Raw genomic sequence first — 57,671 nt, forward strand, 5'->3', positions numbered from 1 at the left:
AGCACGCCGCCAGCGTTCATCCTGAGCCAGGATCAAACTCTCGTTAAAAGTGTTTGTTCTAGTCAAGATTAACTCTAGCTAATCTATCCTTTTACTGTTGTTTTGGTTTGTTATAAACCATTCTTAAAAATGTTTCTCTTAAAGAAATTTTCAAGGATCTGTTGTCTATTGTTTAGTTATCAATGTTCTTTGTTTTGTTGTCGTTTGCGACAGCTTATTTAGATTATCACATCTTTCGCTGTTTGTCAACAACTTTTTTAATTTTTTTACTTTATCGCTTCAAGTTCATTCTCTCGATATCTTGTTTGCGACAGCTCATTTATATTAGCATGTACTCTTTATTCTGTCAACACTTTTTTCAACTTTTTTTCATCTTATCTCAAAAAATGTTTTATCAGTTTTCATGCCTTCTTGTATCACATATTTCAAGTCGAGCTGTTACTCACCACCTGAAAGAGGTGGGAGTCTTCTCGACTGAGATAATCATGTAACACAAACGGAGAAGGAGGGATTTGAACCCTCGCGCCGCTACTAACGACCTACTCCCTTTCCAGGGGAGCCCCTTCGGCCAGCTTGGGTACTTCTCCAAAAAAAATGACCGAAGACTAATATACATGATTTGTTCTGATTTGTCCAGTCCTTTTTTCAAGTTTATAAAATGCATCCTCGCGCAGCCTTTTTGTATATTAGGAAAGAACACTTTCCTAATATACAAAAAATCGTATCGGCATTTGCCGATACGATTCAAGCGGAGAGGGTGGGATTCGAACCCACGCGCCCTTGCGGACAAACGGTTTTCAAGACCGCCTCGTTATGACCACTTCGATACCTCTCCATATTCTGTTTTGTCGCTTTTTGTTTATGTCGTTCGCGACAAGTAGTATATTATCACATGGTTTATATTATGTCAACACTTTTTCAAAACTTTTTTAAACTTTTTTTAAGTTATTTATTTCCCATATTTTCCAGCAAAAACCTCGCCTATTTCCAAGTCTTCCGGCGTTGTGATTTTAATATTTTCATAGCTTCCTTGCACTAATCTTACAGAATGCCCCGTAAATGTTTCTACTACCATTGCATCATCCGTTACATTCGTCTCTTCTTGTTCCATTAAACATCTATATGCTTCTTTCACCAGCCCAACATGAAAAACCTGTGGTGTCTGCACCATCCATACTTTACTTCTGTCCGGAGTTTCAGCAACATTTGCATGATCATCCGCAATCTTTATTGTATCCTTTACCGGCATTCCAACAACACATGCATTACAACTCTGAACAGATTCATATGCACGTTCTATTATCTCTTCACTTATAAACGGGCGTGCGCCATCATGAATAAATACATATCCATCCTCTACGTACTTTAATGCATTCCATACGGAATTGTAACGTTCTGCTCCGCCTTCCACAATATGTGTCACTTTCGTAAAACCGTATGGTCTTACAATCTGTTCCTCACAATAGGATTCCTCTCCTTGTCCGGTAACAAGATAAATCTCATCTATAAGAGCTGAATCTTGAAATGTCTGTAATGAATAATACAGCACCGGTTTATCCTGTAACAACAGATATTGTTTATGCACTTTTGTTCCCATTCGCTTTCCCTGTCCTGCTGCCAATACGATTGCTGTACAATGTTTCTTTACCATTTCAAGATTCTCCTCTTTATAAACCTTATAATCATCGTTCTCCAAGCTTCAGATTTGGCACGGCATTCAAATCCCATCCATGTCTTGTTCCTGCAAGATATTCATAATATGCCGCTGCACCGATCATCGCTGCATTATCTGTACAGAAAATCGGAGACGGATAATAAAATTTCATATCACGTTTTGCACATGCCTCTTCCATTGCCTGACGCAGTGCACCATTCGATGCCACTCCGCCTGCTATCGCAAACTTATACATGTCAAATTCATCTACTGCTTTCATAGATTTCTCTACCAATGCATCAATTGCTGCCTTCTGAAATGATGCCGCAATATCTGCCGGATTATATTCCTGTCCTTTCATTTGACATCCATTGATATAGTTTAAGACAGCTGATTTCAATCCGCTAAAGCTAAAATCATATGGTGATCCTTCAATTCGTGCTTTTGGAAATACAATCGCATTTGGATTTCCTTCACGTGCAATTCTTTCAATCTTCGGTCCACCCGGATATCCCAAACCAATTGTACGTGCCACTTTATCATAGGCTTCTCCAACGGCATCATCGCGTGTTCCGCCTAAGATTTCATACTTTCCATATTCCTTTACACATACAAGATGTGTATGTCCGCCAGATACTACCAGGCACAAAAATGGCGGCTCTAAATCTGGATGTTCAATATAATTTGCAGAAATATGACCTTCTATATGATGCACTCCAATCAATGGTTTATTCTTTGCAAATGCGATTGCCTTTGCTTCTGCAACGCCAACTAACAGGGCTCCCACAAGCCCTGGTCCGTAAGTCACTCCGATCGCATCGATTTCGTCCAATGTTGTATCCGCTTCTTTCAATGCCTCTTCAATTACCTGGTTAATTTTTTCAATATGCTTTCTGGAGGCGATTTCCGGTACGACTCCACCATACAATTTGTGCAGGTCAATCTGAGAAGAAATAATATTAGATCGTACTTCTCTTCCATTATGCACTACTGCTGCTGCAGTTTCATCGCAGGAGCTTTCTATTGCCAAAATATTAATATCCTGTATTTCCCTCATAATTTTCTCCTAGTCAAATTTCATTTCTACAGACATCCTGTCTTTTCCCGCCTTAGACGCTGGAAAAATCTTACGCACCTCATCCATATACATCTCCGGATGCGTAAGCGACGGACTATAATGTGTCAACCACATTTCTCTTACATTTGCTTCTTTTGCAAGCTCTGCTGCCTCATAAAATGTCATATGCTTATATTCAACAGCTTTTGTTGCCTTTTCTTTCTCTCCATACATTCCTTCACAAATAAACAAATCCGAATCCACCGCATTTTCACGAATTGATTTTGTCGGTCTTGTATCCGTTGTATAAGTCAGTTTAATTCCTTTTCTAGCTGGTCCAAGCACCATGTCCGGAGTCAGCACACGGCCTTCCGTCTCTATCGTTTCACCCTTCTGCAACAAACTCCAGTATTTCTGTTCAATATTCTGTTCTTTTGCACGTGCAGGATCAAATTTTCCGGCACGATCGATTTCCAATGTATATCCGTAACAGAGTACATTATGATTTACACGAAACGCCTTAAGCCTGTATCCATTCATCTCAAAAGTCTGTTCTGCACCTTCAATTTCTTTGTAATAAATCGGAAATGGTAATTCCGGTGCAATTACCCTGAGGGCATTTACAACTCTCTCCAAGCCTTTTGGTCCGATTAAAGTCAGCGGTTCTGTTCGGTCCGCATTTCCCATTGTCAGCAACAATCCCGGTAAACCACTAATATGGTCACCGTGATAATGAGTAAAACAAATCACATCAATCGGTTTAAAACTCCAGCCTTTTTCTTTTATTGCGATCTGTGTTCCCTCTCCACAATCGATCAGCAAACTGCTCCCATTAAATCTGGTCATCAGGGAAGTCAGCCAACGATATGGCAGTGGCATCATCCCGCCACAGCCAAGTAAACATACATCTAACATATTATTCCTCTATTTCTACGCTCTATTTTTTCGTTGGTATCACCGCACGACTCATTAAAATCGCATCTTCAATTGGATTTTTATAATAATTTTCACGGATTCCGTCTTGTGTAAAGCCATGCTTTTCGTAAAATGCTCTTGCACCATCATTGCTGACACGAACATCCAACATAATAATCTGTATCTGGTTTTCCCAGCAGATCACGTCTAATGCATGTATCAATTCTGATGCGATACCAAATCTTCTTGATTCTTTTAAGACTGCGATTCGGGCAATATCAGCCTCATCATCTGCTGTATAGACAATACAATATCCTACAATCTTCCCTATCTTTTCTGCTACAAGACAAATTGTTTTTGGATTACGAAGTGTATCAAGAATCGCCTTCTCGCTCCAAGCATCTGAAAATGTCTGATGTTCCATCTCTGCGATTGCTGCCGCATCTTCTACTTTCATCTGACGAATTGATACAACAGCCTTACGTTCTTTTTCCGCACGCTCTCTTTCCGCCTGTGATACACGCAGATAGTCCGGCTGATGTTCCATTGCCGTCTCAAATTTTCCCTCTTTACAATACTGAATTCCAAGAGCTCCGACTACTGCTGCTCTCTGACGGTTCGCACTCGCAGGTGCAAAAGAAAATGGTACACGCATCTTTTCTCTGATTACATCCTGATATACCGGCACGCCATCTCCGAGAAATACAACCGGTCTTCCATGTATATTCAGACGTTCTATCAATTCTTCTATTGGAGATGCATTCTGTGCTTCTAATACATCCAGTACCAGTTCTGTCTCCTTACTGCCTTCCAGTTCTCTTCTTGCAAATGTGTACATTCCTGTATAAACTTGCTTTCTTCTGGCATCCATAATAGGACAAATAATATCCTGGCACCCATAAAGATTATACGCAAGTCCATCTACTGTCGGCACGTGTATCAATGGTTTCTCCAATGCCAGTCCCAATCCTTTTGCCGTAGCTGACCCAATTCGAAGACCTGTAAATGAACCTGGTCCTCCTGCTACAGCAATCGCATCGATTGATTTCAGATCAAGCTCTATCATCTTCCCCATTGTATCGATCATCGGCAACAATGTCTGTGAATGTGTCTTTTTAAAATTTACTGTATATTCCGCAATTGTTTGCGTATCTTCTACAACTGCCACTGTTGCAGTCATTCCTGAGCTGTCAATTGCCAGTACTCTCATATGCTCCTCCTGTCACCTCGTTAAGTGTTTATTGCTAACCAAGAAAGGTCAGACAATGCTGACCTTTTTCCAAATGTGTTTTTATCGTTCTTCTATCGTAATTCTCCGATACTCAAATCCTTCCTGAAGATCTTTTTCAATAATGATCTCTGTACGTCTTTCAGGAAGTATCTCTTCAATCAAATTCGCCCATTCTATCAGCGATACGCCTTCCCCCATCACATATTCATCAAAACCGACTTCATCCATCTCTTCTACATCACCAATACGATATACATCAAAATGATAAAATGGAAGTCGTCCACCCTCATACACCTGAACGATTGTGAATGTCGGACTGTTCACAGGCTCTGTGATTCCTAATCCATGTGCAAATCCCTGTGTAAATACAGTTTTGCCAACGCCTAGATCTCCTGTCAAAGTAAATACTTGTCCCGGTACGGCTTTCTTTGCCAGATCAACACCAATCTGAAATGTTTGTTCAGGACTTCTCGTCTCTAATACCATAGTGTTTCCTCCATATAGTAGTGACTATACCACATTACCCTCGTTTTTTCCAGTCCCACGGCACAAAAAAAGAATGTACCGAAGCACATTCTTTTTCATTCTCAGTATATTTTAGTGGTGGAATAAACGAATTCCTGTAAATGCCATTGCCATGCCATATTTATTACATACAGAAATTACGTTGTCATCTCTCACTGAGCCGCCCGGCTGTGCAATATATTTTACACCACTTTTATGAGCTCGTTCGATATTATCTCCAAATGGGAAGAATGCATCCGAACCAAGTGAAACATCTGTCATCTTATCCAGCCATGCACGCTTTTCTTCTCTTGTAAATACTGCTGGTTTTTCTTTAAATGTATTCTCCCAAACACCATCTGCAAGAACATCCATATATTCTTCTCCAATATAGAGATCAATTGCATTATCACGATCCGCACGTCCGATTCCATCTTTAAACTGAAGTCCCAGAACCTGTGGAGACTGACGAAGCCACCAGTTGTCTGCTTTCTGTCCTGCCAGACGTGTGCAATGAATACGAGACTGCTGTCCTGCTCCGATACCGATTGCCTGTCCGCCCTTTACATAACATACAGAGTTTGACTGTGTATATTTTAATGTGATCATAGAAATGGCAAGGTCCATCTTAGCTGAATCAGGAATTTCCTTATTATCTGTTACAACATTTGAGAAAAACTCATCATCAATCTTCAACTCATTTCTTCCCTGTTCAAATGTAATCCCAAATACTTCTTTATGTTCCAATGGAGCCGGCACGTAATTTGGATCGATCTGAATAACATTGTAATTTCCTTTTTTCTTCTGTTTCAACAATTCCAATGCTTCCGGCTCAAATCCAGGTGCGATTACACCATCTGAGACCTCTCTCTTGATCAATCTTGCTGTATCTACATCACACACATCAGAAAGTGCAATAAAATCACCGAATGAAGACATTCTATCTGCTCCTCTTGCTCTTGCATATGCTGATGCCAGCGGAGAAAGTTCTCCAAGGTCATCTACCCAGTAAATTTTTGCAAGTGTCTCATCTAATGGAAGTCCCACTGCTGCTCCTGCCGGTGAAACATGTTTAAATGATGTTGCTGCAGGAAGACCTGTTGCCTTTTTCAATTCTGATACAAGCAGCCAGCCATTAAATGCATCCAGGAAGTTAATATATCCCGGACGTCCGCATAATACCTGGATTGGAAGTTCACTTCCGTCAGCCATATAAATTCTTGAAGGTTTCTGATTTGGATTACAACCATATTTTAATTCTAATTCTTTCATCTTATCTGCTCCTCTTACTAATTGTATTTCACAGTTCTGATATTATTTAGTTATTTTTATTTACAATCTTTGTCTCGTATTTTCCTGTCTCAATATCGATGTAGCGGACAAATAATGAAACTTTATTTTCTTCATTCAGGCTGTTCCATAACAACTCTGTAAAACTCTCCATATCATTTGGAATTCCAATTAACTTTGGCTCTCCTTCAAAGCTTGGAAGCGGATTACCGTCATGCATATATGTATGAATAAAATGTCCCTTACCTGCTGCCGGATTCTCGTATGCAAATGTATAACGATTACAGCTTTCCGGATTACCATTATTACTTTTCAAAATAGACATTGCATAGTTATACTTTCCGTCTTCCAAATGCATCACACCTGAAATACGTGGTGTATAATTCGGTCCGTCCGGCTCAAACTCACGTGAACGAAGAGACTGTTCGAATGTAAGCTGTTTATCCATTCCCTCGTAAATTGTATCTGTCTGATCTCCGTTTGTAACAATTGTTTTGTTTCCAAGCACACGTACCGGTGCATAAATAATCAGACTTGGATCTGTCAATTTGGATGGATCAAACGCCTGTGTGCGGATACCTTCCCCATCTTCCACAAACACACGATTACGACTGTTCTCACTTCTCCCCATAATAAAATAAGCTGCTACAGCTTTTGTACCATCTTCACTTTTTCCAAGGATGATTCCTCTTCCCGGATAAGTGTTATTCTTCAGTTCCTGTTCAATGGATAACATTTTCATTGATGATTCTCCTTTGTTTTCAAACTTAATTTTCATTTTTTCGCATATTCTTATTATAACTATGAAATTTTTTAAGTTCAATATGCTCACCATCAATACATTCTAATAAGTACTTATTAGTTACCCGGCACAGACACTTCGAAAAATCACTCTTATCCCCGCAAATCTATCAGAAAACTTTTGTTGTCCAGCGGCTCATATCCCAGACATCATTTACTACATCTTTGTAAAATTCCGGTTCATGACAAATTAGCAAAATGCTTCCCCTATATTCCTGTAATGCTTTCTTTAATGAATCCTTTGCATCCACATCCAAATGATTCGTCGGCTCATCTAAAAGCAAAATATTCGTATCTCTGTTCATCAGCTTACAAAGACGCACCTTTGCCTGCTCTCCTCCGCTAAGTACCCTCACCTGACTTTCAATATGCTTTGTCGTCAATCCACATTTCGCCAGTGCAGAACGCACTTCATATTGAGTAAACGAAGGGAATTCTTCCCAAATCTCCTCAATACAGGTATTTCGGTTATCACCTTTTACTTCCTGTTCAAAATAACCAATCTGTAAATTTTCACCCAGCTCACACTTTCCGGACAGAGAAGGAATCAGCCCTAAAATACTCTTCAACAATGTAGTTTTTCCAATACCATTCGTTCCTACCAGAGCAATTTTATTACCGCGTTCCATAGAAAAATTCAATGGTTTTGACAGTGGCTCATCATATCCTGTAACAAGATTCTCTGTCTCAAATAAAATTTTTCCAGGAGTTCTTCCATACTGAAATTTAAACTGTGGCTTCGGTCTCTCTGCCGCTAATTCGATTACATCCATCTTATCCAGTTTTTTCTGGCGTGACATAGCCATATTTCTTGTAGAAACGCGTGCTTTATTACGCGCCACAAAATCTTTCAGTTCACTGATTTCCTGCTGCTGACGACGATATGCAGCTTCCAGCTGTGCTTTTTTTACTGCATAAACTTCTTGAAAATGATCATAATCTCCGACATAACGATTCAGTTCCTGATTCTCCATGTGATAAATAATATTTACCACATCATTCAAAAACGGAATGTCATGCGAGATTAATATAAATGCATTTTCATAATCCAATAAATATCGTTTCAGCCAGACAATATGTTCCTCATCCAGGTAGTTTGTCGGCTCATCTAACAAAAGGATATCTGGTTTTTCTAAAAGCAGTTTTGCCAGGAGCACTTTTGTTCTCTGACCCCCACTTAAATCTGTCACATCCCGCTCAAGCCCCAGATCAAGCAGGCCCAGTGCTCTTGCCACCTCTTCTACTTTTGCATCAATTGTATAAAAATCATGTAGTGTCAGCTCGTCCTGGATTGTTCCAAGTTCTTCCATAAGCTCCGTCATCTGCTCATCATCTGCTGTTCCTAACATGTCACAGATTTCATTCATTCTCTGTTCTTTTTGCAAAAGCGGATCAAATGCTGCTTTTAATGCTTCACGGATCGTCATTCCGCTTTTTAAAACTGCATGCTGATCCAAATATCCTGCATGCACATTTTTCGCCCATTCTACTTTCCCTTCATCCGGCAGCAATTTTCCGGTAACAATACTCATAAATGTGGATTTTCCTTCACCATTAGCCCCCACCAGACCGATGTGCTCGCCCTTCAAAAGACGGAATGATACATCCGAAAAAATCGCACGATCTCCAAACCCATGTGATAAATGTTCTACATTTAATATACTCATCTTGCTCTCCTACTATATATTTTTCTCAGACAGTATTCCGAGTTTCTCTCCAATCATATCAAATTCTTCCAGATAAATACAGTTCGGTAACGATTTATTTTTAATCTTTTCTCTGCACTCTGAAAAATCCATCCAAATAACATCGGATACTTCTGACTCTTGTAATGTAAGCGTTGTAATATCAACCGGTTTCTGATAAAGGTAAACCGTACTCAATTCGTTATCTTTGAATAGTTTTCCATGAAATACAGCTTCAAACTGTCCTCTATGAACTCCAACCTCTGTCAAATCGTCTTCCGTCGCCTCAATTCCCAGTTCTTCCCGCAATTCTCTCAGAGCACTTTCGAGAGTCTCATCTCCTGCATCCACATGTCCTGCTGAAGAAATGTCATAACTTCCCGGATTAGAGTCCTTACAAAGACTTCTCTTCTGCAATAGTACATCATAACCACTCTTGTCATTTTTTCTGACGATCCATGTATGAACAGTTGCATGAAGCGCCCCCTCACGGTGTGCCACCCCACGTTCTTTTACAACTCCCGTTTTACTACCATCCGGATTAATAACATCAAAAAGCTCCATTGGTATGCCGTCGAGTGCTGCATATTCCAACACATCGGATTTGTTATATACTAATTTCAACGAAAAGAACTCTTCCCTCTCGTCCAATAAACGGAAGAAAATACGGTCACCTTCCCATAAGTTCAATTCTTTGATTCTATCTTTTTCAACCCATTCAAGAACACCTTCATCGCATTCTATCGGCACTCCCGTAAATGCATCTGCCGTATAAAGCGACATATATTCAGTGACATCTTCTCCATAGACAAATGTTACAATCCCGCGATATTTCCACGATGTCAGCGTATACCCGGTCTCTTCTTTGACCTCTCTAAGCAGACACTCTTCCGGGCTTTCTCCATGCTCAAAATGTCCTCCTACTCCAATCCATTTATCCTTATTCACATCATTTTTCTTCACAACACGATGAAGCATCAGGTATTTGTTATCCTGTTCGATGTAACATAATGTACTTTCTTTTCTCATTTCTAATTCCTCTCTTTATGAATGCAATCCATTACAAATACAAGCCACATACAACTCACTATTAATATTACTTTTCCAGCACAGAAAACACAAGAAAATATCCTGACAAGTTGCAAAGTTAAAACACTTTATACTTATCAGGATATTTCTATTCTAAACTGCAAAGCTAAATTTCTTTATTTTTACACGTATTTTTTATCATTATTCCCTACATCATGCTATTTAAAATTCCGCCTCCTATGATGCTCAGCAAAATCACTAATCCAATACTTACGAGTATCCAGATAAGTGCTGCTCTGGCATAATTCTTTCGATTAATATTTGTATTTCCAGAAAATGCCCATATAAGTAAGAAAATAAATCCAATTATAGGAACAAATGACAACAGTGACATCAGGAAAAAATCAAGCACTGTCAACGGTGCATCAAGTGCAGGATTCTTACTCACAGTCTGTTGTTGTGCATCATTAAGATTATATGGTGGCACCTGCCCCTGCTGTACCTGTGGTGGAATCTGCGTATATGGTGCTTGTGACGGAACCTGTGTAGGCTGTGTCTGTGGCGGTGTCTGCATATGCTGCGCCTGTAGCGGAACCTGTGTAGGCTCTGTCTGTGGCGGTTGCTGTGGTTTTGGAGCAACGAATGGTTCTACCACTATTTTATGCCCACATACTGTACAAAATTTACTGCCATCCGGAATTTGTGCTGAACAATTTTTGCAAATCATACCTTTCCCTCCTAGTTTTTATTCTTTTCTTTATTTGAGTTCTTTCCGAACATACTCCAAAATGTTGCTACTACAATGAGTAACCCTAGAGGAATCGCAATACAACAATAAAGAATTTCTATTGGATCACTCTCTGAATTCAATTTATAATTGCCTTTTCTCGTGCCCCATATGTTCTCTATAATTATAATAAACAATATAAAAATGTTTTTCACTATTACTTGTGTTAGTAATCTGCATTTTTCTTTATATTGCAGAAAAATCCCGGAAGTAATAATACTTCCGGGATGGATAATACAAACGTCACACCTACACAAGTAACCTTTTGGCAAACAGAGCTGCACCAAAGAATATGCAGGAACTATTAGGACACTCAGATGTCAGTACCACAATGAATGTCTATGCTCATTCCATAAAAAAGTCAAACTGGAAGTTGTCTCTCAGTTTGCAAATCTAATTACTTGATTATCAATATCGACCGTTGCCACAACACCAAAGGGAATGATGCAACGTGGCTGGGCGTGTCCGATATTGATATTGCACACTATGGGCAAATTCGGATGATCAATTACGTCTACCAGTATCTGTTTATATTCCTGCACATAAGTTTCATCCATCGGCTTTCCTATGAGAATACCTGAAATCACATCAAAAATGCCTGTTTCTTTTAGTGCGAGTACGGCTTTTCTGTATTTTTCAGGAGACATCTTCTCTTCACTGGATTCTAACAGAAGAATCTTTCCGACCCAATCTGCAATCTCTGGGAATAGTTTGTACTTCTTGCAAAAAAGCGGCATATCCACATAGCGTTCTCCATTGAAAAAATCATAAATGGAATCAATACAACCGCCAAGGATCTCTCCTGAGAAAACAGAATTGCCTTGCAGTAATTCAAAACCATAATCGGGATGATATTTTAAAGGTGTGCCAACCCGATCGATACCAAAATCCGTCCTTCCTTCATACCAGATTTCGCTGGGTCTGACTTCTTTTATCATTCCGGTACTTATCAGTTCTTCAAAATACTTTTTTGTATATGGGAGCATATCTTTGTCCAGTTCACAGACGTCCGCAAGGAAAGACTGCCCATAGAACGTTTTCATTCCAACCTTATGGAGCATAAAATGATTGATCGTCGTATCAGAAAAGCCAAGAAATACTTTATTGGAGACTGCATCTGCCAGTTCATTATGTTCAAACAGGAAAGGCAACAAGCGATATGTATCATCTCCACCAATTGCACAGAGAATCATATCAATCTCCGGATCACTAAGGGCTTGTAACAAATCAGCCGCACGCTTTTCAGGATGGTTTTTGACATATTCTATTCCTTTAAGGGCATGAGGCATAAATCGAACATTCAGGCCAAAGTCATTCAACCTTTTTATTCCTATATCTACCTCATGCTTAACAAAATCCTCTCCTATTGTTCCGCTCGATAAACTGACAATAGCGATATTCTTTATCATAATCTTTTCATCCTCCACAAATTCCTATTTTCTTAATTCTTCATCTCTGTTTTTCTTTTCCAATTAATTAGTAGACCACTCGTGGAAATAACAAAAATTAATGCCGATGTTAGAGAAAAAATTCCATCAGTAACCACAAATATGAGAAACGTGGCTAATGGAATATAATTAAGAATACTTTTCAAAATTTTCATGTCAAATCCTCCTTTTTTTAAATCTCCTTTTTTTCTACTTGTATTTATTGTAAACTATTCTTTTAAAAAGTGATATATCAAATCCAATAATAAACAGCTCATATTGACTAAAATCTGCTTAATCTTATAGAAATATTTTGTTCTAAAAATAACGATTTGTTGCTCACATGATATCATATTTTTTCTTCAATTACATCCACATAATTTTAATACACCACTACGTGACATCTTTTTATTTTGCTATTCATTTTAAACGTTTTGGTATCCTCATTTGCTCATGCAATACTTCTACAGATGCTTTTTGGTCTTTACAAATATTTCTCTACCAAACCTGCAACTATATTCTGGTTAAGCACATTCTGCTCAGTTTCAAAAGTAAGAATCAACCTTTCTCCAGGATAAATTCCATTTTTCTGATAAGATTCTATTTTACGCACCGCACTCCTTGCATACTCTTGATTATCCATCATCCCTTCATGTTCCCAATATATTTCTTGCTCTGTTTTCGAAGATAAGAATGTGAAATCCGGATATACTATACCATATCCTTTTAAATATAATGGTTTTTCATATTTATATAAAATCTTCTTTCTGTAAAAATAATCTGCTAATATTTTTTCTGATTTTGATCGTACTTGTTCTCCTTTTTCAGTCAGAAGAACTGGTGTGCCTTCTCTAAATTCTTTTCCTTGATAGGATGTTTCATACCATTTTTGCAACTTGTCTTCCCAGTTTTCCTCAAATGGAATAATCAATTTTTTCCGATCAGGATGTAGGGAATCATACAACTTTTTCATTTCTTCGTCTGTATCTACTTTTAATATTTTATTTATTTGGCTAAGTTGCTCTTCTGCTTTATCTATAATTGATTTGTTATATGCTTTCTGAGCCAATTGTTTACTTAATATTATGTTCTTTTTTGGAATGTAAGTCCCATTCCGATCTGTCAGACAATGATAATAACGACATCTATTCTTGTGCTTTGATATTCTTAAATTTGCATCCGCAACTTGCTTTTTCTCTATCTTGCAGATACTCCACACTCCAATACACTCTTCTATTAAATTACTCTGGATTTTTACTGAATTATTATTTTGATTTCTAATCTGAATTTTAATTTATTTTTGATAATAGATTGTTTTAGATATTTTTAGAAAAATCCCGGAAGCAAAATACTTCCGGGATAGAAAATACAATATTGAACAACAACGATTAACGTTTGCGAAACTGTGGAAACCCGTAAAATAAGGCTTTGCGGATATATGTGCTGCATACTTGCTGCAAACCCACAGCATCCTATAACAACTGAGCACTTCTCTTCACAGCCAGGTATCAGAGATGGTATCTGGCTCTTTGGATTTATAATATCATCATATTACCGTTTTCTAAAACAAGAATTGTCTAATTATACCCAACTTGATGAGCAGAATATTGACAAACACTACTCATTTTTTCAACACCTTAAAACAATAATTATATTATCAGTACAATTATAAATATCCGTTTGATATATTTTTTGCATCAATAGGAGAATTTGCATTAAGTAACATCTTTTGCATCATCATGTTGTTCATTCTAAAATATGCATACAATTCTTCTAATGTATTGATTTTTCTGTTGTCTGCAACATAACTCATCTCACGTATAGCCTCCCACATATACACACGTATATGTTTACATAGTACATCTATATTTTCATCTACTAAAGAGTGGTGAACAAATTTGTTTCTTATCCGATACATTCTTTGTAATTGATACCCCAATATCTGGCGATGTTTTTCTATCTTTTGTCTCATATTTTTAGCATTCATGAGGATTCGTTCTAACTCAATACCTCTATAATATAATAATTCATATGAATTTTTGCAGGCTTGCAAAAAAACATCCTTTTCAGACTGATCCCTTAAAATGTTAAACAACAATACTATTTGCTCAGTGTTTGGATTTTCAGTAACCACGTTATTACCTTGATATTGATAATTCAAACCGATATTATTACAATCCTTTAAAAAGTCATATAATCTGTAATAAATATATCTATGAGACAAAATATTCGGAACAATATCTTTGATTGCTGTAATAGCAGTTGGATACTGATTTGATCTAAATAATGCTTCCAATGATGACCACAGTAAAAGGAAATTATATGTTTTTCCTTCCCCTTCAAAATTGCAAGTATTAATAATCGCATTTACAACTTTATTCTTATCAATTTCATTACTCAAATTATCAACGAATAGTCTCACAACTCTATCAATGTTTCTATGATATTGATTGTAAGGTTTATAATCCAGATTTTTTGCAATAGTCTTCTGTTCTAAATCAAAAAACTTATTAAAGTGTTCATCATATACAATGACTCTATCATCCAATTTGTCTACTTTTGCTGTGGCAAACTCAACAATCCCCATTTCTTTTTTATATACGCGGAATGCTTTCTCAACAATCGAAACATGGTCATTTGCAGGAGCCTTAATGTCAATCTCCCAATATGTATTTTCATCCTCAATTAACGAGCTTCCATTTTCTGTAGGATGCATAATCTTAACTTCTACACCTGTAATAGTCTCTGTTACCTTTTCTTTGTATTTGTCTTCTATTTTAAAATAACATTTATATTTTGCGTCTATTCGTAGCAAATTACCAACCCATTGATTCCAACAATCATCAAATGCTTTTCCCGATCTTTCAAAGAAATAGCCTACATTTGTATATACACTTGAAATTGAACGTTTTGTAATTATAATAGAACTTACTAAACATTCTGTAAGATCAATTATTTTTTCACATTCATCGGATTGAATTGCACTTTTTAACATATCCACTGTGTCATTTAAATAATCCATAATTTCATATGCATTTTCTAAATTGCAAATAGCACTATACATTGAATGGACTTTGTCCATATCTGTTGCATTAATTGATTGATTATTTTTATCAATGGACAATCCTTTTCTTATTTCATCACATACAGTTCCATATAAAGCATTTTGCTTAGCTGGCATTACCAAATCTTTCTTTACTATTTCATTAGCTTCTTTTCGTACTTCTTCTAATATGAACCCATTAGTTCTCCCATACTCTAAATCTTTAATTACTGATTTTAATTCTAATAATATGCTGTATGCATTATTTATTTTATAACTGTATGATACCCCTGAGTTATTATTCAACAATTCTTTGATTTTTTGAATAAATAATATTTGTCCAACACTATTAAACTGAAAATTTGTTTTTATAAATTCATTCGTCAAGTAACTTAGCATATTTTTTCTCCATTATTTTTACCTAATACTATTGACTTTTTCATTATTTCGCATATAATAATAGAAGAAAATTAATGAGAGCATAAGCAATGTGCGACTTTAGTGTCGATTATCACATTGCTTTTTTGCTGTCTTAATATCTCTTTATAGCCAAACAAAAAATTCTTTACTATTTCAAAACATCCATCACTTTATCATGAGCAATACATTAAAAAACATTTATTTCTCCTTTTTGTATTATTATATTCTTTATCTTTCGACTAAGATATTCCCAAACTTCCTGTAGCATTATCTATCTATTGCAAAGAATCTTTATAAATAGCGGATTTGCGACTGTTTAAGTGCTAACTCTCGAGGAGATAATTAACTCTCATATGAATGACTCCAAAACACTCATAGAGTGCATGAATAAGCCATTTTATTTGAACGAGAGTTAAAATGTCTGGAAGTTAAGAATATTGTAATTTCTTACTACACTTCACATTTATCTATTGGTCAAAAAACTAATTTCATTATTTATTGTATTTATCAAATCATAAAATCTTCTATCTATTTCTTCCTTGTATAATATCTGCTTTAACCCTTGAGCTTTATCAATGTCCAAAAATGTTATTTTCATCGAAACAACTAAAGCAAATTCTTTTTTTATAGATAGATATATTTCTAATTTATCCTTTGAAATATATCCTCCCTCTGACAAAGATATAATTTTATCAAAACTCTCAAATGGTAAAGTTTGTAAATTATTCATTATTTTATCATCTTTGTTCGTTTTATTAAAATCAACCTTAGGAACAATAAATGCTTCCAAAATCTCTCTATTCCCCAACAATTCCAAAGTATTAAGACATTCTTTATAAGTATCAGCAAGCAGTACCTTAGCTGTATCTTTCGCATTATCTTCTCGTTTAATTTTTCTATCATCAATTTCATTATATGAAATAAAGTAAATAACTAAAGCAACGACCGCACTCGACACAATTCCAAATAAATCTGTATTTATATTAGAAATTGGAATGTTAAACTTTTGGGGAATATTAAACAAATCTAGTACTATGTACAACGTAAATACACTCAATATAGCAAAGACAACATGCTTGTATATTCTTTTGTTTTCCATCTAATATTCTCCTTATTCTCATATAAGAAAAGCGTCTGCTGTTTCACAGACGCCTAATCTCCTAATAAGGACAGCGGATCGGAATACACCGGTCAATCTTCTATGGCTATTATTTGCCCCCAATCAGGAAGTAGGCTGTCCCGTCTACTTTTACTTCGCTTACGCAGGCTTCTCTCCTACACATATTATATTGTGACTACGGTTTTTAGTCAATCAATTTTTATTGCTTTTCTGCATTGCTAATCTCTATAGCATTCTTTCGCTTCTTGGTCAACGTAAATGTTTGATATAGAATCAATCCATAGATGGCCATTTGTAATACTAATCTTACTGTGGTGTTCATTGACAAATACTGTTCTGCATACCTAATCATCTGATAATTATTGATTACAATTCGGATAATTCCCCAGATTGCTGCCACCGAAATCAAACGCGACCATATCTTATCATTCTTACAACGTATAAAATAGTAAAAGGATGCAATAGCACCTATGATGCTTGGAATTATTAACGCAATTCCAACACAAACAAGTTGCCATGTTGCATATCTAATAATATTTTCAGATCCTGTTATACACATTGCACCAAAATACGCTACAATAACAACACCCATCCTTTTGGGAGATAATGTGCCCTTTATAGCTTGATATAATCCATAAGTAAAAAATACAATCTGAATGATTATTCCCAATATATTAATCACAATAAGCTGAATATCACTGTAATCAACTGCCTGTGATTGCAGCGGAAACCTAATTATCACATCAATTATTGTAATTAAGAATGAGAATACAATAAACGCATAGAGAGCAATCATTATATAATTTGCACTCTTTTTTTCTATTACAGGATTTCTTTCTACCAATTTTACCATTTCTTTTCCAGCCAGTAGATCGTCAAGACTTACATCCAGAATCTGAGATATTTTCTTTGTTGTAAGCAAATCAGGATATCTGTCACCAGTTTCCCTTAGTTAAAGATATGAACCCTATTTATCAGTCTACTTTTCCAATAAATCGGTAGTATATCTCTATTTCCTGTATTCTTTCATTGTCCTCATTCGTTGTTGCTTCGTGAATAAGGATTTTTTCTATCATTGCATTTAATAACGGTGCTGTCAGTTCCTTTGGTACGGAATACTCCTTGATTAACTCAATCCACTTTTCAGCACCTATCATATCCTGTTCCATTTTACTTAATTCTTCTCTTAGGTTGGTTATCTGCTGTTCCAGTTCTATCTGCTCCTTTTGATATTTCCCCGACAGCATGATGAAGTTTCGTTCCGTTATCTTCTCACAGGCTCTATCTTCATACATTTTCGCAAACAAGCGGTCAATCTCATTTTGTCGGTTCTCGGCTTTCTTCAAAGCACTTGCCTTTTTCTTCTTTGCCCGTATTCGCTCTGCATTGCCAGCCTTTTGTATCTTATTCACCACCTTTTCTTCGTCCTGCTGTACTGCCTTAGTCCAATATTGCAATCGTTCCAATACTGCTTGATACAACACATCATAACGGATATAGTGCATAGAACAAGTACCTTTTCCAAACTGTCCGTAGTAACTGCAAGCATAATAACTGTAAGGCGTTTTATTTGCCTTATTTGTCGCAAACCGCATAGACCAGCCACAATCCGCACACTTGACAAGCCCTGCAAATATCGGCGTTGCTTTTTCCTTTGTCTGTCTACGCCTTGATTTTATCTGTTCCTGCACACGATAGAATACTTCTTTGTCAATAATCGGCTCATGCGTGTTTTCTACTCGAAACCATTCACTTTCGGGTTTTCGTACTTTCTTCTTGCTTTTGAAAGAAATAGTTGACTGTCGATTATGAACGCTGTTGCCGATATAGACTTCACTTTTTAAAATTGCCTTAACATGAGCAATCGTCCATTCATAACGCTTGCTGTCGGGCTTTCCCTCAAAGATATGTGCAAAAGTACCATACCTTGTAAAATTCAGCCAAGACGCTGTCGGAACTTTTTCTTCTCGCAGTACCTTTGTGATTTTGGCACTACCGTAACCTTGATAGGCTAGGGAGAAGATTTTTTCAACAATCCATTTTGTTTCCTCATCAACCAGCAGTTTTCCTTTGATGTCGGGGTGTTTCTTATATCCTAACGGAGCATAAGCCCCATAATACGCACCCTCTGCAAATTTTGTCTTAAATGCAGATTTCACTTTACGGCTTGTATCTCTTGCCACCCATTCATTGATGATATTCTTAAATGGTGCAATCTCACTTTCGCCTTTTTCGCTGTCTACACCGTCGTCAATCGCTATGTAACGGACATTATGGCTGGGAAAATACAATTCTGTATATTGTCCTGTCATAATATAATTTCTGCCAAGTCGGGAAAGGTCTTTCGTTACAACACAGTTGATTTTTCCTGCCTCTATATCTTCAATCATTCTCTGGAAACTCGGTCTTTCAAAATTTGTTCCCGACCAGCCGTCATCAATATACTCATCAATCACATTCAAATGATGTTCTTTTGCATATAGACGCAACATACTTCTTTGTGTGGTAATGCTGGAACTTTCGCCCTGTAATTCATCATCTCGGCTTAACCTAAGATAAAGTGCAGTATTGTAAATCTGTTGTTTCATTGTCAGTTATCCTCCTTTATAACTAACCCGTGTTTACAATACCTGCTTGCAAGTAAAGTATAACACGGGTACTTTTTGTCATTCAATCTATTTCTTACAACTGCACCGATTTTATGCGATTGTCTGCTTTGCTTTTTCCAGCATAACATCCGTCAGAAGTTCTTCCATTGTCTTTCCCTTTTCGGAAAAATGCTCTTTTACAACAATCTTTGTTTTTCCTCTGTTGCCAATGCCACGCTTATTATCTGTCTTTTCCTGCCTTGTTTTTACAATATCAGCAATAACACATACCCCCTTTCTGTAAAAATCTTTTCTAAGCAATTCAACGGCTTTTGTCATAGCCCACAGGAGTTCCACCTCTGCATAGTTCTTATGTAGCCGTACCCATTGCGTGCGACGCTCTGAACGCTCAAGCTGTGGCTGTACGGGAGTATCATTATCAGACAGGACAGGTCATGGCGGTAGGAAAGGACAAGTTTCTTACAGGAACACAGATAAGGCTCGCTCACTTTAGCAGGGAAAAGGTCATGGCGTATCTGTTTCAACGGCTCGCTGTCTGTCAAACGTATTAAATTGCTTTATTCAGTTGTCAAAGAACATGAAAGAAGAAAATCGTCTTTCCTAATATACCGCGTTGGAAAAGAGCAGAAGCGTAACCAATCTTCAAAACTTTTCTCTTTTCCTGCACCATATAGGGAAAGAAAGTGTCATTCTGCTAAGTTGGTGATGAAAAAATCTGATTTTCTTTTCACACCCTAACTACCCATGCAACACTATTACTACCAACTATGGAATGAAAGATTTTCTTTGCTCCATATAGGGAACGGAAACTACGGATTGTTAAGTTGAAATTGAAAATCGTTTCTTCTTTCACATCATATAGGGACAGCAACCACCGATTTAATGACCTGTTTTCAAAAAAAGTCAGATTTCCTTTCCTTGCACCATATCTGTACGCAAGTAACCGTTTTGTTGCAGATTTTTTGAAGAAATTAAAAAATACCGTCATTCCCTTGTGGAACAGCGGTATCTTTCTCAATCATATCTGCTATGTCTGTTGTCATTTGTTTGATTTTTAATTCCTGCTTTTCTGTTAGTCTTGTATGTCTGTCGATTTCTTCCAGATAATTTGCCCCTGTTTTCTTTTCAATCTCTTTTATCATCAATAAAGAGGGCATTACCTGTCTTTCTAACCAGCGTTTTGTTTTATCCATATTGACTGCGACAGGTGTCATAACAAATGGAAGTGAAGTCATTACATTATCTAAAAATATATCCCATAAAATATAATCGGGAAAATCTATCTGTGTGAGAATAAGGTTCGCTATGGTCTGTTCGGGATTTCTTGAAAAAACAAATTGTTCTATCGTTTGTCCTGCTTTTTCATTTTTCAAACGAATTTCAAAGCGGTTCTTAATGTCTGTTTTTATGCCTTTGCTTTTTTGTTCCTTTTCTTTTTCATATAGGCAAAAGTAGATAGAACTATTCTTTGAACCGATATAAAAAGTTTTTGCAGTATCTCCATTTGTACCCGATAATTTTCCGCTGTCTACTGCTTCATGGGTTCTTGAACGTTTCCATACCTTGTTGGCATAATAGCGTTCTCTTAGAATTTCTATATCCAGCAATCCACCCATATCATTGACTGCCAAATCTATGCGTTTAAAAACACCTTGATAATCTATACAACAGCTTAAAAAGCAATACCAGTCTATCCCTCTTGCCTGTAAAACATATTCCAAGTTCCGACACCCCATACCTCTTAATTCCAATAAAACACCCATAGAACTATCTTTAGAAGCATTTACACTAATATCCCCATAGACATACTGTTCTTCATAACCATACATTCCATAATCTTCATGGATAAAATATTCGCTCTTCATTGCCAGTATATTTTTTATAATTTCCAATGCGTCTGTGGTAGGAAAACGAACACGCAGATAGTCAATCGTTAAAGTGAAAGGCTGAGTACAATTACAATAATCAAGATAATGCAAAAGTATATGTTTCATTTCTTTACTGGCTTTTGTTTTTCCGTTTTCAATTTCATTTAAGTTCTGCCTGCTGATTTGTAGTTCCTGTGCCAGTCGTGATTGCGAGTAATCACAGGCATTTCTCTTTTGCTTTAATGTTTCAATAAATTTTATATCATTCATGCTTTATTCCTCCAATCAAAAAAAGGCATATACTCATAGGAGCATACACCTTGTATCTTATATTTATTTTCTATTGATATGCTGTTTTAGACCTGTCGGGTAGAAAAAATAGGGTGTGAAGTGAAATAAGTTCTTATAACCTTATAAATCGTTGCATATCAGCAGTTTTGTATTTGTTTTTGCTCTTGTCTTTTGTAATAGTACCCCCCTGTTAGATAACGGGGGCTTTGAACGGCTCGCAAGCTCGCCGAACCGCCGAAGCGAACCGCCCCCTTGCAAGCATGGCGGAAAAATCTTAAGGATTTTCCCGCCAACGTGGTCGGATCGCTCCGTCGGTTTAACAGCTTTTCTGTTTCTCTCTAGTTATCTACGCATATAAATCAAATCGGTTATTCCGTTATAAGTCTGTGTTTTACAAAGCCTTAACTTTATTTCCCTGTCTATGTTGCCCAAAAGACGAACCCCATTTCCTAACAGAGTAGGAATAACAGAAATGTAATATTTATCAATCATATTTTTGCTTACCAACTGCTGAACAAGATTTGCTCCGCCACAAATCCAAATATCCTTTCCTGCTTCTTGTTTTAGCCGTTCCAATAATAAAACAGGATTTTCACTTGTAAAATGAATTTGTTGGGAAGAATTGCACTCTTTATGTGTTAATACATAAGTTGTAAATTTATTATATACCCATTCTTGCGGAGAAAGTTCAGTAACAACCTGATGAGAAGTATTCCACCCCATTAAGACAGTATCTATATCTTTGGTAAATTCTGTATAAGTGTCGATGTTTTCATTGTCATTTCCATGACCATTTAGCCAAGCTACTCCACCATTACCGTCCGCAATATATCCGTCAAGGCTCATGGCAATAAATAAAACTACTTTTCTCATTTTTTCTCTTTTATAAATACAAACAGGAATTTATTTCTCTTTTTTACTCATAAGGGAACAACTGATTGCTACAAATAAACCCATTAAAATCCATGGAAATGCTGCTCTTATAAAATCACTAACCATACTTTATTCCTCCTTAAATTCCAATTTCCTTAGTTCTACAAACTGAAATTTTTGCCTATGAATGTATCTTGTTCTTTATACGCAAACAGGCTTCTGTGTGCATAATCCAATGTCTTGAAAACGGCATTTGAATTAGTCCACAAATATCTTTATTACACCAATAATCAATCAGCCAAATTGCTTTTTCATTGTCGTTTACTACATTCAACGATTCTAAGTATCCTTTTCTTTCTTTCGGTATTTTTCTTTTCAATTCATCATAAGATAACCGTTCAAGCATTTTCTCAGTGCTTTCCCATACTTCGAAAATATATAAATATAATTCTTCCAGATTAAGCTGTTTTGAAAAGTCTGCAATCTGCTGTTTCATGAGTTCATTTCCTGTTGTAATGATAGGTGAATTGATACGCTCTTGATAATTGCCTGCAAAAAATACTTGTTCATCTTCATTTATCACTGTATGCACAACTATATCTTCAATGCGGAAAATATGCCAAATAGAATAAGCAATCGTCTTACTATGATAACCATCAGCGTTTATGAAGGGGATTGAGTTAAAATCTTCTCTGCATAATTCTTCTTTGAAAGATACTAAGGTTTGTATTAACTGACTTCGTAAAGTAAGTAAAGTATCAATACCCCTCTTATAAGTATCTTTCTTTTTTATTTGTGCCTGCATTGTTTTATTAAGTTCAGACCATTCCTTATTCATATTCAATCCTCTCTCAAATTCTGATTTTATCGCCCCATACAAACTGGAATTTGTCTTACAACAATTTATATATGCATAAAAAGCAATATATTTATGAAAACACCCTAAATCCAAAATTTACTCAATTCATTTTTTCCTTACATAAAATGTTCTCGTATATTTCACTTCCTCACCAAGTGTTTCCCCTATCAAAACTTCAAAATCATTGATATCAAATTCTGGAAAGAATGTATCTCCATCTTCAATATTTAAATCTACTTCTGTGATATACATTTTATCTACTATTTGCAAAGCTTCCTTAAATAGTCCATATCCACCAGATATGTATACATCTCGTCCTTTAGCCAATAATAATGCATCTTCTAATGATTTAACTGAAACTAAATTATCTCCTTGATACTCTGTTGTGGTGGAAACAACAATATTCATTCTATTAGGCAACGGATGACCGATTTCTTCATAAGACTTTCGCCCCATAATAACCACATTACCCGTTGTTAACTCTCTAAATTGCTTTTGTTCTCCCTTTATTTTCCATGGTATATTACCATTCTTGCCTATAACATTATTCTTTGACCTCGCAACAATCAAACCTATCATCTATTTCATCCTCCATAATATGATGTCGTACCTGTGATTCCATCAAGTGCACCACATCTTAACAAACTCAAAATTATCTCGAACTAACCAGCTCGACAAATTCCTTTTTTGTCTTCATCTGCATTATATCATATTGTTATAAGCATTGCCATTTCTTTTCTGCTTTTGAAAAGTTACTTATCAGCCTATGTTTTGTAAAGGGTGATATTCAGCATTTCTCACGCAACAAGCCCTTGACAAACCATAGACTAATAAGTTTTAAGGTAATCAAGCAGAAATGAAATAGTCTGCTGTTTCACGGCAACAAAAAAGAGATACCAACACACTTATGTAGTATCTCTTAGTCTAGTAGCAATATTCTTTTGTTTGCAAGCAGGTAAACATGGGCTGTTTCTTAATATCTTTTTGTTTGGGAAACACCACATTCCCATCTGGAAACAGACTGCCTTGTTACGTATAATTGCTCTGCAAGAGATTGTTGAGTCATTCCCTTACCTTCTCTTGCTCTTCTTAGTTGTTCGCCAAATTCGACCATATCAAATCTGCTCCTTTCATTTTGATTTTATCATCTGCAGATGTGATTATAGTATCACCTAAAACCAAAACAACATCAAGCACCACCTTAAATTATGGTGTCACCATTATGGTGCGTTGCTCCAAAATCACTCAACTCCCTTAATCCTCTCAACAACAGTTCCATTCTTTTCCAAAACGATCCAGGTAAGCACTGGAACCATAGTACAAACCAGCAAACTGATTCCCAATGCAAATAAAAGTGGAAGTAATGGTACTGAAAACGCAATCCCCCGATAATTCATTGATTCATAAAGAAGATACGTTACTCCCATTCCTACTGTTAGCGTAACAAGCCATGCGCCGCCTGCATAGAGAACTCCTTCCCTGACCAGCATTCCAAGAAGCTGCTTCGGGGTCATCCCGATACTCTCCATAACCGAAAGTTCCGTCATCCGGCTCTGCACATTTACTACAAAGGTGTTCATGTAGTTCATGATTCCGATAAAAGCCAGAATCAACACAATCCCGATTCCCACTTGCGGCATATTGCCCTGTGCTTTTTCAATCTCATCTACGTCTTCGATTTTGGATTCCCAGGAAAAGTCTTTTGCATTGTCATTTTCTTCTAATAACGCCAGGATTTCTTGCTCTGCATCCCTATCATATTCTTTGTGATATTTTATGCTGGTCTTTAGTGTAATTGGATTATTGACAAATGTTTTCACCACCTGATCACTGGCTATAATCGTCGGTGGGTATCCAAGGAGTGCCGTATAATAATTCTCGTCCGTAACTCCTTCTATGGTAAAAGTTTTTGTCATTTGTTGATTTTCATACAAAGCACAGGTCACATTTTTTCCTATTATATCAGCATCTGAGAGATCCAAACCATTTCGATAAACAATACATGCTTTTCCCGAAAGGAAGTCCTCTTTATTGATCGGATGCGCAAGACTGTTATTTAAATAATCAAATTCCTGTTCATCAATTCCAATCAAAGAGGATCCAAAATTCTCAGGATGATTCTGATACTTGTCCTTTTCCTTACGATATGGAATGCTCATCCACTTTGCATAAAATTCTTTCATCCACATCTCAGCAAAATCCGGTTCCCATGGAACTGTAATCTCGGCAAATATTATAGAATTTACTTCAGAGACTCCGGCATTTTCTTTGATTGACTTCACGAAAGATTCATCCAGAATATCTCTTCTGTCTTCTGATTTTTCTTTGCATGCCGTATCATTTTTAATAACCATATCCGTATCCATATAATTTGACACTATGGTTCTTGCTGCCTGACTGTCCAGCATGGTCACAATACAAAGGTACACAGACAGACTGGCTGCCAAGGACAACAGTACCACCGCAGTTCTTTTCTTATCCTTTGTAAACTGCTCCATGGAAAGTCTTGCTATTACTTTCCCCTTTCCTGCTCTTCTTACTTTTACGGTTTTGTGGGTCGGACGATAACCAAGCGCTTCTATTGGAGAGATATCTGCTGCCATTTTTGCCGGTTTTCGGCTGGCCAGAAAGATGGTAACTCCAACCAGTAAGATGGTTGCCAGCAGAACTACCGGATGAAAACGAACCATATCTGCTCCTACATAACCACTTTTGATTCCAAGTGATTTTACTACAACAGGAATCAGGAAAAAGGATACCAGACCCCCTGACAAACATCCAAGTACTGTCCCTGCAGATCCGATCAGAATCATCTGTTCCTTCATCATCCTTTTTATCTGCTTTTCAGTCATTCCGACCGTCTGAAGCAGACCATAATAATGAACTTTTCCAGCTACGGAAAGATACATAATATTATAAATAAGCAGATACGCACACAAACAGGTAACTGCAATCAAGCCAATAAGGCCTGCCAATATCTGAACCGATGCGCCAAGATCTTCCATGAAGAAAAGATTCTGCTGCTTTCCAAGGTCCATACTTTCGATAAAAGCATTCTGCTTTGTTTTTGTCATTATTTTCTGCTTAAAATCCATAAAGTAACGACCGGAAGCTGCCTGAGAAAGCTTCCATCCCGATTGATCATAGAATGCTTTCGAGACATAAAACTGCTTCTTGGGTCCATATCCGTCCCAGATCCCACAGATTCGAAAAGTCCCTGTAAAGATTCCCTCATGTGTTCCATAAGACATAGCAAGGGTATCGCCTACATCAAGATCTTCGTAACCACATTCTTTTAAAGCGGATTTTGTTACCATTATCTCATCCAAAGCTGTCGGATATCTTCCTTCCAACTTTTCTCTGACCGGCTCCATCATCTGTGTCCAATATCCATCATCTGCCCAGATCAGCCCCACATTAGGTGTGGAATCCTGATCTGTTTTTTCTACCCATCCACAGACTCCTACCATACCTGTCAGAATAATATCCGGGTTGTTCTCACACATTTGCCTCTGTTCATCCGTCACTCCATACATGATTGCATCAAATTCAGCTCCTGACATACGGATGTTCTGAATTTTCTGAAGTCTAAAATAAGAATCTCCAACTGTGAATATTGTGAATACCAAAAAGGAAGAAAGAAGAACCGCAAGGAACAAAGTAATGGTCTTTCTCCTGTTTACTTTTAAAGCATTCCGTGCCATCCTTTTGATTACTTTCTGATTAGGATTCTTAAGCATAGAAATCACTTCCCTTCCTGGTATCTCCTACAATCTTTCCGTCCTCAATATGTACGATACGATCTGCAAGCTGTGCAATGTCTCTGTCATGAGTGATCAAGATCAAGGTCTGGCTGAACTGTCTTGCTGCCATTTTCAAAAGTCCGAGTACATCATGGCTGGTAACCGAATCCAGATTTCCCGTCGGTTCATCAGCCAGAATAATGGCTGGCTTCGCCGCAAGCGCCCTGGCAATTGCAGCCCTCTGCTGCTGTCCACCAGATAATGTTCCAGGAAGAGCTTCCCTCTTCTCTGACAACCCTAAAAGTTCCAGTATCCTATCCACATACTCCACATCAACCTTTCTCCCATCCAGTTCCACCGGAAGAATAACATTCTCATATACATTAAGATCCGGGACAAGATTATAATTTTGAAAAATAAACCCGATCTTTCTTCTGCGGAATATGGCAAGCTGTTCTTTTTTCAGCCCCAAAAGACACTTACCCTCTACCAACACTTCCCCTTCTGTTGGCACATCCAGTCCACCCAGCATATGCAAAAGTGTACTTTTTCCGGATCCGCTTTTTCCAATAATAGCAACGAATTCCTGATCTTTCACACGAAAATCTACGCCATCCAATGCCTTTACCGTATTTTCACCCATTTGATAGTATTTTTTTAAGCTTCTTGTCTCTACAATGTATTCTTTCATTGGTTTGCCTCCTTCTTTTGATATTCTATAGAATATCTCCTAAAAATCACAAACCTGTCTCAATTTTTAATTATCACAAGATTGTGACAATCCCCGATCGGTTATGTTACGATTTAATCACCGGTAAATACAGGCGAAAACACGCTCCTTTTCCCACTTCAGACTGTACTTCTATGTAGCCCTTCTGAAGTTCCATGATTGTTCTTGCAAGATATAATCCGATCCCAACCCCTGGTTTATCATGAACCTCCGGCTCACGGTAAAATCTTGTAAAGATCTCTGCCTGCCTCTCCGGGACAATCCCTTTTCCAGTATCGGAAATGCTGATCTTAAAAAATAATTCCTGTCTTTCTGTCTGAATATGGATCTTTCCACCTGGTTCGGTATACTTGAGTGCATTATCCAGAATATTATAAATTGCTTCCTCCGTCCATTTGCTGTCATGACGGATTATCATATTTTCTTCGCAGTTCACATATAGATCAATACCCTTCAGCGCCGCCCCCGGAACCACACCGGCAACTGCGTGGCGGATTGTTTCGTATAGATTTTTGTCTTCCTTATGTATTTGCAGAATTCCCGTTTCAAGCCTTGACATTTTTACCATGCTCTGCATTAAAAAATCAATTTTTTCCATCTGCCCTTTGATTTTTCCCAAAAACTCCTGACCGCTTTGCGAAAACTCCTCGTCCTCAAGAAGTTCCAGGTATAGTTTAATATTGGCAATGGGCGTCCTTGTCTGATGGGATATATCAGAAATCAATCCCTTTACTCTTTCTTTCTCACGAAAACCGTCTTCTTCTTTTTTCCGAAATACGTGCCCGGCTTTCACTAATTGTGTTCCTGTTCTTCCCCAGAGGCTATCCTCCAATTCTTCTTCCATATTCCATTCTTTTCCTGTTACGATAGCATCCAGAGCATCTTCCACCTTTTCAGCAAACAACTTCGCTTCTCTTTTTATCCGGTAGTTTTTCCATAACAATATCAGTACTGCTGCAAATAAAATTATCATCATGATATATATCAGCCAATCCATTGATATCCCATCCCATATACATTTGAAATATACCTGTGATTCTTATCTTCAACCTTTCCTCTCAGACGATTCACATTTACTGCCAGTGCGTGCTTGTCCACAAACTGTCCTCCACTGTCCCACAGCCGCTCCAATAACAGATCATAAGTCAGAAGCTGTCCCCGGTTCATAAGAAATTGACGAAGCAGACGGCACTCTGTCGGTGTGACGGGGCATTCCTGACCTTTTACCGTTACTCGTGCATGATCCAAATCTATATATAAATACTCATCTGCAAAAATCAGACGATTGACCGAAGCAGTTCTTTTTAAAATGACTTCTATTTTTCTAAGTAAAATCTTCATTGAAAATGGTTTTGTAACGTAATCTTCTGCCCCGGATTCATATCCTTCCAGAGCATCCTCCTCCATATCCCTGGCTGTCAGGTAAATGACCGGAACTTCTCTTTGCTTTTTTACCCACTGGCAAAAAAAGAAGCCCTCGCCATCTGGAAGATTCACATCCAGAAGGACCATATCTATCTGATTCTCAATAAAAATCTGCTTTCCTTTCTCCATAAAAGTCACACCATAAACTCCATATCCTGACTTTTTCAAAGAATAACAGATTGCCTGATTCAAATCATAATCATCTTCTACAACTAATATATTCTGCATATCCTAATTCCTCCAATACAGATTCTCACAAAGAAATCTCTGCATAGCAATGATACCTTTCAATATTGTACCACAGACTTTTCCTGGGTATTGGAAAAAAAGAAAGAATCTCAATTTTGTGATTATTCAGTGCACAAAAAAAGAAAATATTTTACAAGTCTTTTCATATAATGAACCCGGTCAAAAATGACCGGGTGACGCTAACATTTTTTACAATGCAATATTTTACAGTATCCATCCAATTAAAAATCCCACAATCAAAGTTCCAATAGAAACTATTTGCCAGAATTGCATTCTATTTTTCATATCTAGAACTTTATCGTTTGTTTTTTTGTTTACCTTATTAATTTCCTCTCTGAAATTCTTTTTTGCCATGAAAGTTTTCTGTCTTTCTTCTGCCACCTGATTCAAAGCATCATCTCTTTCTCTTCTCATCTTTTCGTATGCAGTTACGTTCGACATATTTACCAGTCTGTTCAGCCTAGAGTTCTGGACCCGAACGTCTGCGATTTCTCTTTCGAGCTTCTCTTGTTGCTCTCTCAGCGTCCAGCCTCCTCTGTTCCGCAAGTTGTCGTTCTCGATGCTCAGTTGTTGATTGAGCCTCGTTATATCGGACAGATCTGTTAGAACTTTCCGAAGTTCTTCTTGCAGATTGTGATTCACTTCTGATAGCTCCTGATTCAAACACAAGCTCTCTCTGAGCTTTTGTGACATTTCCTGCATCAATATCTTCGAGTTCTCTGTAGTACTGCTCAAGTTCTTGCTCTGACAATTCGGTGTTTTCTCGCTGTCGAATAAATTCACGTTCCAGCCCCTCCTTTCTTACATCCAGATGGAATGTTTTGAACAGATTAGAATCTCTCACTTTTTTACCATCTTTGTTTTCAAAAGTAATATGATTTCTGGAATCTTTCCAATGAACATTCCATCCGGATAGCTTCATCCTCTCTATAAATTGATCTCTGCTTATACATTGCTTCATGGCATTCACCACTGCCATCGCACAATCCCATAAGTAACTTTTCTTTGCATCATTTTTAAACATCTGGTACTTGTCCTGATTCCAGGTAGTTACCTCTCCGGTTTCCATCGGTGTACCATCAAAATGTTTACCCTTTTCCGCTACCGTCAGATTCCGCTCCTTGCACATTTCATTTGTCATAAGCTTCATCCGCTCTAAGTCTTTTTTTGAAGTGTGATATTTTCTCCCATCTTCATAGCTGACGGAATTTGTTACCAGATGACAGTGAATGTGATCCCGATCCTGATGAACGGCAATGACCGTTTGAAATCCAGCAAACCATTTTTCTGCAAATTCCTGACCAAAGGCAAAGGCTTCTTCTTGTGTAATCTTTTCATCCTTGTGCCAAGAAATGATACTATGTGAACACATCCGTCCTTTATCCTTATGCCAGATTCTCTTTTCCTGCAAAAATGATTGATAAGCAAAATTGGCATTTAATTCCTTATGATGATATGTACCTGTGATTGCTGTCAGCGTTTGTTCTGTCTTATCGAATCGTAGCACATATGCTAAACAATTTTTTAATCCGCTGTGGCTTTTTGGCGGCTTAGTAATAATCTTATTAATTGCCATGGACGTTCACTCTCCTCTCTCATCTTCTGTAACAAAGCTTGGTAAATCTCTTCGTACAATCCAGAAATATGAAAGTGGAGAGATTGAAGTATCGATCGGTGTGATCAACGATATTGCCAAAGTACTGGACACCACCTCAACTTATCTCATTGGATATCAGGCTGAAGCAAAAACCATCACAAATATGGCAGATGTGATGCAGTTTCTCTTCCATTTAGATCAGTTGAATGAATTAGGTTTTTCCATTGATGTAAAACGTCCACCAAATCACGATGGTTGGGAATGTTCTATTACATTCAATGGCAAAGATACCACTGCTTCTGAAAATGCCGATATGTGCCTGTTTCTGGAAGCATTTAATGAAAAACGAGAAGAATATGCTTCCTATGCTCAAACAGCACAGGCGTACCAGAATTGGAAAGATAAAACGCTCGCCTATTATGCCAACACTACTCTTTCCGAAAAAGAAGTTGAGGAACTTACAGAGGATGAACGTATTAAAAAAAGAAATGCTTTACTAGATGAACAGTTTGGAATTTAGGCTCTTAAAAGTTGCTATATGCGACAAAAAGGAGGCTAAATTATATGAAATTACCGAATGGTTATGGAAGTGTTACCAAGATGTCAGGGAGAAGAAGAAATCCCTGGGTTGTCAGAAAAACAGACGGATACGAACTCGATCCGGAAAAAGGGACAAAGAAACAAAAATATATCATTATAGGTTATGCTCCTACAAAGGCAGAAGGCTTGAAAATGCTGGCTGATTATAATAATAATCCATTCGATGCAAAGGCTGCCAAGATGACCTTTGAAGAAGTATTTGAAGAATGGTCGAAAACAAAGTTTCCTACCATATCAGAAAGCAATGTAAAAGGATACAATGCATCCTACAGAGCTTGCAGCTATCTCTACAACAAGGTATTTAAGGACATTAAGTTGGCAGATCTGCAGTTTGTAATTGATGATTGCGGCAAGAATTATCCAACATTGAAAAAGATTAAGGTATTGTTCAATCAGTTGTATGCATATGCTTTGAAATACGATATCTGTAACAAAGATTACTCGACATATGTCGATGTTGCAAAGTATAAGGATTGCAACCCAAACAAACATGACCGGAACAAGTTCAGTAAAGAAGAAGTCGAACGAGTATGGACAATGAAAGATGATCCATACTATCAAATTGTTCTGATGCTTCTCTACAATGGTTGCCGAATCAGCGAATTTCTGGATCTCAAGAAAGAAAACGTCCATCTGGAAGAACAGTATTTCGATGTCATCGCCAGCAAAACCGAAAACGGACTTCGAAAAGTTCCAATTCCAGATACACTTTTACCTTTCTATCAAGAATGGTATGACCGTCATCCGGAATGCGAATATCTCTTAAGCACACCTGACGGGAAACACTTCCTTTATCGAAACTACAAAGACAGTTATTACACCACAATCATGGAACAGATTGGAATTAAATGGTCGCCACACTGTACACGCCACACTACAATCTCCATGATGAAAGAACACAGCATTGATGAAACTACCATCAAGAAGATTGTTGGACATTCTGGAGCTATGACGCTTACAGAACGTGTCTACACACATCTTGATGTCCGGGTTCTGATCGATGCCATAAACAAAATTGTGGGAGAAAGAGAGAATGGAAAGGAGCATCTGACCACATAGTTGCTGTGATTTTTGATGCATACGTGCTGCATACTTGCTACATATCCACAAATTTCCACCACGTTTCTGGACTCCCATAAAGATTCGAGGGTAAAGAAAAACCCCAGAAACACAAGGTTTCTGAGGTTTTGTATACATTTTCTCGTCCCAAACGATTATCTCTTTGTGAACCGAAATTAACGTTTGCTGAACTGAGGTGCTCTACGAGCTCCTTTGAGACCGTATTTCTTACGTTCTTTCATACGTGGGTCACGTGTTAAGTATCCAGCTTTCTTAAGAACTGGTCTGTACTCAGCATCAGCCTCAAGAAGTGCTCTAGAGATACCATGACGGATAGCTCCAGCCTGTCCTGTGTATCCACCACCGTGAACGTTAACGATTACGTCAAATTTATCAACTGTTCCTGTAGCAACGAGTGGCTGACGAACAACTACTTTCAGTGTCTCCAGTCCTAAATACTCGTCGATATCTCTTTTATTAATTGTAATTTTTCCTGTTCCAGGTACAAGGTAAACTCTTGCGATAGATTTTTTTCTTCTTCCTGTTCCATAATATTTTGTATTAGCCACTGTAATGTCCTCCTTTCAACCTCTCATTAAAATGTCAATACTTCTGGTTTCTGAGCCTGCTGTTTGTGCTCTGGTCCAGCATATACGTGAAGTTTCTTAATCATGTCTCTTCCCATAGGTCCTTTTGGAAGCATTCCTTTAACAGCGAGTTCGATAACTTTTTCAGGTTTCTTAGCCATCATCTCTGCTAATGTAGTCTCTTTCATTCCTCCTACATAATCAGAGTGGTTGTAATAGATTTTCTGCTGAAGTTTCTTTCCTGAAACTTTAACTTTCTCTGCATTAACAACTACTACATAATCACCTGTATCAACGTGTGGTGTGTATTCTGGTTTGTTTTTACCTCTTAACACTTTTGCGATTTCTGAAGCCATACGTCCTAATGTCTGACCTTCAGCGTCAACCACATACCATTTTCTTTCAATCTTGTCTGGGTTAGCCATATAAGTTTTCATGGGTATTCCTCCTACTAATAATCATCATATAACATCGTTTTTTTACTTTTTTTATATGAAATCAGCCTACTCCGGGGCTTTGGTGTATGCTGTTTCTCCTTTTTTCATGCTGTACTATTATATTATGTAAACCCTTGTTTGTCAATATATATTTTTTATTTTCTTACCCTTATTCACAACAAACGTTACTGTTCACAGTACCTGTGACCAGCAACGCTTTCTCCTATTCCCACTACCTGAATAACAATTTTTCTTCATCTAATATATTCCAATATCGTTTCAAGTTCTCATCTGAGTGCTCTAACTCTCTTGAATATCGATACGCAATACTGCACACATCTTCCAGATCAAGCTGCTTTTCATTTTTCAGCCAGGTTGCCGCCATCAAATTCCAGATAACACTGACTGCTGCCACCGCCATCTCTGCATTTACCAAAATGCGTTCATCATAAACAGCTCCACAAAAATATGTGTAAATAAAATACACCATCAATTGTTCGCACTGAATGTTCCAGTCCCACTGATACTCTGTCTGAATCCACTCGCTAAATTCATCCATAATCTCTGCATACACATCTTCCCCTTTTCCAAACAGGCGGACTTGTGCCTCTTGAAGAAGCATATCCCACTCTTCTTTCAAAAGCTCCAATTGATATAAATCTTCTATCACTCTATGTGCAAACTGATATTGTGCTTTTATATTTTTTCTATATCTATCAACTTTTCTGCCAGCCGATGAAAAATATGCCTGCTTGCGATAATTTTCAATTACATCTCCGCAGCCGAACAACTCATCTGCATCAATGCGATTTTGCATATCATAAGCCATCCCAAGGCATAAAACGATTCTATTTTCAATCGGCAATTTTCGATTCTGCAGCAACTCGATCATCAGCTCTCTGGCATCCACTAGCTGGGAATAGAGAAATGGTGAAAAATCGTCCCATTCTTCCTCTTCTTCTGTTTCACGATATTGAAATTTCACCTTTTCTTTTCTTGAAAGCAGCAACTTTGCGACTTCCGGACAGGAAAGTGACAGGGATGCCTCTCTTACATTTTCAAATTCTTCCATATGTCTTGGATACTGTCTGCATGTCCTGCATAGACTTTTTTCTCCAAGATTCAAATACATATCGCACAAATTTTCTTCTGTTAAAAAAGCACATCTTTTTTCTTTATCTTGTTTAAATGTTTTTTGAAGCCAGTGTATGGAATGGTGAAGTTTCTTTTTGTACGCACTTTTTTCGCCTCGATATTTTTTCATCGATGCAGAATCAATTACAATCTGCCAGCCGGCACAGCAAGTATCTTCGCATTGTTCAGCTGTACATGTAAATTCTTTATAATAATCCGGTCTTGTATATAACATTTTATCCTAACCTCTATGTTATCCTCTGTTGAAAAATGTTCTTCTTCGAACATCAAATCTCCGTTCATTTCCCTACATTATTGCAGCTCGTACACTCCATATTCCGTCTCTACACACGATGTTTCAAAAAATGTTTTTGCCGCCTCTACAAGGTATCCGGTATCTTTTATTCCCGCAGTCTCATATGGTGAATGCATTGCCAGCTGTGGAAGTCCGATATCAACACTGTTCACAGCCACCTGATTACCGGAAATATTTCCAAGCGTAGAACCTCCCAGTATATCTGAACGATTATGGAAAACCTGTGTCGGAACATTTGCCTTTTCACAGATTTGTTTAAATACAGCAAATGCCATTCCGTCTGTTGTATATTTTTGATTTGCACTGATTTTAATCACAACACCTTCGTTTAACAACGGATGGTTTGTCGGGCAGGCTTTATCTGCATAATTTGGATGTACGGCATGTGCATTATCTGCTGACACCATAAAACTTGATGCAAGTAATCTGTGGTAGTCGCTGTCATTTCCTTCCAGGCTCTCATTGATTCTATACAACGTATCATATAAAAATGTAGATGCTGCTCCTTGCTTTGTTTCGCTTCCGACTTCTTCATTATCATAGACACAATGAACCGGTATACTGTTCTTTGTCTCTGCCTGCAAAAATCCTTTTAACGAAGCAAATGCACACTGTAAGTCATCCAGTCGTCCAATTGATAAAAATTCCTGATTTGCACCCCATATACTTCCGTTCTGGCGGTTGTACAAATACAAATCATTGCCTATGATTTGCTCTTTTTCTACCCCTGCTTCATCCGCGATCATCTGTGCAAATTCACCCTCTTCACCTGACATTGAAAACAATGGCAGCATATCTTTCTGTACATTATATTGATAGTTGTTATTTGCATCACGATTCATATGAATTGCGAGATTTGGAATCATCAAAAGATCGCGGTCTATAGAAACCAGCTTGCTCACAAGCCTGTTTCCTTCCTTTATGATTACTCGGCCGGCAACCGACAGCGGTCTGTCAAACCATGGTGCACAGAGCATCCCGCCATATTTTTCTACGTTCAATTTCACATATGCCTGTTCCACCTTCATCTCCGGATTTTCTTTAATACGAAATGTTGGTGAATCGCTATGGCTTGCCATAATCTGAAACCCCTGTGGTTTTATTTCTGGTATGCGAAATGCAATGATTGCTGAACCATTTCGAATTACATAATATTTTTCTTTGCTCTGTAATTCCCATTTTTTCCCTTCCAGCAATTGCTGATAGCCTTCTTTATCCAATCTGTTTTTCATCTGTTCTACAGCATGAAATGCAGTTGGACTTTTTTCTATAAACTCAAATAATTCTTTTGTTATTTCAATGTCTTTTTCGTTTACTGCTTTCATTTCCTTTTAATTCGCCCTTCTATTAAATTTAACGTGTCCTTTATACCAAACTGTCTCATCTAACTATTCCGAAATCTTAAACACCTTTTTTCTTGCAAATATCTTCGAGACAACATTTATCACAATGTGGTTTTGTTCGTGCTGTGCAGACTTCCCTCCCATGATATACGAGTCTGTGACAGAAATCACTTCCTTCTTCCGGCGGAATGATTTTCCATAATGCCATCTCTACTTTCTTTGGTTCCTTTATGCCGTCAACTAATCCAATACGATTTGTCAGACGAATGCAATGTGTGTCTGTCACAATTGCCGGTTTTCCGTACACATCTCCCATGATCAGATTTGCACTTTTTCTTCCAACTCCCGGAAGTTTCAACAGTTCATCAAAATCATCCGGGACTTTTCCACCATATTCTTCTTTTATCATCTTCATGCAGGCACTAATATCTCTTGCCTTACTCTTTCCAAGACCACACGGACGCACTATCGCTTCAATGTCCTCTACATCCGCCTCCGCCAATGCATTTACACTTGGATATTTTTCAAATAATCCTTCCACAACCACATTTACTCTTGCATCCGTACATTGTGCAGCCAGGCGCACACTAACAAGTAGTTTCCATGCATCATCATAATCCAATGTACACCCTGCATCCGGATATTCTTTTTTTAAACGCGCGATTACCTCTGCCGCCAATTCTTTTTTTCTCACTTCAATACCCGCCTTTTCTCTTTGTCACGTATCACTTTTTACCACTCTGTTTATTTCTTTCTTCTTTTTCTGTTTTCTTACGCAATAATGCCATAAGACCAACTGCAACCGCGAGCGATGCACAGCTTACCACTGTCTTTCTTCTCTCTTTTTTTTCTTCCAGAGCTTTCTTTTCTGCTTCTTCCTGCTCCTTCTGACGTTTTGCTGCTTCCAAAGCTTCCTGTTTCTCCCGTTCCTGTTCTTCCCGGTATTCTCTTATTGCCTCAAATGGCTCTGAGGTTGCAGTTTCTTCCATCAAATCACATATCAGCTGTTGCCCTTCCTGGTTTGGATGAAGTCCATCTGACTGCACTTTTTCTCCTATACCGGAATCCAACAGCTCCACTACCTTATAATCATAATCATCAGCGTAAGATACAATGATATCATTCATCTTTGAAATCAGACCTTCAACAATACTGTTCAATGTTCCGGGAAGCTCCATACTTTCTACCGGATTGTAGATTGTTGTAACTATCATCTCGCTATTTGCCGGTCGCATCGAATCAATATTTTCCATTGTAAGCTTCCAATCGTCTTCAAATGAGGTGTAATCCCAATTGCTGATTGCGCTGACTACTTTTACAAGCAGCAGCGGATTTGCCTTAATTCCGTCTTGCAACGCCGCTAAGGCCTGATTTGCCGTTGAAAACCTGGTATTATTGTTCAAAATTTCTTTTGATACCTTTTTAAACTGATTCATAAGATCATTTGCCCCAATCGTCACCGTCACAAAATCAGCTTTTTGTAAAGACTCCTGCACTTGTTTTCTTTTCAAAATAACAGAATTCAGCTTCGTTGTTGTCAATCCGTTCTTTGTATCTTTTGACAGCTCAACATCTTCTCCCGCCATTTCTTCCAAATCATGTGCAATCAATTGCGGATAACTAATAATCTCTGATTCTGGATCTGCACTATATCCATTTGAAATACTGTCTCCCAAAGCGACATACTCTAAAATACCATCATCCTGTATTTCAACATCTTGTCCTTCTAACTCCTGTGTTACCGGATCTTGAGTTTCTAAATCTAAAGCGTCTGAATCTTGCATTTCACCATCCTGCATTTCAACTGCTTCTGATTCTTCCGCCACCGCACAAATCGGTGTAGCGATACCGCCTAGCATAGCTGCCGCCATTACTATTCCTAATATTCTTCCTGTTCTCCACTTATGTTGTCTCATTTTTTACACTTCATTTCTTTACGCATAAACATATTGCTGCTTTATATTTTGTTCCTTTTTTATCTGTTATTTCCAACTCTTGAAAATCATATTCTTCTTTGTTTATATGTTGTCTTATCTCAACACGTTCTCCCAATTGAAAGCAAAACGAATCCAATGGCAACTTCATTCCAAGACCTGTCACTTTCATAAAACTTTCTTTTAATGTCCACAAACGATAAAATTCTTCACATCGTTTATGTTCATCCTCTATTTTCATCAAATGCTCATATTCCTCCGGACAAAAAAAGCGTTCCGCCAATTTTTCTTGCGGTTTCCCGATTTCTTCGATATCACACCCTACTTCCCGGTCTGAAAATACTGCAAAAACCATATTTCCGGAATGTGATAAATTAAAATGAATCTCTGGATATTCTTCCAGATAGGGCTTTCCATTCTCCCCTGTTTTAATTTTCACATCACGCTCACAAATATTATATTCTCGCAGCCCCCGCTCCAGCAAAACGCCTGCTCCAAGAGATAATCTTTTCGCATTGTCCACCCGATATGCATCGATTTTCTTCTGCCTGCCCTTTGAAAGCATCGCATAATGTTTCTGAAAGCACTGCGGATCTTCGAATTTTGTAACATCCAACTGATATATTTTCACTTGTTTCATTTTCACTTAAATTCCAAGTGCATTTTTCACTTGCTGAAGCCTTTCATAAAATTCTCCATAGAATTCTTCACTCTCATATGCTGTCTGGTAAAACATCTTCAAAACATATAGATTTAAAATTCTTGTATTCTCTTCATCCAAAGTCTGTATTCCTGCTTCACAATCCAGCAAAAACCGGTGCCAGTCTGCTATGTATTTCTCATATGCTGACAGATTTGGAATCCCCAGCCATTTTTTTATCTTTACTTTGCCGCGATTTTCTTTTTTGCATTCATAAATTTGTAAAAAATATTTGAATCCTTCCTCTTCGTAATAGCGGCCCAATGGAAATAATCTGCAAATTCCCGGACGAAATTCATGTACTCTGCAACGTCCTTCGGCATTTAAAAATGCACATGCCTCTGTCTGTCCTGCTAATTTTAAATTAGGCAGAATCATACCGTCCACTACATTGAGCTCAATATATTTCTCCATGAGTGCCGCAAAATCCAATCCAATCCCTCTTTGCAGGCGCCAGATATCCATCGGATCTAATACTATGGAAGTTCCCATCCCATGGCAGCACGCCGAACACCCCTGACAGTCAAAGCAGTCTGCTTTTACCATATCATTTGCTGTATATAGTCTTCCATCTGAAATCTCACTCAACTCAACATTCCGTTTCATGTCTTTCTTCCTTATTCATTCATATTTAAATTTTTCAATGTCTCGATCAATTCCAGATCTGACTGCTGCACTTTAATATTACTTGTCATGCTTTTTCCTTCCGGTGTGCGCACTGTCATTTCAATAACCATGCCTTCTTTAACACCTTCTGCTCCAACGGCTTTAAAAAACGGCATTACTCTTGGGTGATTTGCATTAAATGTTTTTAATGCTGACTGTAATTTCATCATTGTTCCAATATTTCCAAAATTCATGATTTTTTCGCCTTCCTTATTCCAATTTTATAACTCTTTTTCATGCATTTTATTTTGCCCTTTCCTTTAGGAAATGTCAAGCCGAAGCCTTTCACTGAAAAATCATATTTTTTAAATTTTCTCTATATTTTTTATTACTTTTTACTAATTTATGTTATAATAAAAAGGATTTTTACTAGATTTTTAACAACAGGAAGAGGTGTTTTTTATGTGGGCTTATAATGAAACTTTTTATCAAATATATCCGATTGGATTTTGCGGTGCACCGGTGCATAATGATGGGGTGACTGTTCCGAGGATCAAGAAGATTGGTGAATGGAGCGAATACCTTGAGACATTAGGTATCGGTTCTATTATTTTAAATCCTATATTCGAATCTGATAACCATGGTTATGATACTCGCGACTTTAAAAAAATAGACTGTCGTCTCGGAACAAACGATGATTTTAAAGAAGTTTGTCAGACACTTCATGAGCATCATGTAAAGATTATGCTGGATGGCGTATTTAACCATGTCGGACGCGGCTTCTGGGCATTTCAGGATGTACAGGAGAAAAAATGGGATTCTCCTTATAAAGACTGGTTCCACATCAGCTTTGACGGAAACAGCTGTTATAATGATGGCTTCTGGTATGAAGGATGGGAAGGACATTTTGAACTGGTAAAATTAAACTTACAGAATCCTGCAGTCGTAGATTATCTGTTAGACTGTGTTCGTTTCTGGATTGATGAATTCGATATTGACGGACTACGTCTCGATGTTGCTTATAGTCTGGATCACAATTTCATGCGTCGTTTGCGTCATTTCTGCGAAGAATTAAAACCAGGATTCGCATTGATTGGAGAAGTACTCTTTGGTGATTACAATATTATTGTAAATGACGAGATGCTTCACAGTTGTACAAACTATGAATGTTATAAAGGCATTTACTCTAGTTTTAACAGCATGAACATGTTTGAGATTGCACATTCACTGAATCGTCAGTACGGCCCTGAACAGTGGTGTATTTATCGAGGAAAGCATCTTATGAACTTTGTTGACAACCACGATGTTACTCGTATTGCCAGCATTCTCACAAACAAGAATCATTTACCACTGACTTATGGCATTTTATTTGGTATGCCTGGCATTCCATGTATCTACTATGGAAGTGAATGGGGCGAAGAAGGTGTCAAAGCTCCGGATAATGATTATGCACTTCGTCCATGTTTCGATGCTCCGAAACCAAATGAATTGACTGAGCTTATTGAAAAGCTCATTGTAATCCGCCGTGAAAGCGATGCACTTTGTAATGGTGGATACCGCAATGTCGTTCTTACAAATCACCAGCTTGTCTTTGAACGCCGCAGCGACAGCGAACGGGTTCTTGTTGCAATCAACGCCGGGGATTGTGACTTTACTGCCGGAAATGGTGAGTTGAATGGAGATTATACTGAATTGATCACAGGTGAAACCGGAAACCTGTCAGGATTACTCAATATGCCGGCTTATAGTATTCAGTATTTGAAGATGAACTAAGGGAGACCAATGGCCTCCCGTCCCCGTTGTCCTGCCCCGAATGGCACTAGTTCTATTTCACAACTACTTTACGGAAGTTTTTCTTTCCCTTTTTCAGGACAATTCCTTCTCCTGCAAATTTATCTTTTTCAATTGTCGCATAGATATCTGTCACTTTCTCACCATCTACTGCAACTCCACCCTGCTGTACAGCACGTCTTGCTTCTGATTTTGAAGATACAAGTCCACTCTTAGCAAGCAATGTAAGAATATCAATTGTTCCTTCTGTCAAATCTTCTTCTGTTAATTCTGCTGTTGGCATATCAGCTGCATTTCCCTGGCTGAACAAAGCACGGGCACTTTCCTGTGCACGAACTGCTTCTTCTTCACCATGAACAAGTTTTGTTAATTCAAATGCAAGAATTTCTTTTGCTTTGTTCAACTGGCTTCCTTCCCATGAATCCATTTCATCGATCTGCTCTAATGGAAGGAATGTCAACATACGGATACATTTAAGTACATCAGCATCCGCTACATTTCTCCAATACTGGTAGAAATCAAATGGAGATGTTTTGTTTGGATCAAGCCAAACAGCACCTGACTGTGTTTTTCCCATCTTTTTACCTTCTGAGTTCAGAAGCAGTGTGATTGTCATAGCACTTGCATCTTTACCAAGTTTACGACGAATCAACTCTGTACCGCCAAGCATGTTCGCCCACTGGTCATCTCCACCGAACTGTAGGTTACATCCGTAATTCTGGAATAACTCATAAAAATCGTAGCTCTGCATGATCATGTAGTTAAATTCAAGGAATGTAAGACCTCTTTCCATACGCTGTTTGTAACACTCGTGTGAAAGCATACGGTTTACGCTGAAATGTGCACCTACTTCACGGAGTACTTCGATGTAATTCAAATCCATCAGCCAGTCAGCATTATTTACCATCAATGCCTTACCTTCTGAGAAATCAATGAATTTACTCATCTGTTCTTTGAAACAGTCACAGTTATGCTGAATCTGCTCCGGTGTCATCATCTGACGCATATCAGATCTTCCTGATGGATCACCGATCATAGCTGTACCGCCACCAATCAATGCGATTGGTTTGTTTCCTGCCATCTGCAGACGTTTCATCAGACATAATGCCATGAAATGTCCTACGTGTAAGCTATCTGCTGTCGGATCAAATCCGATGTAAAATGTTGCCTTTCCGTTGTTGATCAAATCAGAAATCAGTGCTTCGTCTGTCACCTGTGCGATCAGGCCACGTGCTTGTAATTCTTCGTAAAGTGTCATGTTTGTGTTCTCCTTTTTTATATTATATTTTTGTAAGTGTGTTTCTGCGTTTCTACGACAATCCATCGCTAAGTGTTCACAACAATGTAACACCATCGTCACTAGGTTCGATAGAACCTCACCAAGTGTCGAGGTGTGTGTTCTCACTAAGCTCGATAGAACCTCGCTAAGTGTTCACAACAAAAAACGTCCTTACAATTAACTAATTGTAAGGACGAGTATTATTCTCGTGGTACCACCTTTATTCACAACAGATTCACATCTGCTGCCTCAACAGCAACTATCATTGCCTTAGCATGTTAACGTCTGCCAGTCCGTCGCAGCCTACTTGTTATCCGTTCGGTGCGCAGCTCCGAGATGTATTCATAGCTAATCGTATCATGCGCCTCTCATCACCCGGCAGCTTTCTGTTTTCACTCATCGCTATTACTTGTTCTCTTCTATGCCTTTATCATCTCTGTTGCTTATAGTAACGTATACCAATAATTCTGTCAAGCCCTCGTTTCAAAAAGGGATTTAATTTCCTAAAAATAGCTTTGTTTTTTATTTTTCATATTCAATCTGCATCAGCATCAGCCCCTGCGGCGGTGCTGTCACACCTGCTGCCTGTCTATCTTTCGCCTCCAGAATCTCTTTCACCTGCTCTGGCGTATAGAACCCACGTCCAACACGCAGAAGCGTCCCGACAATAATCCGAACCATATTATATAGAAAACCATTTCCCTTAATTCGGATTGTCAGCTCTCGTCCGGCCGCATGCCCATTTCTCGCATAAGCACATTCTGACTCCAAAACTTCCAATTCGTAAATTGTTCTGACCGTATCTTCCACATTTGTCCTAATATTGCAAAAGCTTGCAAAATCATGTTCGCCAAGCAAATATTCTGCCGCTTCACGCATTTTCGCAACGTCCAACTTATAAGAAACAAAATATGTGTTATGTCTCTTTGTAGGATCTGGAACCTCTGTATTCAAAATATGATATTCATACGTTTTCACAATATGATCCTGATATCTCGGATGCCAGTTGGATGGTACTTCTTCTGATTTTACTATCACGATATCATCCGGAAGTTTTTGATTTAACGCATAAGAAAATCGTTCCGGCGGAATCGGCGATTTAGTATCAAACACCGCCACATTTCCCATCGCATGCACTCCGGAATCGGTCCGGCTCGCACCAATGATAACAATGTTTTCTCCTGTCAGTTTTGACAGTTTTTTGTTCAATACCTCTTCAATCGTAATTCCGTTTGGCTGTATCTGCCAGCCACAATAATCGGTGCCGTCATAGGCAACTGTTAATTTTATTCTTCTCACTACTTATACTCCATTTTTAAAAGATCCATACTTTAAATGGAATGAAATGTCCCACAATGATAACAACTACAAGATAAAAAATCGAAAATGTATATGCCAGATAATCTCTTTTTTCATAAATCAATGGCTTCATCTTCGTTCTGCCTTCACCACCGCAGTAACATCTCGCTTCCATTGCCATTGCAAGGTCATTTGCTCTTCTAAATGCAGAAACAAACAACGGCACTAAAATCGGAACCATTGCTTTTGTTTTCTGAATGATATTTCCACTCTCCAAGTCCGCACCACGGGCGATCTGTGCCTTCATGATCTTATCTGTTTCTTCCAAAAGGATTGGAATAAAACGAAGTGCAATTGACATCATCATCGCAATCTCATGAACCGGAACATTTATTTTATTAAGCGGTTTTAATACGCTTTCAATCCCATCTGTCAGGGAATTTGGTGTTGTCGTCAGTGTCATAAGTGAAGATCCGACAATCAGATAAATCAAACGGATTGCCATAAACACGGACACTCTAAGCCCTTGTTCTGTAATTGTAAAAATCCAGAAATGTACCAGTGTCTCTCCGCCTTTTGTCAAAAATAAATTCATCACAACCGTAAATAACAATAAAATAACGATTGCCTTCAAGCCTTTGAGCATAAATTTGAGCGGAACTTGGCTTGCTTTGATTACAATCATTAAAAATATGGTTGCAACTGCATAGCCCAGCAGACTGTTCTGTACAAACAACGATACTAAAAATATCAGCGTACAAATAATCTTCACCCTTGGATCCAGTCGATGAACCAGACTTTGTGCAGGGTAATACTGTCCTATTGTAATATCTCTAATCATGATAACACCTCATTATCTCGTCTGCTGCCTCTTCGACTGTTGTGGCATCTGTACGCACATCCAGCCCTCTTTCTTTTAAGTCATGCATAATATACGTCACCTGCGGAGCTGCAAGTCCAATCTGTTCCAGCTCTTTATAATGTGCAAATACAGCCTTCGGCTCCCCATCAAACATCTTCTCTCCATGATTCATTACAATAATTCTGTCCACGTAACGGGCAATATCTTCCATACTATGAGATACAAGAATTACTGTCATATCTGTTTCTTTATGAAGTCTTGCTATCTGATCCAGGATATCATCCCTTCCTTGCGGGTCCAGTCCTGCGGTTGGTTCATCCAGCACAAGAACTTTCGGTTTCATAGCTAGAACTCCGGCAATCGCCACTCTTCGCTTTTGTCCTCCCGACAATTCAAATGGTGACTGACGATAATATTTTTCAGGAAATTGTACAAGCTCCAGTGCTTCCTTTGCACGCTTCATACAATCTTCTTCTGACAATCCCTGATTTTTTGGTCCAAAACAAACATCTGTCAGTACATCTACTTCAAACAACTGGTGCTCTGGATACTGAAATACAAGTCCGACCTGTGTTCTAAGCGTTCGCATATTATAACCGGCTTCATAAATGTTTTTACCCTCATAATATAGCTGTCCTGAAGTTGCTTTGATCAATCCGTTTAAATGCTGGATCAATGTAGATTTTCCTGAACCCGTATGTCCGATAATTCCTACAAACTGCCCCTGTGGGATTTCCAAATTAATATCCTTCAATGCATGTCTTTCATATGCATCACCTGGATTGTAAATATAATTTATATGTTCCAGTTTTATTGACATTGGTTTCTCCATTTCTATGCGTCTTTTTTCTGTGCTTTCATAATATACTGTACCAGTTCTTCACGATGCAGTATTCCCTTTGGAATATCCATTCCTCTCTTTCGAAGTTCCTCTGCAAGCATCGTAACCTGTGGCACATCGAGGTGATATTTTTTCAATTCATCGACCTGACTAAAAATCTGTCTCGGTGTTCCACGCATCACCACATGTCCGCTATCCATTACATATACCCAGTCTGCATCTACTACTTCTTCCATATAATGTGTAATTAAGATAACTGTTACATTTTTTCTTTTACGAAGTTCATGCACTGTACGAAGCACTTCTTTTCTTCCATTCGGGTCTAACATGGCTGTTGGTTCATCCAACACAATACACTGTGGCTCCATCGCGATTACACCTGCAATTGCCACACGTTGTTTCTGTCCGCCTGATAATTTATTTGGTGAATTTTTACGATATTCCAACATACCTACAGCCCTAAGACTGTCTTCTACTCGCTTCCATATCTCATCCGTCGGGACACCTAAATTCTCCGGTCCAAATCCGACGTCCTCTTCTACGACAGTTCCAATAATCTGGTTATCCGGATTCTGAAATACCATCCCGGCTGATTGACGTACATTCATCAGCTCATTCGGATCCTTCGTATTACGCCCGTTCACCCACATTGTTCCTCCTGTCGGAACAAGAATTGCATTCATATGTTTTGCGAGTGTAGATTTTCCAGAGCCATTATGTCCAAGAATCGCAACAAACTGTCCAGGTCTGACATCTATATCCACACCATCTACCGCTCGATGCATTCCGACTACATTGCCCTCATCATCTCGTTTTTCATATTCATAAACAAGCTCTTCTGCCTGTATCATCTCCATAAGGCCACGCCTCCATTATTTATTTACCTTATATGGCACATATGCTTATTGTTTACCTGCAAAAGGCAATCAGTAAACATTCATGTCCCTTATTCTAAAATATGAAGGCTTTTTTGTAAAGCATTCTCCGAAAAGAGACAAAAAAAAGCTCCCGTTCTACAACTCTCATCATAGAAACGGCAGCTCTTCTTATCTTTGATGCTTTACTTAAGCTCTTTCCGGCTCCTGATATTCTTCGCCGAATGTCTCAACTGTAACCTTCTTCATCTTCTGTTCTTCCAGTGGACGGTCACTGTAATCTGTTGCTGTCTCAGCAATCTTATTTACAATATCCATTCCTTCTGTGATCTTACCAAATGCTGCATAAGCGCCATCCAGATGTGGTGATTTCTCATGCATGATGAAGAACTGTGATCCTGCTGAATCCGGATGCATTGCACGTGCCATAGAAAGCACTCCCGGATCATGTTTCAGATTATTCTCGAATCCGTTCTGTGAAAATTCTCCTTTGATTGAATATCCCGGACCACCCATACCTGTTCCGTTTGGGCATCCTCCCTGGATCATAAATCCACGGATAACACGATGGAAGATCAGTCCATCATAGAATCCTTTCTGAACTAATGATACAAAGTTATTCACTGTATTAGGAGCGATCTCCGGATACAGTTCTGCTTTCATAATGTCTCCATTCTCCATCTCAAATGTTACGATTGGATTTGCCATAATCATTCATCCTCTTTTCTACCTTACTCTGAACACTTAAAATAAGGTGTTCTAAGGCTCATTGTAACGGATTCTTATCTTTCCGTCAAATATTAGCGCATCCGGACATTCAATTTTCCCTTATGGTTAAAATGTACATCCATCTCTTATTTTTTTGGTTACTCGTTACATTGTTCATTTTCCGCTTTATTTGTATACTTATCTCAGAACAAAACAAAACAAAAACTTTTAACACTCATTATTATATTTTTTAAGGAGGCTATTTCAAATGGCAAGTTTATCATTAAAAGGAATTGAAAAAGTATATCCAAACGGATTTCACGCAGTAAAAGATTTCAATCTTGAAATCGAAGATAAAGAATTCATCATTTTCGTAGGACCATCAGGATGTGGTAAATCTACTACACTTCGTATGATCGCAGGTCTGGAAGACATTTCCGGTGGTGTTCTTGAAATTGACGGAAAGAAAATGAACGATGTAGAGCCTAAAGACCGTGATATCGCAATGGTATTCCAGAACTATGCTCTGTACCCACATATGACAGTATATGACAACATGGCTTTCGGTTTGAAACTTCGTAAAGTTCCAAAAGATGAGATTGATAAAAAAGTTCGCGAGGCTGCAAGAATCCTTGATCTTGAAAAACTGCTTGATCGTAAACCAAAAGCTCTTTCCGGTGGACAGAGACAGCGTGTTGCTATGGGACGTGCTATCGTTCGTAATCCTAAGGTATTCCTTATGGATGAGCCTCTTTCAAACCTGGATGCTAAGCTGAGAGTTCAGATGCGTATCGAGATTTCCAAACTGCATGAGAATTTAGGTGCTACAATCATCTACGTTACACATGACCAGACAGAGGCTATGACACTTGGTACAAGAATCGTTGTTATGAAAGACGGAATTGTTCAGCAGGTAGATACTCCTCAGAACCTTTACAATACACCATGTAACCAGTTCGTTGCCGGATTTATCGGATCACCTCAGATGAACTTCATGGATGCACTTGTTAATGTAAATGGAAATGATGTTACATTAAAAGTAGGTGAGCATGTATTAAAAGTTCCTGCATCTAAAAAACAGGCTCTGATTGATGGCGGTTATGATGGAAAAACTGTTGTTCTTGGTATTCGTCCTGAAGATGTACATGATTCACAGGCATTTATCAGCAACTCTCCTGAAAGCGTGATCAAATCTAAGATCAAAGTTTATGAATTGCTTGGTGCAGAAGTATTCTTGTATTTCGACTTAGAGGGAACTCAGATGACAGCACGTGTTAATCCACGTACAACTCTGAGAACAGGAGATGATGCAGTCTTCGCTCTTGATATGGAAAAGATCCACCTCTTCGACAAAGATACTGAGTTGACGATTACAAACTAGTAGTTTATTATAAAAGAAAGAGTTCACCCTGTAATCACAAAGAATCAAGCGATTACGAGGTTACATATAAGAGAGGGGTTGTACTTTTGTACAACTCCTCCCTTTGTCTCTTTATCTGCAACATTTAGTGAGGTATAAACGGAGGCTTTCATGAAACATAGCACAGAACTTGAACATGCATTAAAAAATCTCAGACAGCTTACAGGCATCACCCTTGATGTAAAAGCTGATACAGAAGAAGAGGAAATACAGGCACTCACACAGATACGTTGTCTTTGTAATGCTTATCAGGAAAAATATAACAAGATCCATTTTTTACAGGGGCTTGTAACCGGAACGATTCCGATATATGATATTTTAGAAAGAGCTTCGCGACTGCATATCAATCTTGAGGAACGACGTATTCTGTTTTTATTAAAGACCAAAGGTTCTCTGGATGAAACAATTCCGGAGATTTTAAAGAATCTGTTTCCACCACAGACGCACTCTTATCTGGTTCCTTTAACTGAATCCAGCATGGTCGTCCTTCGTCCCGTGAAGGATTCGGAAACAGAAAACGATTTTTTACAGATTGCACGTACGATTGTTGATACACTGAATATGGAGGCTCTCTCTTTTATACAGGTAGCTTACAGCGGATGCTTTCATTCCCTTTCGGAATGCTCAGAAGCTTATAAAAGTGCCTATCTCGCTTTAAAGGTTGGAAATTTATTTTATTCAGAACAAACAGTATTTCCGTATAACCGACTTGGAGTCGGACGCTTGCTATACCAGCTTCCAATTTCAATCTGCGAAGGATTTTTACGCGAAGTATTTGGTGATGATATTCCTGATTCATTTGATAATGAAACAGATATAACAATTACCAGATTTCTCCAAAACAACCTGAATATTGCCGAGACTTCCAGACAACTACATATGCACCGCAATACTCTTATTTACCGACTTGACCAGGTAGAGAAAAAGACAGGTCTCGACCTTCGCAAATTCGAAGATGCTATGACCTTCAAACTTGCAAGTATGGTTATAAATTATTTACATTCAGAAAGGAATTCTTAACATGAATGACACTTATTATGAACAACTGGTAACTTGTAAACCAACCGGAAAGACTGCACTTTTACGTGTACTTTCTTTTCTCCCAATCCTGATTCTTATCCTCTTTGGATTTCCGTTTTTAGGATTTTTTGCATTTATGTTAGCTGCTTTATATGCTGTTCTTGCCTATTATTTTATCTTTCCTCGTTTTAATGTGGAATATGAATATGACTTGTTAAACCACGAACTCGATATTGCAGCAATTTACAGCAAAGCAAATAGAAAAGACAAGCTTTCTATTGATATTCAGCATGCAGAAATTATAGCGCCGAAAAACTCTCACAGACTGGACTCTTACCACACAACAAAACGCTATGATTTTTCTTCTGGAAATGCAAATGCCAACACATATGCTATCATCATTACATTGAATCAGACCCTCTGTACTGTCTTGTTCGATCCTGATGATGAAATGCTCCGACATATGAAGGGTTGGATGGGAATGAAATTATTTCAGGATTAATTGTAAAAAATGTGCTATAATCTTAAAAGATGCGGATACACTTCGGATTCTATTTTCGTTTTGTATCCGCTTTTTTGTAAAACAAGAATAACTGGGGGAAATTTATTTTGGAAACTTTTGAAAAAGAAGACAATCGAATGGCATTGAACACAGCCGCTCTTGCAGGCGATATCCTGCTGGAAAGCGGTGCTGAGATTTCTCGTGTAGAAGAGACAATTAACAGAATTGCCCGTGCCTATGGTATTGAATCTTGTGATCCTTTTGTCTTAAGCAGTGGATTCTTTCTCACTGCTGACAGTAATTCTGATCAGAACTTTGCCTGGGTAAGACATATTCCTCTGAGTGCGACACGATTAGATCGCGTTACAGCCGTCAACCAATTATCCCGCGAAATCGAGCAGGGTATTTACAGTCCCACTGAAGCCTATCAGAAGCTCCAGGCAATCCAGAAAACACCGGCAAAGGCCAAATGGTGCCAGATTCTTGCTTCCGGTATCGGAAGTGGATGCTTTTGCTATCTGTTTGGCGGTGATGCTATTGATAGTATCGTTTCTTTTATAGCCGGACTGCTTTTATATGTCTATTTATTATGTCTTGTAAAGGGACGCCTCTCAAAAATCGCAACAAATATTTCCGGCGGTATGGTCGTAACTTTAATCGCTGTACTCATTTACCAAATGGGGCTTGGACATCATTTAAATGAGATTATCATCGGTGCTATTATCCCATTGGTTCCCGGTGTTGCCTTTACAAATGGTATCCGCGACATTGCAGACCAGGATTATATCGCCGGAGCTGTTCGAATGCTGGATGCTCTTCTTGTTACTTTCAGCATTGCCATGGGAGTAGGACTTATTATAATCGGATATCACCAGATTGTCGGCAGTATGCTTCTTCCTTAAAATTTAATCAGTATGACACTCAACACTTATATTTACAAAGGAGACTTTTGCGTTATGTCTATGCATTTATTTTTTGAATTTCTTAACGCTGCTGTTGGTACAATGGCGTTTGCTCTGCTTTTCCAAGTACCAAAACAATATTATGTAAACTGCGGTATAATCGGCGGATGTGGATGGCTTTGTTATAAATTACTTCTTTCTGGATGCGGACTTTTCGCTTCTACCTTTTTTGCGACCGTTCTTGTCGTTTTCCTCTCCCGCCTCAGTGCAGTTTATCGCCATTGTCCGGTAACAGTCTTTTTGATTGCCGGCATTTTCCCACTGGTTCCCGGAGCCGGCATCTATTGGACCGCCTACTATGTAGTGACAGACCAGCTTGCCAAAGCTTCTGCCCGCGGATTTCTAACCTTAAAAATTGCCGTTGCAATTGTACTTGGTATTTTGTTTGTTTTTGAATTTCCACAAAAATGGTTCCGCAGGATTGCCTCCCACGAAACCATATAAATGACTTTTCAGCCACCAGCCAACTGGTGGTTTTGCTTTATTATTACATCCGTTCGTCCAGCAGATTCTGGATTTCATCTCTTGTCGGCATTACACGCAGTGCACCTTTTCTTGTTGTGATCACAGATGCTGCCGCATTTGCAAACGTCAGCATTTCTTTCAGATTTTCTTCTTCTAATCCTTCCATTCCATGTTCACAGATATAATGTAATACACAACCACAGAATGTATCTCCTGCCCCTGTCGTCTCAATTGTATCTTTCTGAAGGAATGGTTTTACCTCTACCATAATTCCATTATAATATGCACGGCTTCCTTCTTTTCCCATAGATACAAGAATTAGCGGAATCTGATATCTTTCTCTAATCCAGTTCACACCCTCAGTATAATCTTCTTCACCAGTCAGCCACTGAATCTCATTGTCTGAAATTTTCAAAATCTGACAATGCGCTAATCCATATAATACCTGTTCTTTTGCCTCATCCAAAGAATTCCAAAGCGGAGGACGTAAGTTCGGATCAAAGGAAATAAGTGCACCGGACTCTTCTGCGATGCGAATTGCCTCTTTTGTTGCTTCGCGTACCCCTTCATGTGTCATAGATAATGTTCCGAAATGGAAGATTTTTGTTTCTTTGATAAGTTCTTCACAAATTTCTTCTTTATTCAGCATCATATCTGCTCCCGGATTTCGATAAAATGAAAAATCTCTGTCACCATCCGGATAAGTATGCACCATCGCCAGTGTTGTATGGATTTCCTTGTCTGTGCATAATCCAGAAGCATCAATCCTAACTTCTGTTATCGCATCTCTCAACTGTTTTCCAAAAAAGTCTTCCCCAACTTTTCCGATAAATGCTGTCTTATGTCCAAGTTTTGTCAACATTGCAAGTACATTGCACGGAGCGCCTCCCGGATTTGCTTCAAAAAGTGGGTTTCCCTGAGCACTTTTTCCATTTTCTGTAAAATCAATTAATAATTCTCCTAATGCCACTACATCATATTTCTTCATTACTTTCTCCATTCTGCCGTCATAAAACGACTACATTTCTTCTTTTTGCAAGACTTCTATTTTTTCACGCACCATCTGTACTGATAAGGATTCATCCATACCGAATTCATTTCCAGTTTTTCTCCTGTAAATAAATCTTCGTATTTACCTTCCAGACAATTCAACCAGGCATTCTGACCATATTCCGAGAAATTAGCCAGACAGATCAGTTCTTCTCTTCCTGTTGTCCTTCTGATTGCGAAGACTGAAGAATTTCCCGTATCCCAGGTAGAGATGCCGGCAGTCTCTCCAAAGCAATTCTCCTCGCGTCTGAATTCTTCCATCTGTTTCAAACCATTCCAGATTGCATACTGTACAGTACCTGGTTTTTTTCTCTTCTCGGCATTCTCCCACTGGAACGGACTTCGATGCAGATACCGACTGTCCGCAGCAGTATCCGGGTTTTTCTTATAATTGTAATCATTGACCTGACCGATTTCATCTCCGGATGAAAGCATCACAAAACCTTCCATGCTCATACATGCCGCATGCATCATGAGCACTCTCTGGATTCCCTGTTTCACCTGCTCAAGATCTCCTTCAAATCCACCTTTTTCGATTCCACACAGACTTGCTGTTGTTCCACAGCTTCTGGCATCTTTGGTCACCGGATCGTAATTATACAGCTCTCCACGAGCAAAGCTGTACGGATATGTTCCCTCGAAGAAATGATATAAATATTCCTTGTGCTGAATCGGATCTATCTCCAGCTTCTTCTCCTGCTCTTCATCCAGGCCCCAGCCAATATCGTCATGACAGCGAAGGTAATTGACAAAATAACAATTCTTCGGAAGACTGTGGATTACATCCATCTGATGTTTTAACATTCTTGTATCTCTTGTGGCCAGTGCTGCCCATAGATTTACCATGCTGGAAACTCCGTATAACATATGACATTCCGGTTCGGTTTCTGTTCCAAAGTAAACCGGAAGTTCCTTTGGTTCCATAACAACCTCGCCTTTCAGGATTACACCAGGACAAACCATCTCAAGAGTCATTCGTAACATGCGTACAATAAGATGCACTTGTGGAAGATTTCTACAATTTGTTCCTAATTCTTTCCAGATATAAGGAACTGCATCAATACGAAAGACTTCTACTCCGAGATTTGCCAGATACAGGATATTTCCAATCATTTCGTTAAATACTTTCGGATTATGATAATTCAGATCCCACTGATAAGGATAAAATGTTGTCAATACATGCCTGTGCATCTCTTCACACCATGTAAAATTTCCCGGTGCAGTCTCCGGAAATACCTGCGGCATTGTCTTTTCAAATTGATCCGGAATCTCTCGTGTCTCATAACACTGATAGCGATCCATATATTCCTGTTCGCCTCGCTTGGCTCGCATTGCCCACTCATGCGTATCTGCTGTATGATTCATAACAACATCCAGACACAGACTGATTCCACGTTTTCTCAGCTCTTTTGTCAGCTTTTCCAACTCTTCATTTGTTCCAATTTCAGGATCTACCTGTTTAAAATCCTCTACCGCATAGCCACCGTCATTATATGGATGCGGCATCTTCAGAAGCGGCATCAGATGAAGATAGGTGATCTTCTGCTCAGACAAATAATCCAAATGCTCTATTACCCCGTTTAATCCCCCTGCAAACAGCTTCGGATACATCGTTATCCCAAGCATATTTCTGTTTCGATACCAGTTCGGTTCTTTTTCTCTTCTGCCGTCTAATCTCCTAAGTTCCGCTGGTCTATTCTGATAAGCCTCTTCCAGCATTTGCATTAATTCTTCATAACATTGTTCATTGTGATATAACTGCAGATACTTTTCATGCAGTTCATTCTCATGTCTTTTTCTTCTTTCTTCTATCATCGATACTATACTCCTATACTACAAAGGAGATTCCCATTCCAGGAATCCCCCTATCATTATCCATGCATTTTCAATCTCAATGTAAGTTCAATCATGTATTTTCTAAATCAGATCATATTTCACTACATCGATTTTAGCTGCACCATCAGCAAAGAACGAAATTCCTTTTGCCTCTTGTTCTGTAAATATAACTGCAGATATAACCTGCTCGCCATCATTAATAAATATTTCTGCGCTGAATCTGTCCAGAATCACACGAAGCTTTAATTCATTTGCATCTCCATTTACCAGACATCTTCTCTGATGAACCAACGCTCTTTCGGTTCCTGAAAATTTTCTGTCAATTTTCAATACAGACTCATACGGGCGGAAGCTCAATTCTGTATGGAATTTCTCATTCTGTGCAAAACGTAATGCGAATTTCTTATATACATTTTCTTTATCTTCCGGACGTATCACGAGTTCCATGTCGATGGTTCGTCCTTCGACGCAATCTAATGTGATCGTATCATTATCTATTACTACATCGTTGTACTCAACTCTGTTTTTGCGCAGTGCATCGAGTTCTTTGATTGGAGTTTGATAAAGTCTTCCGTTTTTCACAGACAATTCTCTCGGCAAACTCATTTGTGCAAACCACTTCGAATCATTATCACGATGAGCCAATGTGTCCCAGTTCTGCATCCAGCCAATCATAATTCTACGGCCGTCCGGTGCTTTCACCGTCTGCATTGCATAAAAATCAATTCCATAATCCACAGACTGAGCGAACTGCTCTTTTAAGGTATATGTATCCTTGTCCATTTCTCCTATGATACATAAAGTGCCGTTTCCGCTATGATATTCCAAGCCTTCCGGCAACATATCCTGCGGACTTGTCAGGAGAATGTGTTTTCCATCCAGTTCAAAGAAATCCGGACATTCCCACATCTTTCCAAAACGTTTCTTATTTTCTGCAAGGATGCTGACAAATTCCCAGTCAAATCCATTCTCACTTCTGTAAAGAAGAATCTGTCCGCTTCCATCTGCCGGTCTGCTTCCGATCACACAATAGAAGTTTCCATCTTTTCCTTTCCAGATTTTTGGATCACGGAAATCTACTTTACTTGCACCTTCCGGAAGATCCTTTTCTGTTAAAACCGGATTCTTCTCGTATTTCACATAATCTCTTCCATCTCCGACAGCTACCGCCTGTGTCTGTATATCTCTTTTACTTCCATCTTCTAATGTTTCATGATCTACGGCTGTATACATAAGCAATTGTCTACCGTCATCCAACTCTATTGCACTTCCCGAAAAACATCCAATCTTATCGTATTCTTCATCTGGTGCAAGAGCTGCTGGAAGAAATTCCCAATGCAGTAAATCTTTACTAACCACATGCCCCCAATGCATACTGTTCCAGTGTGTATCATATGGATAATACTGATAAAAAAGATGGTACTCTCCCTGATAGTATGAAAAACCATTCGGGTCATTCATCCATCCGACATATGGACTCACATGAAAAGCCGGTCTGTCTTCTGCTTTTATCTGCTTTCCTTGTTCTTCTTCATATTTTCTAGCCTTTTCTAACATCTCACTCATGCAAATTCTCCTGTTGTTCGTATCGTTATTTTTCTTCACTCACTGACTCCTGATACTGATCAAAGTATTTCTGTTTAATTGAAAGATAATCAGAAAGTCCATACTGTTCCATTTTCTTCAGATAGGAATCCCACTCTTTGTCAATTCCTCCATTCAGAATCCAGTCTGCTTTCTTCTGTTCTGCATATTTTTTTATATCTGTATCGTACTGAGATACTTTATTCGTATCATCAATGCTCATAAACACATTTGGATAAACATATTTACTGTTCATATCCTGTAAATAAGTTTCATGCATATTATCCAAACGCCATTTTGCATCTTCTGGCTGTGTTACATATACATCATAATATTCATTTAAAACTGCAAGAGGGCCATTTACCGATTGTGCCTCACGCACTTCTACCGGAGACTGGTTTCCAAGATCCATATGCTTTAGCATTTTTCCACCATCTTTGTTTGTGGACATTTCAAAAATGTTAAAGGAGTCCTTTTCTCCATAAGTTCCCCAGTTATTCTGTGGTGATTGAAGTGGTGCATACATCTGGTCAATCCATGCAGCAGCAAGTGCTGTATTCCGACAACTTGATGTAAGAACACATCTTCCACGGTCAAATCCACTTGTTTCACTGTTGTTCTGTCTCGTGATATTTCTCATGCCATTCGGCCCCGTCAGCGCCGGTAGCATCACATAATCTTCATTGTTATCAATATTTGCAATGTCCCATGTAAAACAGAGACCGTATCGATGGTTCTTACCTTTTGCTACATAGGTAGACCACTCTTGTGTAAATGCTTCTGGGTCAACTAAATCCTCTGTCACAAGCTTATGTAACCATTCAATTCCTTCTTTATAACCTTCCTGAACAGTTGTGTAAATAACTTTTCCTTCATCCGTTACAGCGAAATGATCTCCCGTATCTCCATAACCTTTTCCAAACCCATTGATTAAAATTGCCGGATCTTGATCTCCATTATTGATAATAAATGACATTGGAATCACATCACCTTCAATTGAAAATTCTTTTTCAAGCTCATCTGCATGATCACGGAATTGAATCAATACCTGTTCCAATTCATCTGTTGTTGTCGGAATCTCAAGTCCTAGATAATCCAGCCATTTTTTGTTAATATATGGAATATCTCCGATTGCCTGAATGGCTTCTTTCCCGGCTCCTAGCTGTTCAATCCAAGGGAATGAATAAATATGTCCATCTGGTGCTGTACACATTGTCCTATATTCTGGATATTTATCAAATACTGCCTGTAAAT

The 57,671-nt window shown here is 38.3% G+C and carries 54 protein-coding genes, 2 tRNA genes, 2 pseudogenes and 1 other annotated feature (1 of these 59 running past the window's edge); of the genes and pseudogenes, 9 read left to right on the plus strand and 49 right to left on the minus strand.

All coding sequences use genetic code 11. From position 1 onward, the window contains the following. Positions 1–497: 497 nt before the first annotated feature. The 12 genes from LQE94_RS14235 to LQE94_RS14290 form a co-directional block, all read right to left on the minus strand. Positions 498–587 (minus strand) — tRNA-Ser (locus LQE94_RS14235). 162 nt (positions 588–749) lie between these two features. Next, positions 750–835, minus strand: a tRNA-Ser gene (locus LQE94_RS14240). A gap of 114 nt (positions 836–949) precedes the next feature. Beyond that, a complete protein-coding gene (gene ispD / locus LQE94_RS14245) occupies positions 950–1,651 on the minus strand; it encodes a 2-C-methyl-D-erythritol 4-phosphate cytidylyltransferase (RefSeq protein ID WP_118738318.1) in 702 nt (233 codons plus the stop codon). A 31-nt stretch (positions 1,652–1,682) separates the two neighbouring features. Next, the gene (gene tsaD / locus LQE94_RS14250) at positions 1,683–2,711 is read right to left on the minus strand and encodes a tRNA (adenosine(37)-N6)-threonylcarbamoyltransferase complex transferase subunit TsaD (RefSeq protein ID WP_117992096.1); all 1,029 of its coding nucleotides are present in this window, start codon (positions 2,709–2,711) and stop codon (positions 1,683–1,685) included. Between the two features lie 9 nt (positions 2,712–2,720). Next, complete coding sequence (locus tag LQE94_RS14255; protein ID WP_240577998.1) at positions 2,721–3,626, minus strand: ribonuclease Z; 906 nt, start codon at positions 3,624–3,626, stop codon at positions 2,721–2,723. Positions 3,627–3,648: 22 nt separating this feature from the next. Beyond that, a complete protein-coding gene (gene tsaB / locus LQE94_RS14260; RefSeq protein ID WP_240577999.1) occupies positions 3,649–4,836 on the minus strand; it encodes a tRNA (adenosine(37)-N6)-threonylcarbamoyltransferase complex dimerization subunit type 1 TsaB in 1,188 nt (395 codons plus the stop codon). Positions 4,837–4,917: 81 nt separating this feature from the next. Then, positions 4,918–5,343, minus strand: a complete 426-nt coding sequence (gene tsaE / locus LQE94_RS14265; protein WP_022076314.1) for a tRNA (adenosine(37)-N6)-threonylcarbamoyltransferase complex ATPase subunit type 1 TsaE — start codon at positions 5,341–5,343, stop codon at positions 4,918–4,920. 111 nt (positions 5,344–5,454) lie between these two features. Then, complete coding sequence (locus tag LQE94_RS14270) at positions 5,455–6,633, minus strand: phosphoribosylaminoimidazolecarboxamide formyltransferase (RefSeq protein ID WP_117992098.1); 1,179 nt, start codon at positions 6,631–6,633, stop codon at positions 5,455–5,457. A gap of 46 nt (positions 6,634–6,679) precedes the next feature. Continuing rightward, positions 6,680–7,393: an IMP cyclohydrolase gene (locus LQE94_RS14275; RefSeq protein WP_240578000.1), complete on the minus strand. Its 714-nt coding sequence runs from the start codon at positions 7,391–7,393 to the stop codon at positions 6,680–6,682. A gap of 169 nt (positions 7,394–7,562) precedes the next feature. Next, entirely contained in the window at positions 7,563–9,119 is a 1,557-nt protein-coding gene (locus tag LQE94_RS14280; protein ID WP_022076317.1) for an ABC-F family ATP-binding cassette domain-containing protein, read from the minus strand. A gap of 12 nt (positions 9,120–9,131) precedes the next feature. Continuing rightward, a complete protein-coding gene (locus LQE94_RS14285) occupies positions 9,132–10,166 on the minus strand; it encodes an NUDIX domain-containing protein (protein ID WP_240578001.1) in 1,035 nt (344 codons plus the stop codon). A 208-nt stretch (positions 10,167–10,374) separates the two neighbouring features. Further along, on the minus strand, positions 10,375–10,893 hold the full coding sequence (locus LQE94_RS14290; protein WP_240578002.1) for a zinc-ribbon domain-containing protein: 519 nt from the start codon (positions 10,891–10,893) through the stop codon (positions 10,375–10,377). Positions 10,894–11,194: 301 nt separating this feature from the next. Between LQE94_RS14290 and LQE94_RS14295 the strand changes: the two are divergent. Further along, positions 11,195–11,350, plus strand: a pseudogene (locus LQE94_RS14295) (tyrosine-type recombinase/integrase); the annotation flags it as partial. On the opposite strand, the gene LQE94_RS14300 reads toward LQE94_RS14295, so the two are convergent. From LQE94_RS14300 to LQE94_RS14385, 18 genes and pseudogenes are all read right to left on the minus strand, one after another. Next, positions 11,334–12,362 carry a S66 family peptidase gene (locus tag LQE94_RS14300; protein ID WP_240578003.1) on the minus strand — a complete coding sequence of 343 codons (1,029 nt, stop codon included), beginning with the start codon at positions 12,360–12,362 and terminating at the stop codon, positions 11,334–11,336. The pseudogene LQE94_RS14295 and the gene LQE94_RS14300 overlap by 17 nt on opposite strands. Positions 12,363–12,864: 502 nt before the next feature. Further along, positions 12,865–13,449: a hypothetical protein gene (locus LQE94_RS14305; protein WP_240578004.1), complete on the minus strand. Its 585-nt coding sequence runs from the start codon at positions 13,447–13,449 to the stop codon at positions 12,865–12,867. 597 nt (positions 13,450–14,046) lie between these two features. Further along, on the minus strand, positions 14,047–15,822 hold the full coding sequence (locus LQE94_RS14310) for a hypothetical protein (protein ID WP_240578005.1): 1,776 nt from the start codon (positions 15,820–15,822) through the stop codon (positions 14,047–14,049). A gap of 484 nt (positions 15,823–16,306) precedes the next feature. Next, positions 16,307–16,942, minus strand: coding sequence for a hypothetical protein (locus LQE94_RS14315; RefSeq protein WP_240578006.1), 636 nt, complete (start codon positions 16,940–16,942; stop codon positions 16,307–16,309). 220 nt (positions 16,943–17,162) lie between these two features. Beyond that, positions 17,163–17,885, minus strand: coding sequence for a hypothetical protein (locus LQE94_RS14320; protein WP_240578007.1), 723 nt, complete (start codon positions 17,883–17,885; stop codon positions 17,163–17,165). Between the two features lie 52 nt (positions 17,886–17,937). Continuing rightward, the gene (locus LQE94_RS14325) at positions 17,938–19,551 is read right to left on the minus strand and encodes a recombinase family protein (RefSeq protein WP_117518367.1); all 1,614 of its coding nucleotides are present in this window, start codon (positions 19,549–19,551) and stop codon (positions 17,938–17,940) included. 111 nt (positions 19,552–19,662) lie between these two features. Continuing rightward, positions 19,663–19,890: a hypothetical protein gene (locus LQE94_RS14330; protein WP_042741427.1), complete on the minus strand. Its 228-nt coding sequence runs from the start codon at positions 19,888–19,890 to the stop codon at positions 19,663–19,665. A 653-nt stretch (positions 19,891–20,543) separates the two neighbouring features. Beyond that, positions 20,544–21,710, minus strand: a complete 1,167-nt coding sequence (locus LQE94_RS14335) for an XRE family transcriptional regulator (protein ID WP_004614023.1) — start codon at positions 21,708–21,710, stop codon at positions 20,544–20,546. Between the two features lie 363 nt (positions 21,711–22,073). Next, positions 22,074–22,604: a dihydrofolate reductase family protein gene (locus LQE94_RS14340; protein ID WP_002303421.1), complete on the minus strand. Its 531-nt coding sequence runs from the start codon at positions 22,602–22,604 to the stop codon at positions 22,074–22,076. Between the two features lie 181 nt (positions 22,605–22,785). Beyond that, positions 22,786–23,442: a hypothetical protein gene (locus tag LQE94_RS14345; protein ID WP_002303420.1), complete on the minus strand. Its 657-nt coding sequence runs from the start codon at positions 23,440–23,442 to the stop codon at positions 22,786–22,788. A 104-nt stretch (positions 23,443–23,546) separates the two neighbouring features. After that, positions 23,547–24,042: pseudogene (gene dfrF, locus LQE94_RS14350) on the minus strand (trimethoprim-resistant dihydrofolate reductase DfrF). A 394-nt stretch (positions 24,043–24,436) separates the two neighbouring features. Next, positions 24,437–24,577 (minus strand): helix-turn-helix transcriptional regulator, encoded by a 141-nt coding sequence (locus LQE94_RS14355; RefSeq protein ID WP_240578008.1) that lies wholly within the window; start codon positions 24,575–24,577, stop codon positions 24,437–24,439. A 127-nt stretch (positions 24,578–24,704) separates the two neighbouring features. Continuing rightward, positions 24,705–27,203 (minus strand): ABC transporter permease, encoded by a 2,499-nt coding sequence (locus LQE94_RS14360; RefSeq protein WP_240578009.1) that lies wholly within the window; start codon positions 27,201–27,203, stop codon positions 24,705–24,707. After that, positions 27,196–27,897, minus strand: coding sequence for an ABC transporter ATP-binding protein (locus LQE94_RS14365; RefSeq protein WP_240578010.1), 702 nt, complete (start codon positions 27,895–27,897; stop codon positions 27,196–27,198). Before LQE94_RS14365 ends, LQE94_RS14360 begins: the two co-directional genes overlap by 8 nt. 106 nt (positions 27,898–28,003) lie before the next feature. Then, the gene (locus tag LQE94_RS14370; RefSeq protein WP_240578011.1) at positions 28,004–28,933 is read right to left on the minus strand and encodes a sensor histidine kinase; all 930 of its coding nucleotides are present in this window, start codon (positions 28,931–28,933) and stop codon (positions 28,004–28,006) included. Next, positions 28,921–29,589: a response regulator transcription factor gene (locus LQE94_RS14375; protein WP_240578012.1), complete on the minus strand. Its 669-nt coding sequence runs from the start codon at positions 29,587–29,589 to the stop codon at positions 28,921–28,923. Before LQE94_RS14375 ends, LQE94_RS14370 begins: the two co-directional genes overlap by 13 nt. 225 nt (positions 29,590–29,814) lie before the next feature. Continuing rightward, positions 29,815–30,051: a hypothetical protein gene (locus LQE94_RS14380; RefSeq protein ID WP_240578013.1), complete on the minus strand. Its 237-nt coding sequence runs from the start codon at positions 30,049–30,051 to the stop codon at positions 29,815–29,817. A gap of 19 nt (positions 30,052–30,070) precedes the next feature. Then, positions 30,071–31,186 carry a relaxase/mobilization nuclease domain-containing protein gene (locus LQE94_RS14385; RefSeq protein WP_240578014.1) on the minus strand — a complete coding sequence of 372 codons (1,116 nt, stop codon included), beginning with the start codon at positions 31,184–31,186 and terminating at the stop codon, positions 30,071–30,073. On the opposite strand from LQE94_RS14385, the gene LQE94_RS14390 reads away from it, so the two are divergent. Together LQE94_RS14390 and LQE94_RS14395 are read left to right on the plus strand one after the other, a co-directional pair. Continuing rightward, entirely contained in the window at positions 31,185–31,727 is a 543-nt protein-coding gene (locus LQE94_RS14390; protein WP_240578015.1) for a helix-turn-helix domain-containing protein, read from the plus strand. The genes LQE94_RS14385 and LQE94_RS14390 overlap by 2 nt on opposite strands. Before the next feature lie 44 nt (positions 31,728–31,771). Continuing rightward, positions 31,772–32,866, plus strand: a complete 1,095-nt coding sequence (locus LQE94_RS14395; RefSeq protein ID WP_240578016.1) for a tyrosine-type recombinase/integrase — start codon at positions 31,772–31,774, stop codon at positions 32,864–32,866. A 176-nt stretch (positions 32,867–33,042) separates the two neighbouring features. Here LQE94_RS14395 and rpsI read toward each other — a convergent pair whose 3' ends face one another. From rpsI to LQE94_RS14440, 9 genes are all read right to left on the minus strand, one after another. Then, positions 33,043–33,435 carry a 30S ribosomal protein S9 gene (gene rpsI, locus LQE94_RS14400; protein ID WP_022076324.1) on the minus strand — a complete coding sequence of 131 codons (393 nt, stop codon included), beginning with the start codon at positions 33,433–33,435 and terminating at the stop codon, positions 33,043–33,045. 26 nt (positions 33,436–33,461) lie between these two features. Continuing rightward, the gene (gene rplM / locus LQE94_RS14405; protein WP_022076325.1) at positions 33,462–33,890 is read right to left on the minus strand and encodes a 50S ribosomal protein L13; all 429 of its coding nucleotides are present in this window, start codon (positions 33,888–33,890) and stop codon (positions 33,462–33,464) included. Positions 33,891–34,122: 232 nt separating this feature from the next. Then, on the minus strand, positions 34,123–35,259 hold the full coding sequence (gene fliB / locus LQE94_RS14410; protein ID WP_240578017.1) for a flagellin lysine-N-methylase: 1,137 nt from the start codon (positions 35,257–35,259) through the stop codon (positions 34,123–34,125). A gap of 77 nt (positions 35,260–35,336) precedes the next feature. Further along, positions 35,337–36,665, minus strand: a complete 1,329-nt coding sequence (locus LQE94_RS14415; protein ID WP_240578018.1) for a M18 family aminopeptidase — start codon at positions 36,663–36,665, stop codon at positions 35,337–35,339. Positions 36,666–36,741: 76 nt separating this feature from the next. Next, positions 36,742–37,377 carry an endonuclease III domain-containing protein gene (locus LQE94_RS14420; RefSeq protein WP_022076328.1) on the minus strand — a complete coding sequence of 212 codons (636 nt, stop codon included), beginning with the start codon at positions 37,375–37,377 and terminating at the stop codon, positions 36,742–36,744. Positions 37,378–37,408: 31 nt separating this feature from the next. Then, on the minus strand, positions 37,409–38,599 hold the full coding sequence (locus tag LQE94_RS14425) for an SGNH/GDSL hydrolase family protein (RefSeq protein ID WP_240578019.1): 1,191 nt from the start codon (positions 38,597–38,599) through the stop codon (positions 37,409–37,411). A 10-nt stretch (positions 38,600–38,609) separates the two neighbouring features. Then, positions 38,610–39,257 (minus strand): 4'-phosphopantetheinyl transferase family protein, encoded by a 648-nt coding sequence (locus LQE94_RS14430; protein ID WP_240578020.1) that lies wholly within the window; start codon positions 39,255–39,257, stop codon positions 38,610–38,612. A gap of 6 nt (positions 39,258–39,263) precedes the next feature. Continuing rightward, entirely contained in the window at positions 39,264–39,923 is a 660-nt protein-coding gene (locus LQE94_RS14435; protein WP_240578021.1) for a YkgJ family cysteine cluster protein, read from the minus strand. An 11-nt stretch (positions 39,924–39,934) separates the two neighbouring features. Next, entirely contained in the window at positions 39,935–40,177 is a 243-nt protein-coding gene (locus LQE94_RS14440; RefSeq protein ID WP_022076332.1) for a hypothetical protein, read from the minus strand. 208 nt (positions 40,178–40,385) lie between these two features. Between LQE94_RS14440 and LQE94_RS14445 the strand changes: the two genes are divergently transcribed. After that, positions 40,386–41,696: an alpha-amylase family glycosyl hydrolase gene (locus LQE94_RS14445; protein WP_240578022.1), complete on the plus strand. Its 1,311-nt coding sequence runs from the start codon at positions 40,386–40,388 to the stop codon at positions 41,694–41,696. A gap of 52 nt (positions 41,697–41,748) precedes the next feature. Here LQE94_RS14445 and tyrS read toward each other — a convergent pair whose 3' ends face one another. From tyrS to LQE94_RS14475, 6 genes are all read right to left on the minus strand, one after another. Beyond that, positions 41,749–42,972: a tyrosine--tRNA ligase gene (tyrS, locus tag LQE94_RS14450; protein WP_121056896.1), complete on the minus strand. Its 1,224-nt coding sequence runs from the start codon at positions 42,970–42,972 to the stop codon at positions 41,749–41,751. A 207-nt stretch (positions 42,973–43,179) separates the two neighbouring features. After that, positions 43,180–43,424 (minus strand) — a binding site (T-box leader). A 91-nt stretch (positions 43,425–43,515) separates the two neighbouring features. After that, a complete protein-coding gene (truA, locus tag LQE94_RS14455; protein ID WP_240578023.1) occupies positions 43,516–44,292 on the minus strand; it encodes a tRNA pseudouridine(38-40) synthase TruA in 777 nt (258 codons plus the stop codon). Between the two features lie 16 nt (positions 44,293–44,308). Continuing rightward, the gene (locus LQE94_RS14460; protein WP_240578024.1) at positions 44,309–45,133 is read right to left on the minus strand and encodes an energy-coupling factor transporter transmembrane component T family protein; all 825 of its coding nucleotides are present in this window, start codon (positions 45,131–45,133) and stop codon (positions 44,309–44,311) included. Beyond that, entirely contained in the window at positions 45,126–45,974 is an 849-nt protein-coding gene (locus LQE94_RS14465; RefSeq protein ID WP_117990923.1) for an energy-coupling factor transporter ATPase, read from the minus strand. Before LQE94_RS14465 ends, LQE94_RS14460 begins: the two co-directional genes overlap by 8 nt. A gap of 14 nt (positions 45,975–45,988) precedes the next feature. Then, positions 45,989–46,852 (minus strand): energy-coupling factor transporter ATPase, encoded by an 864-nt coding sequence (locus tag LQE94_RS14470; protein WP_240578025.1) that lies wholly within the window; start codon positions 46,850–46,852, stop codon positions 45,989–45,991. Positions 46,853–47,059: 207 nt separating this feature from the next. Continuing rightward, positions 47,060–47,578, minus strand: a complete 519-nt coding sequence (locus LQE94_RS14475; protein ID WP_022074637.1) for a peptidylprolyl isomerase — start codon at positions 47,576–47,578, stop codon at positions 47,060–47,062. Between the two features lie 268 nt (positions 47,579–47,846). Between LQE94_RS14475 and LQE94_RS14480 the strand changes: the two genes are divergently transcribed. The 5 genes from LQE94_RS14480 to LQE94_RS14500 all read left to right on the plus strand — a co-directional run bounded on the left by LQE94_RS14480 (position 47,847) and on the right by LQE94_RS14500 (position 51,926). Then, positions 47,847–48,959 carry an ABC transporter ATP-binding protein gene (locus tag LQE94_RS14480; protein ID WP_240578026.1) on the plus strand — a complete coding sequence of 371 codons (1,113 nt, stop codon included), beginning with the start codon at positions 47,847–47,849 and terminating at the stop codon, positions 48,957–48,959. Between the two features lie 150 nt (positions 48,960–49,109). Beyond that, positions 49,110–50,018 (plus strand): PucR family transcriptional regulator, encoded by a 909-nt coding sequence (locus LQE94_RS14485; protein ID WP_240578027.1) that lies wholly within the window; start codon positions 49,110–49,112, stop codon positions 50,016–50,018. 1 nt (position 50,019) lies between these two features. Further along, entirely contained in the window at positions 50,020–50,520 is a 501-nt protein-coding gene (locus LQE94_RS14490; protein WP_118724974.1) for a hypothetical protein, read from the plus strand. A gap of 107 nt (positions 50,521–50,627) precedes the next feature. Continuing rightward, positions 50,628–51,422 carry a threonine/serine exporter family protein gene (locus LQE94_RS14495; RefSeq protein ID WP_022074633.1) on the plus strand — a complete coding sequence of 265 codons (795 nt, stop codon included), beginning with the start codon at positions 50,628–50,630 and terminating at the stop codon, positions 51,420–51,422. Between the two features lie 60 nt (positions 51,423–51,482). Further along, positions 51,483–51,926 carry a threonine/serine exporter family protein gene (locus tag LQE94_RS14500; protein ID WP_117990941.1) on the plus strand — a complete coding sequence of 148 codons (444 nt, stop codon included), beginning with the start codon at positions 51,483–51,485 and terminating at the stop codon, positions 51,924–51,926. Between the two features lie 43 nt (positions 51,927–51,969). Here LQE94_RS14500 and LQE94_RS14505 read toward each other — a convergent pair whose 3' ends face one another. From LQE94_RS14505 to LQE94_RS14520, 4 genes are all read right to left on the minus strand, one after another. Then, positions 51,970–52,935 (minus strand): carbohydrate kinase family protein, encoded by a 966-nt coding sequence (locus LQE94_RS14505; RefSeq protein WP_022074631.1) that lies wholly within the window; start codon positions 52,933–52,935, stop codon positions 51,970–51,972. Positions 52,936–52,991: 56 nt separating this feature from the next. Further along, positions 52,992–54,812 (minus strand): amylosucrase, encoded by a 1,821-nt coding sequence (locus LQE94_RS14510; RefSeq protein WP_240578028.1) that lies wholly within the window; start codon positions 54,810–54,812, stop codon positions 52,992–52,994. 102 nt (positions 54,813–54,914) lie between these two features. Continuing rightward, entirely contained in the window at positions 54,915–56,399 is a 1,485-nt protein-coding gene (locus LQE94_RS14515; RefSeq protein WP_240578029.1) for a glycoside hydrolase family 32 protein, read from the minus strand. Between the two features lie 25 nt (positions 56,400–56,424). Further along, positions 56,425–57,671, minus strand: the 3' portion of a protein-coding gene (locus LQE94_RS14520; RefSeq protein WP_240578030.1) for an ABC transporter substrate-binding protein. The gene runs 433 nt beyond the window's last position; only the last 1,247 of its 1,680 coding nucleotides appear in the window; its start codon lies off the right edge, out of view — the gene reads right to left on this strand; its stop codon occupies positions 56,425–56,427.

This window comes from Mediterraneibacter sp. NSJ-151 (genome assembly GCF_022487435.1).
GTDB lineage: Bacteria > Bacillota > Clostridia > Lachnospirales > Lachnospiraceae > Schaedlerella > Schaedlerella hominis.

Coding starts and splice junctions, on each gene's coding strand:
- ispD (WP_118738318.1), bottom strand. CDS start 1,651: ATGGTAAAGAAACATTGTACAGCAATCGTATTGGCAGCAGGACAGGGA.
- tsaD (WP_117992096.1), bottom strand. CDS start 2,711: ATGAGGGAAATACAGGATATTAATATTTTGGCAATAGAAAGCTCCTGC.
- LQE94_RS14255 (WP_240577998.1), bottom strand. CDS start 3,626: ATGTTAGATGTATGTTTACTTGGCTGTGGCGGGATGATGCCACTGCCA.
- tsaB (WP_240577999.1), bottom strand. CDS start 4,836: ATGAGAGTACTGGCAATTGACAGCTCAGGAATGACTGCAACAGTGGCA.
- tsaE (WP_022076314.1), bottom strand. CDS start 5,343: ATGGTATTAGAGACGAGAAGTCCTGAACAAACATTTCAGATTGGTGTT.
- LQE94_RS14270 (WP_117992098.1), bottom strand. CDS start 6,633: ATGAAAGAATTAGAATTAAAATATGGTTGTAATCCAAATCAGAAACCT.
- LQE94_RS14275 (WP_240578000.1), bottom strand. CDS start 7,393: ATGAAAATGTTATCCATTGAACAGGAACTGAAGAATAACACTTATCCG.
- LQE94_RS14280 (WP_022076317.1), bottom strand. CDS start 9,119: ATGAGTATATTAAATGTAGAACATTTATCACATGGGTTTGGAGATCGT.
- LQE94_RS14285 (WP_240578001.1), bottom strand. CDS start 10,166: ATGAGAAAAGAAAGTACATTATGTTACATCGAACAGGATAACAAATAC.
- LQE94_RS14290 (WP_240578002.1), bottom strand. CDS start 10,893: ATGATTTGCAAAAATTGTTCAGCACAAATTCCGGATGGCAGTAAATTT.
- LQE94_RS14300 (WP_240578003.1), bottom strand. CDS start 12,362: ATGATAAAGAATATCGCTATTGTCAGTTTATCGAGCGGAACAATAGGA.
- LQE94_RS14310 (WP_240578005.1), bottom strand. CDS start 15,822: ATGCTAAGTTACTTGACGAATGAATTTATAAAAACAAATTTTCAGTTT.
- LQE94_RS14315 (WP_240578006.1), bottom strand. CDS start 16,942: ATGGAAAACAAAAGAATATACAAGCATGTTGTCTTTGCTATATTGAGT.
- LQE94_RS14325 (WP_117518367.1), bottom strand. CDS start 19,551: ATGAAACAACAGATTTACAATACTGCACTTTATCTTAGGTTAAGCCGA.
- LQE94_RS14330 (WP_042741427.1), bottom strand. CDS start 19,890: ATGACAAAAGCCGTTGAATTGCTTAGAAAAGATTTTTACAGAAAGGGG.
- LQE94_RS14335 (WP_004614023.1), bottom strand. CDS start 21,710: ATGAATGATATAAAATTTATTGAAACATTAAAGCAAAAGAGAAATGCC.
- LQE94_RS14340 (WP_002303421.1), bottom strand. CDS start 22,604: ATGAGAAAAGTAGTTTTATTTATTGCCATGAGCCTTGACGGATATATT.
- LQE94_RS14345 (WP_002303420.1), bottom strand. CDS start 23,442: ATGAATAAGGAATGGTCTGAACTTAATAAAACAATGCAGGCACAAATA.
- LQE94_RS14355 (WP_240578008.1), bottom strand. CDS start 24,577: ATGGTCGAATTTGGCGAACAACTAAGAAGAGCAAGAGAAGGTAAGGGA.
- LQE94_RS14360 (WP_240578009.1), bottom strand. CDS start 27,203: ATGCTTAAGAATCCTAATCAGAAAGTAATCAAAAGGATGGCACGGAAT.
- LQE94_RS14365 (WP_240578010.1), bottom strand. CDS start 27,897: ATGAAAGAATACATTGTAGAGACAAGAAGCTTAAAAAAATACTATCAA.
- LQE94_RS14370 (WP_240578011.1), bottom strand. CDS start 28,933: ATGGATTGGCTGATATATATCATGATGATAATTTTATTTGCAGCAGTA.
- LQE94_RS14375 (WP_240578012.1), bottom strand. CDS start 29,589: ATGCAGAATATATTAGTTGTAGAAGATGATTATGATTTGAATCAGGCA.
- LQE94_RS14380 (WP_240578013.1), bottom strand. CDS start 30,051: ATGTCGAACGTAACTGCATACGAAAAGATGAGAAGAGAAAGAGATGAT.
- LQE94_RS14390 (WP_240578015.1), top strand. CDS start 31,185: ATGGACGTTCACTCTCCTCTCTCATCTTCTGTAACAAAGCTTGGTAAA.
- LQE94_RS14385 (WP_240578014.1), bottom strand. CDS start 31,186: ATGGCAATTAATAAGATTATTACTAAGCCGCCAAAAAGCCACAGCGGA.
- LQE94_RS14395 (WP_240578016.1), top strand. CDS start 31,772: ATGAAATTACCGAATGGTTATGGAAGTGTTACCAAGATGTCAGGGAGA.
- rplM (WP_022076325.1), bottom strand. CDS start 33,890: ATGAAAACTTATATGGCTAACCCAGACAAGATTGAAAGAAAATGGTAT.
- fliB (WP_240578017.1), bottom strand. CDS start 35,259: ATGTTATATACAAGACCGGATTATTATAAAGAATTTACATGTACAGCT.
- LQE94_RS14415 (WP_240578018.1), bottom strand. CDS start 36,665: ATGAAAGCAGTAAACGAAAAAGACATTGAAATAACAAAAGAATTATTT.
- LQE94_RS14425 (WP_240578019.1), bottom strand. CDS start 38,599: ATGAGACAACATAAGTGGAGAACAGGAAGAATATTAGGAATAGTAATG.
- LQE94_RS14430 (WP_240578020.1), bottom strand. CDS start 39,257: ATGAAACAAGTGAAAATATATCAGTTGGATGTTACAAAATTCGAAGAT.
- LQE94_RS14435 (WP_240578021.1), bottom strand. CDS start 39,923: ATGAAACGGAATGTTGAGTTGAGTGAGATTTCAGATGGAAGACTATAT.
- LQE94_RS14440 (WP_022076332.1), bottom strand. CDS start 40,177: ATGAATTTTGGAAATATTGGAACAATGATGAAATTACAGTCAGCATTA.
- LQE94_RS14445 (WP_240578022.1), top strand. CDS start 40,386: ATGTGGGCTTATAATGAAACTTTTTATCAAATATATCCGATTGGATTT.
- tyrS (WP_121056896.1), bottom strand. CDS start 42,972: ATGACACTTTACGAAGAATTACAAGCACGTGGCCTGATCGCACAGGTG.
- LQE94_RS14460 (WP_240578024.1), bottom strand. CDS start 45,133: ATGATTAGAGATATTACAATAGGACAGTATTACCCTGCACAAAGTCTG.
- LQE94_RS14465 (WP_117990923.1), bottom strand. CDS start 45,974: ATGTCAATAAAACTGGAACATATAAATTATATTTACAATCCAGGTGAT.
- LQE94_RS14470 (WP_240578025.1), bottom strand. CDS start 46,852: ATGGAGATGATACAGGCAGAAGAGCTTGTTTATGAATATGAAAAACGA.
- LQE94_RS14475 (WP_022074637.1), bottom strand. CDS start 47,578: ATGGCAAATCCAATCGTAACATTTGAGATGGAGAATGGAGACATTATG.
- LQE94_RS14480 (WP_240578026.1), top strand. CDS start 47,847: ATGGCAAGTTTATCATTAAAAGGAATTGAAAAAGTATATCCAAACGGA.
- LQE94_RS14485 (WP_240578027.1), top strand. CDS start 49,110: ATGAAACATAGCACAGAACTTGAACATGCATTAAAAAATCTCAGACAG.
- LQE94_RS14490 (WP_118724974.1), top strand. CDS start 50,020: ATGAATGACACTTATTATGAACAACTGGTAACTTGTAAACCAACCGGA.
- LQE94_RS14500 (WP_117990941.1), top strand. CDS start 51,483: ATGCATTTATTTTTTGAATTTCTTAACGCTGCTGTTGGTACAATGGCG.
- LQE94_RS14505 (WP_022074631.1), bottom strand. CDS start 52,935: ATGAAGAAATATGATGTAGTGGCATTAGGAGAATTATTAATTGATTTT.
- LQE94_RS14510 (WP_240578028.1), bottom strand. CDS start 54,812: ATGATAGAAGAAAGAAGAAAAAGACATGAGAATGAACTGCATGAAAAG.
- LQE94_RS14515 (WP_240578029.1), bottom strand. CDS start 56,399: ATGAGTGAGATGTTAGAAAAGGCTAGAAAATATGAAGAAGAACAAGGA.